General features: G+C 41.5%; 53 protein-coding genes and 1 pseudogene (1 of these 54 running past the window's edge). 28 read left to right on the top strand and 26 right to left on the bottom strand.

The features are described 5' to 3' along the window. From SNE26_RS00275 to SNE26_RS00245, 7 genes are all read right to left on the bottom strand, one after another. A protein-coding gene (locus SNE26_RS00275; protein ID WP_321557416.1) for a hypothetical protein crosses the window boundary here: on the bottom strand, positions 1-632 show its 5' portion. 208 nt of this gene lie to the left of the window's left edge; only the first 632 of its 840 coding nucleotides appear in the window; it begins with the start codon at positions 630-632; its stop codon lies beyond the left edge, outside the window. 172 nt (positions 633-804) lie between these two features. After that, complete coding sequence (locus SNE26_RS00270; RefSeq protein WP_321557415.1) at positions 805-2292, bottom strand: SusD/RagB family nutrient-binding outer membrane lipoprotein; 1488 nt, start codon at positions 2290-2292, stop codon at positions 805-807. A gap of 18 nt (positions 2293-2310) precedes the next feature. Beyond that, positions 2311-5499, bottom strand: a complete 3189-nt coding sequence (locus tag SNE26_RS00265) for a SusC/RagA family TonB-linked outer membrane protein (protein ID WP_321557414.1) — start codon at positions 5497-5499, stop codon at positions 2311-2313. A 580-nt stretch (positions 5500-6079) separates the two neighbouring features. Further along, complete coding sequence (locus SNE26_RS00260; protein ID WP_321557413.1) at positions 6080-6349, bottom strand: cytochrome b5 domain-containing protein; 270 nt, start codon at positions 6347-6349, stop codon at positions 6080-6082. Beyond that, complete coding sequence (locus tag SNE26_RS00255; protein WP_321557412.1) at positions 6346-7026, bottom strand: lycopene cyclase domain-containing protein; 681 nt, start codon at positions 7024-7026, stop codon at positions 6346-6348. The genes SNE26_RS00260 and SNE26_RS00255 overlap by 4 nt, the downstream gene beginning before the upstream one ends. After that, entirely contained in the window at positions 7023-7568 is a 546-nt protein-coding gene (locus SNE26_RS00250; RefSeq protein WP_321557411.1) for a hypothetical protein, read from the bottom strand. Before SNE26_RS00250 ends, SNE26_RS00255 begins: the two co-directional genes overlap by 4 nt. Continuing rightward, entirely contained in the window at positions 7568-8419 is an 852-nt protein-coding gene (locus SNE26_RS00245; protein ID WP_321557410.1) for a phytoene/squalene synthase family protein, read from the bottom strand. Before SNE26_RS00245 ends, SNE26_RS00250 begins: the two co-directional genes overlap by 1 nt. Positions 8420-8501: 82 nt before the next feature. On the opposite strand from SNE26_RS00245, the gene SNE26_RS00240 reads away from it, so the two are divergent. Continuing rightward, positions 8502-9983 carry a phytoene desaturase family protein gene (locus SNE26_RS00240; RefSeq protein WP_321557409.1) on the top strand — a complete coding sequence of 494 codons (1482 nt, stop codon included), beginning with the start codon at positions 8502-8504 and terminating at the stop codon, positions 9981-9983. Positions 9984-10438: 455 nt separating this feature from the next. Here the strand turns inward: SNE26_RS00240 and SNE26_RS00235 are convergent, their stop codons facing one another. Further along, positions 10439-10975: an RNA polymerase sigma factor gene (locus tag SNE26_RS00235; protein WP_090528721.1), complete on the bottom strand. Its 537-nt coding sequence runs from the start codon at positions 10973-10975 to the stop codon at positions 10439-10441. A gap of 263 nt (positions 10976-11238) precedes the next feature. Beyond that, positions 11239-12258: a UDP-N-acetylmuramate dehydrogenase gene (murB, locus tag SNE26_RS00230; RefSeq protein WP_321557408.1), complete on the bottom strand. Its 1020-nt coding sequence runs from the start codon at positions 12256-12258 to the stop codon at positions 11239-11241. A gap of 536 nt (positions 12259-12794) precedes the next feature. Between murB and SNE26_RS00225 the strand changes: the two genes are divergently transcribed. The 3 genes from SNE26_RS00225 to recN all read left to right on the top strand — a co-directional run bounded on the left by SNE26_RS00225 (position 12795) and on the right by recN (position 17050). Next, the gene (locus tag SNE26_RS00225) at positions 12795-13172 is read left to right on the top strand and encodes a BlaI/MecI/CopY family transcriptional regulator (protein WP_321557407.1); all 378 of its coding nucleotides are present in this window, start codon (positions 12795-12797) and stop codon (positions 13170-13172) included. Positions 13173-13177: 5 nt separating this feature from the next. Then, a complete protein-coding gene (locus SNE26_RS00220) occupies positions 13178-15172 on the top strand; it encodes a M56 family metallopeptidase (protein WP_321557406.1) in 1995 nt (664 codons plus the stop codon). 180 nt (positions 15173-15352) lie between these two features. Continuing rightward, entirely contained in the window at positions 15353-17050 is a 1698-nt protein-coding gene (recN, locus tag SNE26_RS00215; protein WP_321557405.1) for a DNA repair protein RecN, read from the top strand. A 54-nt stretch (positions 17051-17104) separates the two neighbouring features. On the opposite strand, the gene SNE26_RS00210 is transcribed toward recN, so the two are convergent. Further along, positions 17105-18040 (bottom strand): IS3 family transposase, encoded by a 936-nt coding sequence (locus SNE26_RS00210; RefSeq protein WP_321554647.1) that lies wholly within the window; start codon positions 18038-18040, stop codon positions 17105-17107. 8 nt (positions 18041-18048) lie between these two features. Beyond that, positions 18049-18450, bottom strand: a complete 402-nt coding sequence (locus SNE26_RS00205; RefSeq protein WP_321554648.1) for a hypothetical protein — start codon at positions 18448-18450, stop codon at positions 18049-18051. A 138-nt stretch (positions 18451-18588) separates the two neighbouring features. Between SNE26_RS00205 and SNE26_RS29485 the strand changes: the two are divergent. Then, positions 18589-19682, top strand: a pseudogene (locus tag SNE26_RS29485) (ISAs1 family transposase). Between the two features lie 276 nt (positions 19683-19958). After that, entirely contained in the window at positions 19959-20771 is an 813-nt protein-coding gene (locus SNE26_RS00190) for an SDR family oxidoreductase (RefSeq protein ID WP_321557403.1), read from the top strand. A 72-nt stretch (positions 20772-20843) separates the two neighbouring features. Here SNE26_RS00190 and SNE26_RS00185 read toward each other — a convergent pair whose 3' ends face one another. Further along, a complete protein-coding gene (locus tag SNE26_RS00185; protein WP_321557402.1) occupies positions 20844-21230 on the bottom strand; it encodes a hypothetical protein in 387 nt (128 codons plus the stop codon). 373 nt (positions 21231-21603) lie between these two features. On the opposite strand from SNE26_RS00185, the gene SNE26_RS00180 reads away from it, so the two are divergent. Continuing rightward, complete coding sequence (locus SNE26_RS00180; protein WP_321557401.1) at positions 21604-22713, top strand: carboxypeptidase-like regulatory domain-containing protein; 1110 nt, start codon at positions 21604-21606, stop codon at positions 22711-22713. A 231-nt stretch (positions 22714-22944) separates the two neighbouring features. Here the strand turns inward: SNE26_RS00180 and SNE26_RS00175 are convergent, their stop codons facing one another. Beyond that, a complete protein-coding gene (locus tag SNE26_RS00175; RefSeq protein WP_321557400.1) occupies positions 22945-25479 on the bottom strand; it encodes an ATP-dependent Clp protease ATP-binding subunit in 2535 nt (844 codons plus the stop codon). Between the two features lie 526 nt (positions 25480-26005). Between SNE26_RS00175 and ettA the strand changes: the two genes are divergently transcribed. The 3 genes from ettA to SNE26_RS00160 all read left to right on the top strand — a co-directional run bounded on the left by ettA (position 26006) and on the right by SNE26_RS00160 (position 28778). Next, complete coding sequence (gene ettA / locus SNE26_RS00170) at positions 26006-27688, top strand: energy-dependent translational throttle protein EttA (RefSeq protein WP_321557399.1); 1683 nt, start codon at positions 26006-26008, stop codon at positions 27686-27688. Positions 27689-27795: 107 nt separating this feature from the next. Next, positions 27796-28356: a hypothetical protein gene (locus SNE26_RS00165; protein WP_321557398.1), complete on the top strand. Its 561-nt coding sequence runs from the start codon at positions 27796-27798 to the stop codon at positions 28354-28356. Positions 28357-28361: 5 nt separating this feature from the next. Continuing rightward, complete coding sequence (locus SNE26_RS00160; RefSeq protein ID WP_321557397.1) at positions 28362-28778, top strand: SMI1/KNR4 family protein; 417 nt, start codon at positions 28362-28364, stop codon at positions 28776-28778. Between the two features lie 63 nt (positions 28779-28841). On the opposite strand, the gene SNE26_RS00155 is transcribed toward SNE26_RS00160, so the two are convergent. Continuing rightward, a complete protein-coding gene (locus SNE26_RS00155) occupies positions 28842-29651 on the bottom strand; it encodes an SDR family oxidoreductase (RefSeq protein ID WP_321557396.1) in 810 nt (269 codons plus the stop codon). A 140-nt stretch (positions 29652-29791) separates the two neighbouring features. Between SNE26_RS00155 and SNE26_RS00150 the strand changes: the two genes are divergently transcribed. Beyond that, positions 29792-29926, top strand: coding sequence for a hypothetical protein (locus SNE26_RS00150; RefSeq protein ID WP_321557395.1), 135 nt, complete (start codon positions 29792-29794; stop codon positions 29924-29926). Between the two features lie 4 nt (positions 29927-29930). On the opposite strand, the gene SNE26_RS00145 is transcribed toward SNE26_RS00150, so the two are convergent. The 6 genes from SNE26_RS00145 to SNE26_RS00120 form a co-directional block, all read right to left on the bottom strand. After that, positions 29931-31253 (bottom strand): MFS transporter, encoded by a 1323-nt coding sequence (locus SNE26_RS00145; RefSeq protein ID WP_321557394.1) that lies wholly within the window; start codon positions 31251-31253, stop codon positions 29931-29933. Between the two features lie 168 nt (positions 31254-31421). Then, on the bottom strand, positions 31422-32801 hold the full coding sequence (locus SNE26_RS00140) for a M20/M25/M40 family metallo-hydrolase (RefSeq protein WP_321557393.1): 1380 nt from the start codon (positions 32799-32801) through the stop codon (positions 31422-31424). Positions 32802-32981: 180 nt separating this feature from the next. Further along, positions 32982-35081, bottom strand: coding sequence for an ATP-dependent DNA helicase RecG (gene recG, locus SNE26_RS00135; RefSeq protein ID WP_321557392.1), 2100 nt, complete (start codon positions 35079-35081; stop codon positions 32982-32984). A 416-nt stretch (positions 35082-35497) separates the two neighbouring features. Beyond that, on the bottom strand, positions 35498-35875 hold the full coding sequence (locus tag SNE26_RS00130) for a RidA family protein (protein ID WP_321557391.1): 378 nt from the start codon (positions 35873-35875) through the stop codon (positions 35498-35500). Further along, entirely contained in the window at positions 35872-36015 is a 144-nt protein-coding gene (locus SNE26_RS00125; protein ID WP_162997005.1) for a DUF6728 family protein, read from the bottom strand. Before SNE26_RS00125 ends, SNE26_RS00130 begins: the two co-directional genes overlap by 4 nt. A gap of 137 nt (positions 36016-36152) precedes the next feature. Next, positions 36153-37490, bottom strand: coding sequence for an OmpA family protein (locus SNE26_RS00120; RefSeq protein ID WP_321557390.1), 1338 nt, complete (start codon positions 37488-37490; stop codon positions 36153-36155). Between the two features lie 149 nt (positions 37491-37639). Between SNE26_RS00120 and SNE26_RS00115 the strand changes: the two genes are divergently transcribed. Continuing rightward, entirely contained in the window at positions 37640-38929 is a 1290-nt protein-coding gene (locus tag SNE26_RS00115; RefSeq protein ID WP_321557389.1) for an aminopeptidase P N-terminal domain-containing protein, read from the top strand. A gap of 69 nt (positions 38930-38998) precedes the next feature. Here SNE26_RS00115 and meaB read toward each other — a convergent pair whose 3' ends face one another. Further along, positions 38999-39883 carry a methylmalonyl Co-A mutase-associated GTPase MeaB gene (gene meaB / locus SNE26_RS00110; RefSeq protein ID WP_321557388.1) on the bottom strand — a complete coding sequence of 295 codons (885 nt, stop codon included), beginning with the start codon at positions 39881-39883 and terminating at the stop codon, positions 38999-39001. 100 nt (positions 39884-39983) lie between these two features. On the opposite strand from meaB, the gene SNE26_RS00105 reads away from it, so the two are divergent. From SNE26_RS00105 to SNE26_RS00080, 6 genes are all read left to right on the top strand, one after another. Further along, entirely contained in the window at positions 39984-40697 is a 714-nt protein-coding gene (locus SNE26_RS00105; RefSeq protein ID WP_321557387.1) for a hypothetical protein, read from the top strand. 217 nt (positions 40698-40914) lie between these two features. Next, positions 40915-41928 carry a glycosyltransferase family 9 protein gene (locus SNE26_RS00100; protein ID WP_321557386.1) on the top strand — a complete coding sequence of 338 codons (1014 nt, stop codon included), beginning with the start codon at positions 40915-40917 and terminating at the stop codon, positions 41926-41928. After that, on the top strand, positions 41921-42916 hold the full coding sequence (locus SNE26_RS00095; RefSeq protein ID WP_321557385.1) for a glycosyltransferase family 2 protein: 996 nt from the start codon (positions 41921-41923) through the stop codon (positions 42914-42916). The genes SNE26_RS00100 and SNE26_RS00095 overlap by 8 nt, the downstream gene beginning before the upstream one ends. 2 nt (positions 42917-42918) lie before the next feature. Next, the gene (locus SNE26_RS00090; RefSeq protein ID WP_321557384.1) at positions 42919-43737 is read left to right on the top strand and encodes a hypothetical protein; all 819 of its coding nucleotides are present in this window, start codon (positions 42919-42921) and stop codon (positions 43735-43737) included. Between the two features lie 16 nt (positions 43738-43753). Continuing rightward, the gene (locus SNE26_RS00085) at positions 43754-44668 is read left to right on the top strand and encodes a glycosyltransferase (protein WP_321557383.1); all 915 of its coding nucleotides are present in this window, start codon (positions 43754-43756) and stop codon (positions 44666-44668) included. A gap of 190 nt (positions 44669-44858) precedes the next feature. Continuing rightward, entirely contained in the window at positions 44859-46739 is a 1881-nt protein-coding gene (locus SNE26_RS00080) for an ABC transporter ATP-binding protein (protein WP_321557382.1), read from the top strand. Between the two features lie 130 nt (positions 46740-46869). Here SNE26_RS00080 and SNE26_RS00075 read toward each other — a convergent pair whose 3' ends face one another. The 3 genes from SNE26_RS00075 to SNE26_RS00065 are packed head-to-tail and all read right to left on the bottom strand — an operon-like array spanning position 46870 to position 49260. Continuing rightward, positions 46870-47235: a CoA-binding protein gene (locus SNE26_RS00075; RefSeq protein ID WP_321557381.1), complete on the bottom strand. Its 366-nt coding sequence runs from the start codon at positions 47233-47235 to the stop codon at positions 46870-46872. Then, a complete protein-coding gene (locus tag SNE26_RS00070) occupies positions 47228-47713 on the bottom strand; it encodes a DinB family protein (protein WP_321557380.1) in 486 nt (161 codons plus the stop codon). Before SNE26_RS00070 ends, SNE26_RS00075 begins: the two co-directional genes overlap by 8 nt. Further along, positions 47710-49260, bottom strand: a complete 1551-nt coding sequence (locus SNE26_RS00065) for an FAD-dependent protein (RefSeq protein ID WP_321557379.1) — start codon at positions 49258-49260, stop codon at positions 47710-47712. The genes SNE26_RS00070 and SNE26_RS00065 overlap by 4 nt, the downstream gene beginning before the upstream one ends. A 331-nt stretch (positions 49261-49591) precedes the next feature. On the opposite strand from SNE26_RS00065, the gene SNE26_RS00060 reads away from it, so the two are divergent. From SNE26_RS00060 to SNE26_RS00020, 9 genes are all read left to right on the top strand, one after another. Then, the gene (locus SNE26_RS00060) at positions 49592-50167 is read left to right on the top strand and encodes an RNA polymerase sigma factor (protein ID WP_321557378.1); all 576 of its coding nucleotides are present in this window, start codon (positions 49592-49594) and stop codon (positions 50165-50167) included. A gap of 296 nt (positions 50168-50463) precedes the next feature. Next, entirely contained in the window at positions 50464-51045 is a 582-nt protein-coding gene (locus SNE26_RS00055) for a LemA family protein (protein WP_274986700.1), read from the top strand. A 126-nt stretch (positions 51046-51171) separates the two neighbouring features. Further along, the gene (locus SNE26_RS00050) at positions 51172-51606 is read left to right on the top strand and encodes a TPM domain-containing protein (RefSeq protein WP_321557377.1); all 435 of its coding nucleotides are present in this window, start codon (positions 51172-51174) and stop codon (positions 51604-51606) included. A gap of 11 nt (positions 51607-51617) precedes the next feature. Further along, positions 51618-52403 carry a TPM domain-containing protein gene (locus SNE26_RS00045; RefSeq protein WP_321557376.1) on the top strand — a complete coding sequence of 262 codons (786 nt, stop codon included), beginning with the start codon at positions 51618-51620 and terminating at the stop codon, positions 52401-52403. A gap of 24 nt (positions 52404-52427) precedes the next feature. Further along, on the top strand, positions 52428-52832 hold the full coding sequence (locus tag SNE26_RS00040; protein WP_321557375.1) for a hypothetical protein: 405 nt from the start codon (positions 52428-52430) through the stop codon (positions 52830-52832). Beyond that, positions 52825-53376, top strand: coding sequence for an NUDIX hydrolase (locus SNE26_RS00035; RefSeq protein ID WP_321557374.1), 552 nt, complete (start codon positions 52825-52827; stop codon positions 53374-53376). The genes SNE26_RS00040 and SNE26_RS00035 overlap by 8 nt, the downstream gene beginning before the upstream one ends. A 51-nt stretch (positions 53377-53427) precedes the next feature. Beyond that, positions 53428-53655 (top strand): DUF433 domain-containing protein, encoded by a 228-nt coding sequence (locus SNE26_RS00030; protein ID WP_321557373.1) that lies wholly within the window; start codon positions 53428-53430, stop codon positions 53653-53655. Beyond that, positions 53655-54011: a DUF5615 family PIN-like protein gene (locus SNE26_RS00025; RefSeq protein WP_321557372.1), complete on the top strand. Its 357-nt coding sequence runs from the start codon at positions 53655-53657 to the stop codon at positions 54009-54011. The genes SNE26_RS00030 and SNE26_RS00025 overlap by 1 nt, the downstream gene beginning before the upstream one ends. A gap of 101 nt (positions 54012-54112) precedes the next feature. Further along, complete coding sequence (locus SNE26_RS00020) at positions 54113-54643, top strand: Uma2 family endonuclease (RefSeq protein ID WP_321557371.1); 531 nt, start codon at positions 54113-54115, stop codon at positions 54641-54643. Here SNE26_RS00020 and SNE26_RS00015 read toward each other — a convergent pair whose 3' ends face one another. Continuing rightward, positions 54644-55099, bottom strand: coding sequence for a nuclear transport factor 2 family protein (locus SNE26_RS00015; protein ID WP_321557370.1), 456 nt, complete (start codon positions 55097-55099; stop codon positions 54644-54646). It abuts the gene before it with no gap. 164 nt (positions 55100-55263) lie between these two features. Between SNE26_RS00015 and SNE26_RS00010 the strand changes: the two genes are divergently transcribed. Next, a complete protein-coding gene (locus SNE26_RS00010) occupies positions 55264-56148 on the top strand; it encodes a PhzF family phenazine biosynthesis protein (RefSeq protein WP_321557369.1) in 885 nt (294 codons plus the stop codon). A 98-nt stretch (positions 56149-56246) separates the two neighbouring features. On the opposite strand, the gene dnaA is transcribed toward SNE26_RS00010, so the two are convergent. After that, the gene (dnaA, locus tag SNE26_RS00005; protein WP_090528828.1) at positions 56247-57671 is read right to left on the bottom strand and encodes a chromosomal replication initiator protein DnaA; all 1425 of its coding nucleotides are present in this window, start codon (positions 57669-57671) and stop codon (positions 56247-56249) included.

Raw genomic sequence — 57671 nt, 5'->3', positions numbered from 1 at the left:
GCAATCATATAAATAGCAGGACTATTCTTCCAGCACTCTTCCATTACAGCCGATGGTAACAATTTTATACTTTCTACATCGGTTGTAAAAGCATCAAGCCATGAACATGACATATTGATATACTTTAAGGTATCATCCGATTGGTTGCTTAGTATTACGGGCACTATCGCATAAAGACACCTGTGTATCTTACCTGCGGCATAGCATATGGTATCCTTCATTTGCTTGACAGAATCCTGGTTGATACTTATTTTAAAATTCTTTCTATCGGCAGGCGAAAGCGCAATAACCCCTGCGGGAACCGCACTTGCAAGATCATGGCGGTAAAAACCGGGCCTTGTGGCAAAAATTCCGTCACCCCACCCTGTACGGATCAGTTTCGCGTTGACAAAGCCCGAGTCTCTGCGGCTATCACGTATTTGTTCATATTTAACAAAAAATTGTTTCCGCCGTAAGTCGGCGCTTGTTTTGACAATATTGATCCTTTTAATTGAGAGACATCCTGAATTATGATATCCTCCAGTTACCAAAAAACATTTCCCCGTATCAGTTTTTGAAACTAAACAGCTACTGTAGCTTTTGTTTAAAGTTGCAAGGGTTAGTAAAATTATGATGAGGTAAGGTTTTTTCATGGATAAATATACCGTGTATCCAAAAGAATAATGAGTTAAAAAAGTTAAACTTTGTTAAGCCCCTACCACATAGCTTGTACAAATCTTTACCGTCAGGGACCAGGCAACTATAACAACAAAGGCCGCCAAATGGCAGCCTTTGTTAAATATATTAAGGATCATCAAATATAAATTATTGTTTATCCCAGTATACCCTTGTATTAAGCGCATCAGCGCCCTGGCGTGCAATTACAGCATTGTAATTGGTCAGGTTAAGATCGTGTTCGGTTTGAGGGTATTGCTGTCTGCGTGGGATTCTTTGGCCAGGGCTTAATGAACCCGGAACCGGATCAAGCAGTTTAGGTAAACCTGTACGACGATATTCGGCCCATGACTCCCATCCGTCGCCAAGGAAGTTAGCTATCCATTTTTGAGTTAAGATCTGATCTAAAGCAGTACTGGCATTAAATTTAACCGACGCCTGGCCAAGGTAAGTTGCCACATCAGCCGAACTGATACCATTTTGCTCTAATGATGCAGTTACACCTTTGTTATAGAAATCAGCAGCAGCGCCATCACCACCGGCTATCCAGTTAAGATGAGCGGCTTCGGCTTGCATAAACAGTACCTGGGCGTATGAAGTCCACACAGATGATGAACTGGCATCAGATAATGCTGTACCTATCAATGAAATATTACCCGGAGCATCTCTTGTGCCTGCGCTATAATTACCTAATGCGTCGCCATAAGTGCCGTAAGGTAATCCAACAATGGTGTTAGATGCAGTTGGAGCAGCATAAACAGCAAGCCTTGGATCATTAAGCCCTTTCAGGGTAGTTACCAGCAATGAGCTAACAGCATAATCATACCGGTTACGGTAATTAGTAAAGTATGGATTCTCATTAGTTTGTGCGCTGCTATATTTATAGGTAGCATTATCATCATTTGACGTCATCAGGCCACCTGCAACAGCTTTGGCAAACTCGGTTTTGCCGGTAGCAGGGTCAACTTTTGAAAGCCTCAGCGCCATTATAGCGTGTAACGAATTGGCCCAGTGTTTCCAGCGGACATTATTACCGTTAAATAAAATATCACCCGTTAACGAATTAGTAGTACCCAGTTGGGCTTGTGCCTCGTCCAGTTCTTTCATTAATGCGGTATATATATCTTTTTGCGCATCAAAAGCCGGTGAAAAGTTACTTGCTCCACTCAAAGCCTGTGTATAAGGAATATCTCCCCACCTATCGGTCATGGTTAAATAAATAAACGCCGAAAGGATCCTTGCGGAGGCTATCTGATCATTGTTGGTTCCAAACTTGGTGGTTGATGCCAGGTTTTTCTTAGCAGGGTCAGTATTGTTACTGATTATTGTTTTCAGATCAAGCAACGGACCTGTATAGTACGTTTGGTAATCATACTGCTTTAAAGCAAACTGCGACTCGTTGGTGTAATAGGTTTCCGAAATGTATTGTGAATACAATTCGCCGGCAAACGAGTTAATATTGGTTGTTGCGCCGGCACCGTTTATTCCCCCTAAAAACTGTATTGCACTGGTTAACATATAACCTGTTTGTACATTGGGCGATTGATTGGGGTTAACATTTATGTCGCCACCAGTTTTACATGATGCTGCAACAAAGATAAATGCCCCTGCTATATATTTAATATATGACTTTTTCATAATTTGTGAGAGCTTTTTTTAGAACGTTACCTTTAGGTTAAATCCGATGTTACGGGTGTTTGGCAACTGGCCACCTTCATAAAAAGATGTTTGCAACTGCGAAGGATCAACACCTTTTAGTTTAGAGTAAATCATCCAGGGATTTTGCGTAGTGATACCAAAATATGCTGTTTGGAACGGCAACCTGCCCAGCACCTTTTTAGAGAAGGAATAACCTATGCTAACCTCACGTAGTTTAACGTATGATGCATCAAAAGTGTAGTTCTCCCAGATCTGGCTTAAAACTGATTCATATAACTGACGGGTGTTTACATAAGTAGTGTTGGGAGTACCATCTTCGTGAACACCGGCAAACAGTGTACCGCCACCTGCAGATACAGCATCACGTTTTGGATTACCTTTAGCATTAGGGCCAACAGTTTGAATGCCTAAGCCTGATCCGTTAAGATTTTGTTGGGTAACTGAAACAAACGTACCGCCTTTTTGAAAGTCAAGAGAAAATGCAAGTATAAAGTTTTTGTAGTTAAACGTATTAGTAAAACCACCTGTATAACTTGGTAGCATACTGCCCAGATTAACAGTATTATTTACGATAGGGTAGCCGTTTTCATCAACAACAATATTCCCTTTTGTATCGCGGGTAAAACCCGAACCGATGATCTGACCATATGAACTGCCAACCACCCCATTGATACCAAAGCTTGGCGATCCTACGAAACCGAAACCTCTTGAACCGGCTGCCTGGTTACCACCAGATAAGCCATATCCGCCCAAACCATCAGGAGATACTTGTAAGCTATTGATACCGGGATATATTGAAACAACTTTATTACGGTTAAATGAGATATTAAAGTCAGCATTCCAGGTAAAATCTTTTGATTTTATCGGTGTGCCGCCAAGGCTTATTTCAATACCGTGGTTTTTAATCTCACCGGCATTAACTACTGCTGTTGAATAACCTGAAGTACCATTTACCGGTAAAGGCAATATCTGGTCTTTAGCGTTACGGGTATAGTAGTTAAAGTCAAATTTAATCCTGTCTTTAATAAAGTGTAACTCGGTACCTATTTCATACGCTGTTGATAATGTTGGTTTCAGCGTTTGGTTTGGCAAGGTATTGGGCACGGTTTGTACCGGATTACCGCCATAAGGTGTAGTACTCAGGTTGTAGGTTTGATAAACCTGGTAAGGTTGTGTATCTGAACCTAATTTGGCTGCTGATAACCTTAACTTACCAAAAGTTAACCAATCATTTTTAGCCATCAGCTCGGTAAATACAAATGAACCTGATAAACCACCGTACCAGTATGAGTTGTTGTTAACCGGCAAAGTTGATGAAATATCATTACGTGCGTTAAAATCAAGGTATAGGAAATCCTTGTAACCAAATGATGTATAACCGTAGTAGCTGTTTACGCGTGATAATGCATTGTAACTGAATGATGAAGGAGCATCAATAGAGTTGCTCAAAGTGTACAGATCAGGCACGGCCAAACCGCCATTGGTACCACCGCTGGTGTAACGGTACCTGTCTTGCCTTGTTTCGGCATACAAACCGGCTTTTACAGACAGATCTTTGAAATTATGGCTATATGACAAGTTAGCTACATAATTATTTTCCTTGTAGGTATACTGGCTTTGTGAATATGAATCAACATTGATAGTACCTGAACCTACTTGTGCATTGTCATCACGGTTTAAAAGATCTTCCCGTGCAATTAATGACAACGAAAGGTCTTTAGTAAACTGGTACGATGCAGTGATGTTACCATAAATACGGTTGCTGTTTGACTTTGAAGTATTAACATAAGCCTCGGTATATGGGTTGTCCCAATAGTGTGGCGCCAGGTTATCAGGGCTTATGATATTCCATGAAGTGTAAGTACCATCGGCTCTCCGGTAGTTCTTAAGTTTATCGATCTCGATATCCCTGTGAAACCACTGGCTGAATGAACCAGCAGTTTGCGTACCGTAACCTTCGGCAGGTATATTGTTTGAATTAATTTGCGAAAAGTTAGCGTTAGCGCTTACAGTAAATTTCTTGGTTAATTTAAGCTCGCCGTTTAAACCAACGTTGTTACGTTTCTGATCGCTGTTAGGCGTAATACCAGTACGGTCAATGTTCGTGTACGATACCCTGAAGTTGTAATCATCTGCAGCTTTTGAAAATGCAGCATTTGTGTTGTAAGTAACACCTGTACGGTAAAAGTCGCGTACGTTGTTTGGCTGTGCAACAAATGGTTTTAACTTGCCAAAGTCTGGATTTGTGGGATCCCAGAAATACCATGGAGCGTACATTGTACCATCCAACTTAGGCCCCCAACTTTCGTCAACTCCGTAATCGTAAATTTTCACACCATTAAACTTGGCAAATGATGCGGGTGAACCATTAGCAGGGTCATAAGTATAGGTTTTCCAGGTTGTGCTGGTACCGCCACCGTATTCATTTTGATATTCAGGCAGCTGGTAAACTTTCTCAAAAGATGTTGACTGGTTAAAAGAAACACCAACCCCTTTGTTTGAGCCTTTCTTAAGCGTAATAACAACTGCACCTTCAGATGCACGCTGACCATACAGGGCAGTTGCAGCAGGGCCTTTTAACACCGACATAGTTTCGATATCATCATTATTTACCGCGTTAGGATCAGTAACCACACCATTTACCACGTAAATAGGGTTACCACCCGACAATGAATTGATACCACGGATGCGGATAGTTGATGTACCGAATTTTGCACCCGAACCACCTAATACCTGTACACCTGCAATTTTACCTGCAAGGGCGGTGTTAAGGTCGGATTGTTTGGTAACTGTAAGGTCATCGCCTTTTATCTGCTGAGCAGCGTAACCCAGTGATTTTTGTTGCCTGGTGATACCTAAGGCGGTTACAATTACCTCATTAAGACCGCGGCTTGATGCCTCTAAAATCACTTTAAGGTTTGTAGAACCGCCAACAGGGACATCCTGCGTAGCATAGCCAATAAAGCTGAATGATAAAACTGCGTTGTTAGGAACGTTAAGTGAGAATTTACCGTCGACGGTAGTTTGGGTACCGGTAGTTGTCCCTTTTATCTTCACCGATACACCCGGCAGAGGAAGACCGTCCTCCCTGGCTGTTACCGTACCGGTAACAGTGTGATTTTGCGCAAAAAGCTGTGTTACAGCAAATACGAAACTGCACAAAATTAGTAGTAGTCGTTTTTTCATAGAAAAAATTTAGCTAATAGTTAAGGAAGCAAACTTAATAGCCAACGATAAAATAAAACAAATAATAAATGTAATATTTCTTTTACATGAATTTTTTTAACCACAGTGAAGGTTTTAGGAAATAATCAACAAGAAATTACCTTTGCTATCGTTAATACCATATGGCCGTTAGATCCGGCCGGTAATAAGTCAGTTAATATTGTTAATTATAAATTAGGAAAATGCGCGAGGCATTTTCCTAATTTGCTTTATAAGCTCTTGTAAATCAAAACACAATAAAATTAACTGCCACGAGAAATTTAAAAGAAGAACTACAGCTTACCGGTCCTTAAAATCCCCTTTTACAACGGTAAATAATACCATACATGGCCCGTTGAAATAAGCTTACAAGGAAGGAGAATACCTTGTTTTTATCATGTTTTTTGGTAAAAAACACCCACGTAACAATATATTTACATGATTTAATACAGAATATACTATCCCAATCAACGCATTAAATGACACAGGAGTGACAGAAAGGGCGTCACCTTTCAGAAACTGTTCAAAAATGATTTACCGGCATTTTGTTGAAGAAAACATATCAACCCTTCCCTCCCTCCCCAAAGGAGAGGGCCGGGGTTAGGCGACCTACCTTTACAAATCTCTCAAATACGGTTTCGGTATGTGGTGCGCCGGCAAGTTCATCTGTCAAATCCTGCCCGGCCCAGTGTTCATAATGTTTCCCGTTTCGCCATAACCGGCTTTCGGTTACATCATAAATATCACCTTTATAAGCCACCCAGATCTGGGGCTTATCCTGACCATTGCGTAAGGCCAGTTGCGATTTAGTGTATGTCGGCAGCTCGCTCATCGGCTTAATTTCCGTTGTTTAAAATATTCAAAGAAACCAATGTTCATGAGCAGTAAAGCCATCAGGTAAAAATGATCCTCAAACGGAATAGTGCCAACCCGCTTTCCCAGGTTTTCGGCATTGTTGTACAACACAATTGGTATGGAGGTTAATATGCCGTTTACTATATAAAACGGCAAAAGTGCCACAATATAGGCCAGGTAATAACGATTAAGCCAATCGGCCTTAAAAACATATTGAATCAGCACTACCAGCAGTAATAATAAACCAAAAGTAACCGCGGTGTAAAGCCGGTCATGATAAAATATCAGCATTAGGATGCTCAGCAATATTACCATACTGCTTATAATACTGGTAAGCCTGAAAGGCATCAGCCATTTAACATAGTGATTAAGGCAGGCGTAAATAAATATACAGGCAAACGGCACCGTTAAAAAGAAGAGTATTTCCTCTAAGGGCAAACCAAAAAACTTAACACCTATGATATATGACGGATTGAACAACCAAACACCCCTGATTGTAAAAAGTATGTCCCAAAACAAAAAAAACAAACCGGTAACGGCTATGCCGGGCCATATAAATTTCCAGCTTTTATAAAACTGCACCCTTTTATCAAACGAAAGCACAACGGGAAAAAATACCGTTAGCAGATTGATCAGTAAATAGGTGTATCTCACGTAAGTTCGGTTAAGTGTTTATTGAGCGCCTGGCTTTGGGCAGATGTGCATCTTTTAGAATGAAGGAGGAATTTAATAATCTGGATGGTCAATTCCTTATCAGCCGAGCCATAATTCTTTTTATCCAGTTGGACTATAATATCATCAGTATCCGCGGCGAGGTCTTTATTAAAACCTAAAATGGAAGGCACATTGTGTTCGACAGAAAAGCGCATAAACCTGATCTCGATATTATGCGGATCATCAATTAATGCCTGCTTAAATATCTTTTCCGATCTGTTAAGATATTTCAATTTTAAATATGGGTTCCAGGCATGTTTGGCTTTTAAGGCAAGCAGGCCACCTATGAAACCATTCACTATACCGCTCTTTTCTTTGATACCATTAAGACTATTATATAACGAATCGGTGGTTTTGCCTTTATCAATAGCAATAAGCATTTGCTTACGCAGTACTTTAAGATTAGGTTCTTCGGCATTAGCCGTTTGCGACTTGAATACAACTGTCAATATACTGGCTATAAAAAATATCTTCCTGAACATTAAATAACATTTAGTTTTTGCTGCAGAACAGCTTTGACATACAAACTCATTTTACGGGCATCAGAAACCCGGATGCGCTTTTGCAATATTACATTAGCCGGGGTATAGCTTATTTTCTTAAACAGCTGCAGGTAGTAAATATACGCAATATAAACCCCAAGCCTGGTGCCAACGGGCAGACGCTTTATTCCCTCAAAGGCTTCATCAAAATCGTGTTTAATTTCCGCCTCAATGGCAAGCTTATCCCGCTCGGTAAAATTATTGAAATCGATCCCCGGAAAATATGTGCGCCCACGTTCGGTATAATCAGCCTTAACATCCCGCAAAAAATTGATCTTTTGAAAAGCCGCCCCCAGGCTTCTGGCCTTAGGTATAAGGGCCTGGTACAGGGCATCATCATTGGTAAAAACACGCAGGCACATCATGCCGATAACCTCTGCCGAACCATAAATATAAGTTTGATAGCTATCCTTATCATAAGCTTTATTATCCAGGTCCATTTCCATTGATCTTAGAAAAGCCCTGATAAGCTCATGATCAATACCATACCGGTTAACTACCTGTTGAAAAGAATGGATCACAGGATTAGTACTGATCCTTTCTTTAATAGCCTTGAAAGTCTCCTCCTCAAACCTGCTCATCAGTTGCTGTTGGTTGTACCCATGAAAGGTATCTACAATTTCATCGGCGTAACGTACAAAGCCGTAGATAGCATAAATGGGATACCGAAAGCTTTTATCAAAAGTTTTAATGCCGAGACTAAAAGAAGTGCTGTATTTTTTTGTTATCAGTTTACTGCATTCAAAACAAGTTTCATCGTACAGGTTCATCATCGGCACTCGCGTGGTCATTTTTTCAAAAGTACAAATTCAAAGCGGTATTGTTTTTTAATAGGCCTAAAACAATTTGCTTACCTTGGGCTTCACATTAAACATGAGCAGCAGCAAGCATATTATTGTTATTGGTTCGGGCTTTGCTGGCTTATCGGCAGCCTGTGTTTTGGCTAAAGAAGGCTATAAAGTTACTATACTGGAAAAAAATGACCAGCCCGGTGGCCGTGCCAGGGTCTGGGAGCAGGATAGTTTCAGGTTTGATATGGGGCCAAGCTGGTACTGGATGCCTGATGTATTTGAAAACTTTTTTGCACTGTTCGGCAAAAAACCGTCCAATTATTACCGGCTTAAAAGACTGGATCCCGGCTACCGTGTTTATTACAGCAAAAACGAAATGTTTGATGTCCCCGCAGATATGGCTGAGCTTGAAGCCCTGTTTGAGCACACGGAACCCGGCAGCAGTAAAGCATTACGCAATTTTTTAGCCCAGGCGGCGTATAAATACAAAGTAGGCATGGGCGAATATGTTTTCCGTCCCTCCCACTCCATTACTGAGTTTATTGATTTCAATCTCATCAAAAAAAGCTTCAGTATTCAACTGTTGACCAGCATAAGCAGTCATGTACGCAAATATTTTAAAAACCCCAAACTAATTAAAATGTTGGAGTTCCCGGTATTGTTTTTAGGTGCTACCCCTCAAAATACCCCGGCCATGTACAGCATGATGAATTATGCAGATCTGTCCCTTGGCACCTGGTACCCTATGGGTGGTATGAATGAGATTGTAAAGGCTATGGTAAGCCTGGCTACCGAACTCGGGGTTGAAATTAAATTGGATACCGAGGTTAAAAAAATCAACGTAAAAGATAAACAGGTTGATAAAATCCAAACCAATAACGGTGCATTCACTGCCGATATGGTAATTGCCGGGGCCGACTATCAACATGTCGACCAGCGCCTGCTTGATGAGCCTCATCGTAATTACACCGCGAAATATTGGGGTAGCCGCACCATGTCGCCATCGGGTTTGTTGTTCTATATCGGCACCAACAAAAAAGTGCCGGGCATACAGCACCATAATTTATTTTTTGACGAGGATTTTGAGCTGCATGCCAAAGAGATCTATACCTCACCGCAATGGCCTACCAATCCGCTTTTTTATGTTTGCTGCAGTTCAAAAACGGACAGCACCGTTGCTCCGGAGGGCGGTGAAAATTTATTCTTTTTAATGCCCATAGCACCTGGTTTGAACGATGATGAATCCATCCGTGAAAAATATTTTAACCTGATGATGGACAGATTTGCTCACATTACTGGGCAGGATATCAGGGATTCGATTGTAGTGAAGCGAAGTTATGCGCTTAATGATTTCAAAGCCGACTATCACTCTTTTAAAGGCAATGCTTACGGATTGGCTAACACACTTGCCCAAACCGCATTTTTTAAACCCGCCATGCGGGCAAAACATATCAGCAACTTGTTGTATACCGGCCAGCTTACAGTGCCCGGGCCTGGCGTTCCGCCCGCTATTATATCCGGGCAGGTGGTGGCAGCGGAGGCCATGAAAGTTTTAACAGATTAATGACTTACCTACATTCTTCAAAAATCCATGTCATTGCAAGGAACCACCAGAGAAACCCTGGAAAAAACCGTAATGACGTGCAAAATATGTTTTAGAGATGTTGGGCGGGTTGGGCGCGTTAGGGATTGCAGTGTAAAGCCCACAGCGCGGGTTGGGATTGTGGGAAGACAAAGCGAGGACTTGTAACGGAAAGCCCGGCCCGTTAGCTAACGGGAACGCCCATGTTATAAAATCAATTCCGAAAATACCACTAATAATCAACAACTTACAATCACGTCATTATAAGGCGGAACGACGAAGCAATCCCGTAGCTACACAGGGCGGCCACGCTTCCGTGCGATTGCCACGCTGCGCTCGCAATGAAATAGTTTTTGGGATCATTTCTTCCCTCAAACAAAAAACCCGCCTCTTGGGGCGGGTTTCCTGTTATATATATGATGGAGTTTAATTGAACATTAATTCTCTGCGTAAACGGGTTTGGCGATGCCGTTATCATATGCCTTAAGGTTTTTCTTGAGCAGCTTGCGTGCTACGTGTATGCGGGTTTTTACGGTACCGATCGGGATATCCAGGTGATCGGCAATTTCATGGTATTTATGGCCTTCAAAATACATGGTGAAGGGTACATAATAATCTTCGGGCAGCCTGTCTAAGGCTTTTTTAATATCATCCATAACAAATTTGGCTTCGCCCTGGTTTTTGGTGGAACTAAATACCAGGTTTGGTGATGAAATTTCATCACTCTTGGTAACGAAAGTGCTCATTTTAACAAAACGGCGATAGTTGTTGATGAATGTGTTTTTCATGATGGTATATAACCATCCTTTTAAATTGGTGCCTTCCTTAAACTTGTTGTAGTAAGTTATGGCCTTCAACATTGTATCCTGGACAAGGTCGTTAGCATCGTCTGCGTCGTGCGTGAAATGTAAAGCGTATGATCTTAAAGAAGTCGCCTGACGTAGTACAAGGGTGTTAAACTCAATCTTTGTCATTTTGTTAAAGTTTTGTGTTAACAATTAGACAAGCATGATGCCATTAAGCTAAAGTGTGTAGTAAAAAGTCCACTTTTAAACATCAGTATTGAAACTTATCCATTGTGTACTTTTAACACATTAAAAACAATTACAATACTGAAAAACAGAATGTTATGAATTTTCACATCAGAAAATCAAACTTATTTAGGGAACATTTGTAACAGGAATGTTATTCAGAAGATTTTTTTTTAAAAACGAAAATTCACTTTAAATAAACTTATTTAACTAATAATATTAACCTCCCGTTGTAGGGTAACGCCAAATTTAGTGTACACACTGTCTATGATTTGCGACGAAAAATCATACACTTCCTGCCCGGTAGCGCCTCCGTGGTTTACTAATACCAGGGCTTGATTCTTCCAGGTTCCTGTGTGGCCAACCGTTTTTCCCTTCCATCCACACTGTTCAATAAGCCAGCCGGCCGCCAATTTTACTCCTCCATCGGCCGCGGGATAGTTCACTACATCAGGAAATTTAGATTGTATTACTGCAAACTCTTCGGCGCTGATCACCGGATTTTTGAAAAAGCTGCCGGCGTTGCCTATAGTTGATGGATCGGGCAGTTTGGATACCCGGATGTGCGCCACTACCTGCGATACTTCTTTTATAGTAGGATTTACAATCCCCCTGTTTTGCAGCTCCTGCCCTATTGCACCATACTGAATATTTATATTGGGGATGAGTGATAAATGGAATTTTACCGATACTATAATATACTGTTCCTTCAGTTCGGCTTTGAAAACACTCTCGCGATAGCCAAACTTGCAATCTTCCTTACTAAACCCTTTAAATGTACCAGTGGCTATTTCAAAAGCCCGGCAGGTATGAAACACATCCTTAAGCTCTACACCGTAAGCACCTATGTTTTGTATAGGCGATGCCCCTACCGAACCGGGAATCAGGCTCAGATTTTCGATACCGGCATAACCGTGATCAACGCAGTAATTTACCAGGTCGTTCCATACCTCGCCGCCGCCTGCTTCAACATACACATCATTATGGCTGATGCGGTGTTCTATTCCGCGGATATTCATACGGATTACCAGCCCATCAAAATCATTAACCATGAGCATATTGCTGCCGCCGCCGAGCACCAGTCGTTCGGTTTGCAGCCATTGCGGGTCGGCAAACAGTTCGGCAAGTTCATCTTCATGGGCTATTTCCACAAAGTAGCGGGCACGGGTATCAATCCCGAAGGTGTTAAAATTTTTGAGGGATACGTTTTCCTGTATTTGGAGCATGGCTTTTTGATGTCGGATTTGGGATGTTGGATTTCGGAGTTTTTATTTTCCGAAATCTCTTAAGCGCAAAAGTAACCAAAAGATGGTTCATTGTAATATCGGTTGTTTCAGCGTTAGGTTAGGAGCGGATACCGACCCGCGCACAAGGCCTGCAGGCGTATGCGGGGAAAGCCCGGCCGAAGGCAACGCCCTAATTCTGAACCGGGATTTGAGCAGATTTCTCGGATTAATCGGATTTTTCTTGTATAATATTGTCAGAACCCGAATTTTAACGAATTATTAGAATTTATTGAATTTACCTTTTCTGTTCATTCTTAAATTCCTTAAAATTCGAGTTCTGAAAATTAACAAAACCCTGTCCCAAAAATCCCCCCCCAAATCGTGGTTCAGACCTCTTCCCCAGGCAAGAAATCACCGTAATCAACTCAATAAAAAAAATCAACGATGTTAAAATTTGTTAAATATTTTCAAAATCATTTGCAAATACGAAATTCATCGTAGATATTTGTACGAAGGAATTCGTAATAGAGAGACAGATGGAAATTAAACCAACAGAAAGCGAACTTGAAATTTTACAGGTAATTTGGAAAAAGGGCCAGTGCACCGTACGTGAAGTTCATGAAGAGCTTGCTAAAAACAAGGATGCTGGCTACACCACCACCTTAAAACTCATGCAGATAATGCATGATAAGGGAATGGTTGAGCGCGACACCACTTCAAAAACACATTTATACAAAGCTTTATTCAGCATGGAGCAAGCACAAAGCAACGCTTTGGATAAAATCTTGTCTACTGTATTTAAAGGCTCTACTTCCGATTTGGTGATCCAGGCGCTTGGCCAGCACCGCGCATCAAAAGACGAGATTGACGCTATTAAAAACTTTTTGAATCAATTTGATCAGGATAAAAAATAAACGTTATGGAAAACTTATTCTATAATATAAGCCAGGTGTTAGGCGTAACCATTCTGCAATCGTTATGGCAGGGATTGCTGATATGGTTTGCCTTAAGATTAGTGTTCATTTGCGCGCCGCAACTATCGGCCATTAAAAAGCATAATTGGGCTATGGGCGCTATGCTTACTTTAAGCGCCTGGTTTACATACACGTTTATCCATCACTTCAGGCTGCATGAGTGGATCAATTACACATCCGCCAATGCACCATCTTTATTACCACGTTTCTACCTGCCGTTGCATGAAGTAGCAGCCAGACCACAAAACAGTTATTACGAATACGTTATAAAAGGCTATCTGCCCTATATATCAGCCCTTTACTTTGTTGGTTTAGTGTTTAACCTGCTTAAGGTAAGTTTAAGCTGGCAAAAGATCAGCCTGATAAAACGTACCATGGTACCTGCCGACAGGCTGCAGGACTTTGCCGATGAGCTTTGCCAAAAGCTGGGCATTACTAAAAATGTGTGGGTAAACTTTAGCCGTATGGTTGATGCGCCCTGCATGATTGGCTTTTTAAGCCCCGTTATTTTGTTGCCGATAACCCTTACTACATACTTATCGGCTACCGAGGTTGAAGCCATTTTACTGCACGAGCTATCGCACATTAAGCGTAACGACTACCTGCTTAACCTGGTGCAGCAATTTATTTCCATACTGTTATTCTTTAATCCCTTTGCCCAATTAATTAACCGCATTATTAACCGGGAGCGCGAAAACAGCTGCGATGACCTTGTTGTGCAAACCACACAACAACCGTTGATCTATGCGCATGCCCTCCTTAAGCTTGAGCAAACCAGGCAGCAGCATTTACAGCTGGCCCTGGCTGCTAACGGCAAAAAATATCATTTATTAAACAGAATTGAACGCATCATGAAAACCAAGAAACCTATAGGCAATATCCGCCACCTGCTTGTGGCCATTGCTATAACGACTGCCGGCGTTAGCAGCATTGCCTGGCTAAACCCCACCATTAAAGATGGCAAGTTAACTGTTAAAAAGGTTAGTGCTCCTGCTGCCTTACACGCCATATTTGTAGAAGACACAACGCACAAGGTCAAAGCCAAAAAAGCTGTAACTTATAAAAAGAAAACCCAGGCCGAAATAGTTAAAGCCAAACAACGTCATGATGATTTTAATTACGACGGCTTTAACGATTCCCAGCTTGAAAAATTAAGTGCCGAGGTAAGCAAACAAGGTGAACTGATTGGCAAATATTACGCCAGCGACGCCTTCAAAAAGCAACAGGAAATGCTTGACGCAAAAAGCAAAGCATTACAGGCCTATTATAACACAGATGACATGGAGAAAATGAAGCTCGAAATGCAAAAAATGGGCGAAGATTTTCAAAAGGAATATGGCGAAACATCTGAATCAAAAAGAACCAGCGAACAGATGGGTGAAATTGGCCGCAAAATCGGCGCTTACTACAATAGTCCCGACTTTAAAAAAATGAACAGTGAGTTGGAGAAAAAGTACGGCATTCCGCATGATCGTGGATATAATAGCTATAACGACGACAGAGACCCTAACTACAAAAAATACCAGGACGAACTGCAAAGCAAGATCCCGGCTGAAGTAAAAGCCCAAACCGAGCAGTTAAAAAACCTGGGCCAAAAAATCCGCGGCCGTTATGATTCGCCGGAATTTATTGCCAAAAGAAACCGCATGCAAGCCATGGGTGATAGCCTGAGATTAGCTTACGATAATCCTGATATAAAAAAGCTACAGGAAGACATGAAAAATATCGGCAAACAAATGCGCGTTTACCAGGGCAGTCCCGAAATAAGGGCAGCACAACAACGCCTTAAAGAAGCCAGCAAACAACTGCAGGAGTACATGAAAAGTCCGGCTTTTAAACAGAAAATGAAATTGTATCGCGATAAAATGGATAAAGACTTTGATTATAAGTTTGACACCGACAATTTGGAAGATGTAAAAACTGATACAGCTACTAACTGATATTAAGTCGGCAGTCTTAAATTGAAAGTCTCAAGTCCTGCTTTGACTTTGAACTTTGGACTTAAGACTTTCACTCCCCCAACCAAGACTAAATAAATTAGCAAACAGTATTAAAAAATATTTTTTAAAGAGCCTTAATTTGTAATTTAGTGTCCTCAATAAAATGAGGACACTTTTTTTATGCTTCAAAAGCTAACCATTAATAATTACGCGCTTATCGATAACCTGGAGATAGGTTTTGATAGCGGCCTGAACATATTAACCGGCGAAACCGGTGCAGGTAAATCGATCATATTGGGTGCCCTTTCACTTATTTTAGGACAGCGGGCCGAAAGTAAATACTTTTTTAACCAGCAAAAAAAATGCGTTATCGAGGGCACTTTTAAAATAAGCGGCTTTCACCTGGCCGATTTCTTTGAAGAGAACGATCTCGATTACGAAACGGAGACCGTGCTGCGCCGGGAGATCTCGGCCGATGGCAAATCCCGTGCTTTTGTGAACGATACCCCGGTTAACCTTACAGCGCTGAAACAATTAGGCGAAAAGCTGATCGACATCCACTCGCAGCACGCTACGCTGGAGATCAATGACCCGGATTTTCAGTTACTGGTAGTTGATTCGGTGGCCCGACATTCGGACTTGCTGTTTGATTATCAAACCAAATTCCGTACCTACAAAAAATCGCTAAGCAAACTTAACCAGTTGATTGCCGAAAGCGATAAAGCCAAGGCTGACCTGGATTATTTTCAGTTTCAGTTTGATGAGCTGGAAAAAGGCGCTTTGGTTGCCGATGAGCAGGAACATTTGGAACAGGAGCTTAACACCCTTAATAATGCAGAAGAAATTAAGCGCAACCTTTTAAGCGCCAATTATCTTTTGCAGGATGGTGAAATGGCCGCATTAATCCAATTAAAAGAAGCCGGCCAGGCTTTAGGTTCGATAGAAAGATACAACCTGGCCGTAGCTGAACTGCGCCAACGCATAAACAGCGTTATTATTGAGTTGAAAGATGTTGCCGCCGAAATTGAAGCCATTGAACAGCATACTTTTATTGATGAGGCCCGTGCCGAAGAAGTGAACACACGGTTGAGCATGATGTACAATCTGCAAAAAAAGCACCGGGTAAGTACCAATGCCGAATTATTGCAGATCCAGGATGAACTATCTGAAAAGATCCAGCAAGCCCTGTTCAGCGATGAAGCCATAGAAAAGCTGCAAAAACAAATAGCTGCAGATAAAGCTGAGCTGGAAAAACTGGCAGTAGAATTATCTGCTAATCGCAAAAAAGCTATTCCGGATATTGAAAAACAGGTATTGGCAACACTGGCCGAAATGGGCATGGCAAGTTCAAGCTTAAAAATTGAGCAGCACTCGACGCCCCCCCGTCCGCCGGCTGGCGGAGGTGCTGATAGTCCTGCGGCTGTGCTTACGGCTACGGGGATTGATAATATCCGCTTCTTGTTTTCGGCTAATAAGGGGCATGCTTTGGCCGAGATGAGCAAGGTGGCTTCGGGCGGTGAGCTTTCCCGGCTGATGCTAAGCATTAAATCTATCGTGGCACAGTATACAGCTTTACCTACCATTATTTTTGATGAGATTGATACCGGTGTATCCGGCGAAGTGGCCAATAAGGTGGGGCAGATCATGGAACGTTTATCGCAAAACCTGCAGGTAATTACCATTACCCACCTGCCGCAAATTGCCAGCAAAGGCCAAAGCCATTATTTTGTTTATAAAGATAATAGTGAGGCCGCCACCTTTACCCGCATTAAACAGCTAAGCAATGATGAGCGTGTGTTTGAAATTGCTAAAATGTTGAGTGGTGATAAGCCGGGGGAGAGTGCGTTGCAGAATGCGAGGGAATTATTAGCCCCCTAAAGGGGGAAGTATGTCTCGTCCTAAAAAAAGTTTACATTTTATGAGATAGTCCTGTTATGTATTTACAAGTGTAGTGATGTCCTGTGATACGTTTACAATGTTAGTGTTTTTGCGATAATAGTTCTTCCACAATTTTTGAGGTAGCAAGCTTTTATCATGCACATGTTGGGGCGTTAGCAGACCGATACTGAAGTGTGGCCGGTGTTTGTTATACAACTCGATAGCTCTATCCAGTAATTGTTTTGCTTGTTGCTTATTCTCAGGCCGGTGATGCTTAAGATATTCTTCTTTAAGAATGCCGTTCATTCGTTCAGCAACGGCATTCTCTAATGGGTCACCGTTCTCGGTCATACTGATCTTGATGTATCTGTCCTGTAATAGCTTTACATAGCTTTCTGTGCAATATTGCACTCCCCGGTCCGAGTGATGTATAAGTGCCTCCGGCAATTGTTCAGGCAGGTCTTTTAAAGCCATTTTCAAGGCCTGTATCGTTTCGATCGTTTCTAAGGTATCAGCCAAATGATAGCCAACTACTTTGTGCGAATAAGCGTCCGTTATCAAACTGATGTACAAATGTTCTTCTTTTACTTTCCAGTAGGTGATATCGCTTACCCACAGTTGGTTAGGCCTGACGACCTCCAGGCTGCGTATGATATTCGGCCATCTGTTGAACCGGTGACCCGACCAGGTCGTCACATGCCGCCTGCGGCGTTTCTTTACTAACAGTCCATTAGCTGACAACAGGTCGAACAGTGCATCCCGTCCCATTTTAATGCCATGATCAAGCAAAAAAGGGTGCAGCTTTTCATAAAGCTTCCTGCCACCCATTGCCCGGTGGTCTTGGCGAATGCTGACAACCTCCTGCAATATAAGTGTATCCTCTATTCCAGATGCTTCTTGTTGCCAAAAGTGCTGATAATAGGCCTGGCGGGTAATACCAAGTAACCGACATAATCGTACAAGGCTGATCCTTGTATACATGTCTTTCATCTCATGGATCACTTGGTATCCGACTTTTTTCGGATAGGAATATTAAGATCACGTTCAGCAATCTCGATCATACGCTTGTACATTTCACTGCGAAGCTGCTCATCTTCAAGCTGACGTTCGAGTTCTTTGATGCGTTGTTGTTCTTGCGACAAGGCACCTGTAGGCGGATCTTTATGGGGCTTCTTTGCGGGCAAGGATAGTGGTTTTACTGATGACAAATATCTGTCTTTTTCCGGAACTTCTGCATAACCTAACTTCTGCATCCAACGCGTTATGCCACTATGTATCTTGATATCATATTTCCTCAACAACGCCTTTTGACTAACACTGCCAGCCAAATACTCTTTGATAACTGAATGCTTAAATTCAAGTGAATAATGTCCTTTTCCATCAATAATGATCTTTTCCATGTAGTTTATTTTTGTGTAAACTCATTTCAGGACAAGACAGTATGATGGTTATATGTAAGATCTTTTCAACTCCCCTCTTGAGAGCAGGGCTGTTGCATTCTAAATATTATAAGTTAACTTGAGGTCAAAAAAGTTAGGATGGATAAGAGCATATTAGCGTATTTATCAGAGTTACCGGATATAAGGCGAAAGGCAGGCCAGCGCCATGACCAGACTTTCATTCTGTTGCTTGTGTTAATGAGTACAATGAGCGGTTATCATGGCTATCGTTCGATGGGTGATTTTATAAAGCGGAATGAAGTCGATCTTTTGGCCTTCTTTCAGCCTAATAAAGCCCGCCTTCCAAGCTTTTATACTATAAGACGTGTAATACAAGATTTAGACTTTAACAGCTTAAATGAGAGTTTCCATAAATGGGCCAGTCAGCATATTGATTTGTCTAAAAATGAATGGCTACATATAGATGGTAAGGCAATGAAAGGGACGATGAGCGATTATTCTCTTGACAAACAACGATTTGTAAGCCTGGTAAGCTTGTATAGTAGCAGGAGTAATCAAGTCGTTGGCCATGGTTTAGTTGACAACTCAAAACAAAGTGAAATCTCTGTAGTTCAGCAGCTTATTTCCAGTTTAGGATTACAGGGGGTAACGTTTACACTTGACGCATTACATTGTCAAAAAAAACGGTAGAGGCTATTATTGATACAGATAACAATTATATAATAGGTGTGAAGAAGAATCAAAAGAACCTTTACAAAAAGATCGAAACCATTACATCGGACGAGGCAATGGTTTGTAGTAAGTTTGTTGAGTTGTTGAAAAACAAAGGGCGAATAGAACGTAGAACAGTTTGGGTGTACCCGGGAACAGAGGAAATCAGTAACACATGGGCTGGGGTAAGCCAACTTATTAAAGTGCATCGCTGGGTAAAAGAAAAAGGAGGTATCCGGGAAGAATACGCCTTTTTCATCAGTAGCTTAATCGGTAATGCGCAAACATTCTGCCATGGTATTAAAAGCCATTGGAGTATAGAAAACAGTCTTCATTGGGTAAAGGACGTGACATTTAACGAAGACGCTTCACGAATTAGAACATCCAATGCGCCTGAAAATACTTCTGTGTTCAGAAACATAGTTATTAATGTATTTAGAATAAATGATTACCCAAACCTTGCACAAGCGCAAAGGCTTGTTTGCAACGATATCAACAGGTTAAAACAACTATTAAATTAGAATGCAACAGCCCTGCTCTTGAGAGGGGGCGCGGTAGGAAAGCGCGGTAGCTGGGGTGTGTTATGCGATATTTATTCATGCCAGGCGGCTAAACACACCCTCCACCCCTCTCAAGAGGACAACCGCACTGCCCTCTCCATTTTACTTTAAATTGATAGCCGCTCTATTAATTCTCCCTTTATTCATCTCGTTTTTCTTGACTTTTAACTACAGAAACTGCTAACTGATAAATCGTCAAATAATTATAACTTTACCGCAATTATAAAAACTTAACAAATGGCTTATAATTTATTAAAAGGCAAAAAAGGCATCATATTCGGTGCGTTAAATGAGCAATCAATAGCCTGGAAGGTGGCACAACGCGCCGTACAGGAAGGTGCTGAAATTGTATTATCAAATGCCCCTATTGCTTTACGCATGGGCGAACTCAATAAACTGGCCGAAGAATGCAATGCGCCGGTTATTGGTGCCGATGTTACCAATGGCGATGATATCAACAACCTGTTTACCAAAACTATGGAACATTTTGGTGGCAAGGTTGACTTCATCCTGCACTCGATAGGTATGAGCGTTAACGTGCGCAAAAACATCCCATACTTTGAAAACAACTACGAATTTACCCACAAAGGGTTTGATATATCGGCATTAAGCCTTCACCGCATCTTACAAGCGGCCATGAAACATGATGCCATTAATGAATGGGGATCGGTACTGGCTTTAAGCTATATCGCTGCTCAGCGCTATTTCCCTGGTTATAACGATATGGCCGATAACAAAGCGGTATTGGAGAGTATTGCCCGTAACTTTGGTTACGAGTACGGCATGGCTAAAAAAGTACGTGTTAACACCATCTCACAGTCGCCAACTCGTACTACTGCAGGTTCAGGTGTTAAAGGCTTCGACGGCTTTATTGAGTTTGCTGAAAAAATGAGCCCGCTGGGTAACGCTGATGCCGATCAGTGCGCTGATTATTGCGTAACTATGTTCAGCGATCTAACTAAAATGGTTACCATGCAAAACCTGTATCATGACGGTGGTTTCTCATTTACCGGCGTAACCCAAGCGGTTATTGACCAGATGGCTAAATAATTACAATATTACTGATAAATAAAAAGGAGCTTGGCATGATGCCAAGCTCCTTTTTATTTGAGTTGAATTAAATTACGGTACCAAAACTATTTTTACTTTTAATGGCCCGGGGATACCTGCTCCTGTAGGTACGCTTCCATCCGAGTTTTGAGCATCAATGTATAGCTTGCCTGTTTCATATACAAACCTGTAACTTATGCCCCCATATACATCCGGTAGTTGTTCATAGGTACCATTATCCTCCAAATACACCAAAACAGCGCCATGATTGTTATAGTAGTCAGTAATTTCGGGTACATTTAAAGTTGTGGTATAGCCGTTAATACTATTGTCGAGCACAAAATTTGGCGTAGTATCAAAAATAGTGGTAGCACTCGGGCTTGTGGTTACATACTCCTTTTTACACGATGTTGCAGCAAGTACTATAGTGCAGCAAATTAAAGTCAAGATTTTTTTCATAAAGTATTGCGTTAGTTATTATAACTGTATGAACAAAAATTTGTTCAAAGGTTTAAACGTTTTTTAAATTATTTTATTTCGGATCATACTTTCTGAAGATTTTTCACGCAGCCATATTAATGTACCCTCGGGGTCTCTCGGAGAGGACCCTGAGGCTCGCCGCTGTTCAAAACATCTACCAGGATATTTAGAACGACGAATCTGCATGGCGTATATATCAGGGTCCTCTCCGAGAGACCCTGATGGGACGTTAAACTACGAGAGACCATGATGGGACGTTAGTTTTTTTAATTATTTTTATTTCAAATCCCAATTTCCAGTAATTTTTTACTTCGCTATATTAATTAACTAATATTTTAGTTTAATTTTAACTATGCGTAAGTCCTTGTTGCTTTTATTATTACTGATACCAGTATGTAGTTTGGCCCAGGTAAAAATTACCGGGAAGGTAATTAACATGACCGATACCAAACCCGTACCCAATGCCAGCGTATTTTTAAATAACGCCCAGGTGGGCAACAAAACTGCCGATGACGGCACTTTTACCCTGAGCAATGTAAAGCCCGGCAAATATGATTTCATTATATCCATAGTAGGCTATGAAACCTACACCTATAATCTACAGGCAGGCAGTGTAAATATCGACCTGGGCACGATCAGCATTATCCCAAAAACTTTTCAGTTAAATGAAGTAAAGATCAGGCCCGATCCTAACCGTGAAAAGTACTATGCAATTTTCAGACAGCAGTTTTTAGGTAGTTCTGAAAACGCCGCCCATTGTAAAATATTAAATTCGGATGTGCTTGACTTTGATTACGATAATGCTACCCGGATCTTAAAAGCTACTTCGCATGATTTTATGGAGGTTGAAAATAAAGCATTAGGTTACCGCATCAGGTATAAGTTAACCAACTTTAATTTCGACCCCAGTATCCAGATACTTTACTACGAAGGCATTTCCACCTTTGAAGATCTCAAAGGTTCCGAAAAACAAAAACGTAAATGGAACAGGCAACAACAGCAGGCCTATCTTGGCTCATCAATGCATTTCTATAGGGCTGCTATCAAAGACAGCCTCACCAGCGAAAATTTTGTAGTTATGCAATTGATCAGAAAGCCTAACCCCAACTACAAAGGCGGGCCAAACAATAAATATCTGCAAAGCCTTGTCAACAAGCCATTGGACAGGGCAGAGTTTTTCAAGCTTACTGACCAGGAAGGCTTATTTGCCATAGGCTACACCGACTGCCTGTATGTGATGTATACTAAAAAAGCGCAGGACCCGTCAAATAATTCATTCCAGGCATTCAATATGCCTAACAATGCCACAACTATTGTTTCCTTCGCAGAACCTCATGCTTTTTTTGATAACAACGGAATTATTACAACTCCCCATGCTATCATATACGAAGGCGACTGGGGTATAAACCGCGTTGCCGAAATGTTGCCGGTAGATTATGAGCCTGTGGTGGAGAAGAAGTAAGTCTGAATCAGAATTTTCAAGATTTAAGAATTAACAGGATATCTTGTCTGAACCCGAATTTTTAGAATTAAAGAATTTATTGAACTTGCCTTGCTTCTGCCCATTCATCAATTCAAAAAATTCCTTTATCAAGGTAATCCTCAAATCCTATAAATCATGGTTCAGACAAACAAAAAATCCCTGTTCCGAAAATCGAAACGGGGATTTGATATTATCTACAGTACTGCAAAATTATTTCTGCTCTTCCTGCTCAGGTTTTTTACTTTCACCTTTCCTGTCGGTGATTTTGATCTCTTTGGTCTCGGTATCAAAATCAACTACCATCACATCACCTTCGGCTAATTCACCTTTAAGGATCTCTTCGGCAATCGGGTCTTCCAGGTATTTCTGGATGGCGCGTTTAAGCGGCCTCGCACCAAACTGCGAATCGTAACCTTTATCGGCAATGAAATCTTTAGCAGCATCCGTAAGCTCAATTTTGAAACCTAAGCCATTTACACGGCTAAACAGGTAGGCAAGCTCAATATCGATGATCTTGAAGATCTCTTCTTTACCTAAGGAGTTAAACACGATAACATCATCAATACGGTTCAGGAACTCAGGTGCAAAAGCACGTTTCAAAGCGTTTTCGATAACACCGCGTGAGTGGCTTTCGGCCTGTAAAGTTTTAGCATTGGTGCTGAAACCTACACCCTGTCCAAAGTCTTTCAACTGGCGGGCGCCGATGTTTGATGTCATGATGATGATGGTATTCCTGAAATCAACCTTGCGGCCTAATGAATCGGTAAGCTGTCCTTCGTCCAACACCTGTAACAGGATATTGAAAACATCAGGGTGAGCTTTTTCGATCTCATCCAGCAATACAACAGCATATGGTTTACGGCGTACTTTTTCAGTTAACTGTCCGCCTTCTTCATAACCTACGTAGCCCGGAGGCGCACCTACTAAACGGGATACAGCGAATTTCTCCATGTACTCGCTCATATCAATCTGGATCAGGGCATCCTCAGTGTCGAACATAAAGCGGGCAAGCTCTTTGGCAAGCTCGGTTTTACCAACGCCTGTAGGGCCTAAAAAGATGAATGAACCAATAGGCTTTTTAGGATCTTTCAAACCTGCACGGGTACGTTGTATAGCACGGGTTAACTTTTTGATAGCTTCCTCCTGGCCGATGATCTTGCTGGCAACGGTTTCGCTCATGTGCAACAGCTTTTGGCTGTCGGCCTGGCCTACACGCTGTACAGGGATGCCGGTCATCATGGATACTACTTCAGCAACATTATCTTCGGTTACGGTGTAACGTTTTGATTTTGTTTCGGCTTCCCAAACAGCTTTTGCCTGGTCAAGCTCCACTAACAAATTCTTTTCGGTATCACGCAACTGGGCAGCTTCTTCATATTTCTGGCTGCGAACAACTTTGTTTTTTTCGATCTTGATCTGTTCGATCTTTTGCTCAATATCCAGAATGTTTTGAGGCACGTGGATATTGGTTAAGTGAACACGTGAACCTGCCTCGTCAAGCGCATCAATAGCCTTGTCCGGTAAAAACCTGTCGGTAATGTAGCGGGTGGTTAAGTTAACGCAGGCGTTGATAGCTTCAGGAGTATAAGTAACACCATGGTGCTCCTCATATTTATCCTTAATGCGGTTCAGGATCTCAATAGTTTCAGTCGGCGTAGCCGGCTCAACCATTACCTTTTGGAAACGACGGTCCAAAGCACCATCCTTTTCAATGTACTGGCGGTATTCATCTAAAGTGGTTGCGCCAATGCATTGTATCTCTCCCCTCGCCAAAGCCGGTTTAAACATGTTCGATGCATCAAGCGAACCTGAAGCACCACCGGCGCCTACTATAGTATGGATCTCGTCAATAAATAAAATTACATCAGGTGATTTTTCCAGTTCGTTCATTACCGCTTTCATACGCTCTTCAAACTGGCCGCGGTATTTAGTACCTGCTACCAATGAGGCTAAATCAAGTGTAACTACACGCTTATTGAACAATACACGTGATACTTTGCGCTGAACAATGCGTAATGCAAGGCCTTCGGCAATGGCCGATTTACCTACACCCGGCTCACCTATTAATATAGGGTTGTTCTTTTTACGGCGCGATAGAATTTGTGATACCCTTTCGATCTCTTTTTCACGACCAACAATCGGGTCAAGCTTGCCATCTTCGGCGGCGCGGGTTAAATCGCGGCCAAAGTTATCAAGCACCGGTGTTTTTGATTTAATGTCGGATACTTTCTTCGGCTGGCTAAATGACTCTTCTTCTTTAAAGTCATCGTCACCACCTGTCGGTGAACCCGGCATTTCGTCAGTAACATCGTTTTTATGCGATTCAACTTCACCTTTAAACACTTCGTAGTTCACGTTGAACTGTACCAGTATCTGTGAGGCAATGTTGTCCTCATCGCGAAGGATAGACAGTAGCAGGTGCTCTGTTCCAATCACATCGCTTTTAAATATTTTGGCTTCCAGATAAGTTATCTTCAATACCTTCTCGGCCTGTTTTGTTAACGGGATGCTGCCGATATGTACGTTTGTTCCAATAGTTCCCTTTACTGCATCCTCAACGGCGCGGCGAAGTTTTGCGGTATCAACGTTCAATCCCTTCAGCAATTTAATTGCTACACCATCCCCATCGCGGATAAGCCCAAGCAAAAGATGTTCTGTACCAATATAGTCATGCCCAAGACGTAATGCCTCTTCCCTGCTATATTGAATAACATCCTTTACCCTCGGCGAAAATTTAGCTTCCATATATACCTTTCTTATTATTGAACGCCCTAATGTATAAATTATGTTTTTACAAACTACGACGCCTGTTTTACTTTTATCAACAATATTGCCAACATTTAAAGCTTTGCAGAAACAGACATTGTAATGATACGCAATGTATCAAAGTTTGGCATCAATCAACAGTTTTTATCCGAAAAGCCAGTTAACAAGCATTTTTTTTTACAATATACGAACGAAACTTACCTGTTTGATATAAATATCTTAAAAAAGTTTAAACAATTTTTTAATATTTTATAACATTTCCACCTTTTAAGGCATTTCGTCATAGACATGACAATTAGGCATTAGCCTACAGATATCGTCATATAACTTATATACGGGAAACCCGTGGTGATGGTTGTGCCCTTCGCTTAAGATTCAATTAAATTTAAATTAACATTATAACTCAAAAATCTACTTAAAATTACTATCCCCTAATCATTAATCTACAACCTCCGTTTCATCTATTTTAGCCATATTTGAATTTCTATTTATTGATCCAATTATAATGGCAGACGAAAAGATAATTTTTTCAATGGCCGGGGTTAGCAAAGTTTATCCCCCGCAAAAAACAGTATTAAAAAACATATACCTGTCGTTTTTTTACGGCGCTAAAATTGGCGTTATCGGCTTAAATGGTTCCGGTAAATCGTCATTACTTAAAATTATTGCAGGCATTGATAAAACCAATATAGGTGAAGTTGTGTTTTCGCCGGGCTATACCGTCGGCTACCTGAGCCAGGAACCTGAACTTGACCCCGAAAAAACCGTGCGTGAAATAGTTGAGGAGGGTGTTGCTGAAACAACCGCCTTATTAAAGGAGTACGAAGATATCAACGAAAAATTCGGCCTTCCTGAGTATTACGAGGATGCCGATGCCATGGAAAAACTCATGAACCGCCAGGGCGAATTACAGGATAAAATTGATGCTGTAAATGCCTGGGAGCTGGATAGCAAACTGGAACGGGCCATGGATGCCCTCCGCTGCCCTGAGCCCGACACCAAAATTTCAGTACTATCAGGAGGTGAGCGCCGTCGTGTAGCTTTATGCCGCCTTTTATTAAAAGAACCGGATGTTTTATTACTTGATGAGCCTACCAACCACTTAGATGCTGAATCTATTGATTGGCTGGAGCAACATTTACAACAATATAAAGGAACAGTTATCGCAGTAACGCACGACAGGTATTTCCTGGACAATGTTGCCGGCTGGATCCTGGAGCTCGACCGTGGAGAAGGTATCCCATGGAAAGGAAATTATTCCTCATGGCTGGATCAGAAAGCCAAACGTTTGGCCCAGGAAGAAAAGAGCGAGAGCAAACGCCAGAAAACATTGGAGCGTGAGCTGGAGTGGGTACGCATGGGCCCTAAAGGCCGCCACGCCAAATCGAAAGCCCGCTTAGGCAATTACGAAAAACTGGCATCTGAAGAAACCAAGGAACGCGAAGAAAAACTGGAACTATTTATCCCGCCGGGCCCGCGTTTAGGTAACGTGGTAATTGAAGCAAATGGTGTAAGCAAATCATACGGCGATAAATTATTGTTTGATAACCTGAGCTTCTCTTTACCTCCGGCCGGTATTGTCGGTATCATTGGCCCTAACGGCGCGGGTAAAACCACATTATTCCGTTTAATCACCGGGCAGGACCAACCAGATGCAGGAACTTTCCGTGTTGGCGAAACAGTAGCTTTAGGTTATGTTGACCAGATGCATGACGACCTTGACCCTAACAAATCTGTTTGGGAAAACGTAACCGGCGGCCTGGAAACTATCATGATAGGTAACCGTCCGCTCAATTCAAGGGCATATGTATCCAAGTTTAACTTTAACGGTGCCGATCAGCAGAAAAAAGTAGGCGTGCTATCCGGTGGTGAACGTAACCGTGTGCACTTATCTATTACTCTCAAAAAAGGGTCGAACGTATTGCTGCTGGATGAGCCTACCAACGACATCGACGTAAATACATTGCGTGCACTGGAAGAAGCACTGGAAAACTTTGGCGGCTGTGCAGTTGTGATCAGTCACGACCGCTGGTTCCTCGACCGAATCTGTACCCACATCCTGGCATTTGAAGGCAACTCACAGGTGTACTTCTTTGAAGGAAACTATTCTGATTACGAAGAGAACAGAAAAAAACGTTTGGGTGATGTTGCTCCGAAAAGGATTAAGTATAAGAAACTGACGGCGTAATCCCAAGCTACCGCGGGTTTAGCAATAGCGTAACCCGTGGTAACATATAATTAAAGCTTTCAGCTTTATCATTGCTGCTGGTTATATTAACAACTTGCAGCAATTTTTTGTTAAACCCAATTATCCAAGCTTTGGCGAAGACCAAATCAATTTTAAAAGCGCTCGGCATAACAGTCGAAAACATTTTTTTTACAACGGCCTTTTTCACCGGATTAATCCTTACCTGTTTCGAGATAGACTTATACAGGTTAACCTTTATCCCTTTCTTTATCCCATTTTCTATCTGGATATTTTCAGGACTTACAATAACACCCTTCCTTTTTAAAATATTACCCAAATACTTAAAAATTAATTCCCTGTTTCAACAGCTCGTATTCAATATACTAACATGGGGAGGTATCTTCCTCTATTTATTTATGGCGCTTAATTTCTATTACACTGCTCCCAATCGCTCTTCAATTTCATTAACAATAACCAATAAAGGCACATTAGCAAAAGGCCGTTCAGGGTGCGGCGAACCGTATGTTATTGTCAAACATGATAATTTTGAAAAACAAATCGTACTTCCCTGCGGTACATCAACAGATGGGTTCAAAGCCATTGATTTAACTCTACGCAAAGGGTTCTTTGGCTTTGATATTATTGAGTACAAAACTTTATCTAAATAATAAAAATGGAACAACTTGAGCGGCTATTAAACAAATACGGATTTGAACGAATGTCTCAGCCTTTAGAACAGGGTATTATAGACGCTATCCCCTTTCAATTGCCCGACGATTATAAATTTTACCTGGAAAACTACGAACCGTTTGAAGGTTCTATAGGCGGCGAGTATGTACAATTTTGGAAGGCCGATGAACTTTTAGAAGCAAACGAGGGATATGGCATTGCTGAATATCTCCCTAATGTTTTTGGCATAGGTAGCAATGGCGGCGGTGAATTAATAGGTATTGAGTTTTTAAGCAACGGGAATCATCGCATAATTCTTTCCGACTTAGTGAGTCTGGAAGAAGAATATTTTATAGAGATAGGCACATCTTTTTCAGATATGCTTATCAGATTGGATAATGGCAGAGAATGGTTTGAATAAATATTTAAACAATAAAGCCACTTAAAACAGGGTGACTTTATTGTTTACGCATGATACCAAAGCTTACTTTATCCCATAATGGTCATTCATCAATTTCTCGAACAAACCACCCGGCAAAATCGCTTTCAGCGTAGGTACAATGGTTTGGCCAACCTGCCCTACCAGGTAACGATGTTTAGGGCTTGATGTAGCCACTATCGAAACCAACTTCTTAGCTAACGATTCAGGACTTGGGGCGATGCTTTCATCCTTTTCCATAGCGGAAACTGCTGCATTATATTCAGTTTCCAGTTTATCGTTCTTGATTGGGAATTTGACTTTTGCGCGGTTTTGGCTAAAATCTGATTTAAAGTCGCCTGGGTTAAGCAGGGTTACCTTAACACCGGTGTTGCGCAGTTCCATCCTTAAGCTTTGTGAATAACCTTCGATAGCATATTTTGAAGCGCTGTACATACCTTGATATGGCAACCCGAATAAGCCAGCCAATGAGCTGATGTTTACGATAAGGCCCTGGCCTTTTTCGATCATACCAGGCAGTACTGCCGAGCTAACACGGATCACACCAAAAAAATTAACCTCAAACTGTTGCTTTGCGCTTTCAACTGGCATAGCATACGCCGGACCAGTTACCCCATTACCGGCATTATTCACCAATACATCAATTTTGCCTTCTGCCTTAATAATGGTATCGATAGCTGCCTTCACCGAAGCATCGTCGGTAACATCAAGTTGAACAGGTTTAAACGATACGGATTTCATGCGGTCGAGATTACGCGATGAGCCGTAAACCGTATGGCCTGCTGCCTGCAGCGCATTGGCACAAGCCAGGCCAATACCAGAAGATGCTCCTGTTACTAATATTACCTTTTTCATTGTTTGTAAGGGTGAATTTGTTTTAAGTGATTTATTTATTGGTTTGATTGTGCCGTTTTCCGGCAGTGTAAAGATGTGAATTTATAGTGCAGCAAAACAAGCAGATAAGTTAAAAATAATATTATCTACATAAAAACTTCATGGAAATAAAGAAGATTAAAACACTATATCGTCATGCTGAACTTGTTTCAGCACCCCACGTGTTAAACCGCCTTGCTAAGCAAATCGCCGACCTTGCTTATGGGATGCTGAAACAAGTTCAGCATGACGGTTAGGGATCTACGCTTCCTTTATCCCTTCTTCACCTGGAGCGTGAATCTGCTGCAGCGATAGTGGGATCAGCTTTTTAGTTTTCAAGTATGTAATACCTACAATAATCATAGTCATGCTACCGCCAAATAACACCGATGGAACAGTGCCCAGCAGTTGTGCTGCCGTGCCCGATTCAAAAGCACCAATCTCATTTGATGAACCGATAAACATTTGGTTAACCGCCGATACCCTGCCGCGCATATGATCGGGCGTTAAAAGCTGCATCAGTGTACCGCGGATGATCACACTGATACTGTCAAAAGCCCCTTCGGTAAATATAAATAGCAGCGAGAGATAAAAATTAGTCGACAGGCCGAAGCATATGATTGACAAACCAAAACCGGTTACCGCAATAAGCAGGTTACGCCAGGGTTTTCCCATTGGCGAAAAACGGGTCATCACCAACATAGTTAATACCGCCCCCAATGACGACATCGCCCGCATAACACCCAAGCCTTCGGCGCCTACTTTCAATATCTCATTGGCAAAAACCGGCAGCAAAGCGACTGCGCCTCCAAAAAACACCGAAAACAGATCAAGGCTCATGGCGCCAATCATCATCTTATTACTAAACACAAAGTGAATCCCTTCTGAAAGGCTTTTCCAGATACTTTCTTTAGGGACGTATTGGGCAGGATATTTTCTGAGCATGAAAACCAACATCAATGATACCACCAACAGAAACAGGATACAGCCAAAAACAGCGGTAATGCCCGTTAAACCCGGGATCACCTTATCGGCATAACCATAAAGCAAACCACCGGCCGCCGGACCCAAAATAGATGCCACCTGCCAGCTGCTGCTGCTCCAGGTGCTGCCATTGGGATATAACTCTTTAGGGATACTATTAGCATAAATAGTAAAAGTAGCGGGGCCGTAAAAAGCACGTGCTATACCATTACAAAATATCATAGTATACATAATGGGCACTATCCAACCCGTGTGTATAATGCCGCTCATACTTTTCAGCGTAACGGTGAACATCACTAATGAGGTAAGCAATACACCGCTAAAAATAAGCAAAAGCATTTTTCGCTTTTCCGACTTATCTGCAATATACCCACCATAAAGCGCTATTCCTATTGCCGGGATAGCCTCGCACAAGCCAATGTACCCAAGCGCTATTTTGCTGTGAGTGATGCTGTAAATGTAAAAGCCGAGAACTACGGCCTGCATGGAATATGCAAAGGTGAAACAAAAACGCATGCCTATGTAAGATCTGAAATCTTTATAACGCAATGCTGCAAAGGAGTCTACTTTTTGAGGTTTACTATCGCCTTCTTCGGTCACTTGTATAGTTTTTTATGATGTGCCGCAAAGGTAGTAAAAAAAGAACCTTGATTAATAGGATTAGAAGATTGCCGTGAGACGAAGACATACGAAGTTTTAAAAACTTCGTATGTCTGGATTCGACGGTAACTGAGTATCATAGTCATCCTTTAATCCTAAAAATCACGATTAAAGCCCATGCTGATCAATCAGATAAATAAATGCTGCCATGCCGGCTGCACCAAGCTCAAGCTCACGTTTGTTCACGTTTTCAAAAACATCTTTAGCGGTATGGTGCAGGTCAAAATATCTTTGCGAATCCGGGCGGAAGCCAATAAGCACTACTCCGGGTACCGTTTCTTTCATCGGTTCAATATCGGTACCTGCTCCTCCGATGGTTAACTTGTCAACATCATACGGCTCCAGGATTGATTTGAAATTATCATTCACTTTTTTGATAAAATCTTTTGATACATCCGCAAAGCTGAAACCGCGGGGGGTAAAGCCGCCTTCGTCGGTTTCAATAGCCGCAATGTGCTGTTCTTTGTTTTGGGCGGCTAACTCGGCATATTTGGTGCCACCTTTATGACCATTCTCCTCGTTCATGAAAAACACAGCACGTACCGAATTTTTAGGTTTATAGCCAACTGCCTTAAAAATACGCAGTACTTCAACCGACTGCATTACACCGGTACCATCATCATGAGCACCTTCGGCCAAATCCCACGAGTCAAGGTGTCCACCAACAGTAATAAATTTATTAGGGTTTTCAGAACCGGTGATCTCGCCTATAACGTTGTACGATTTCACATCGGGCAATAACTCACAGTTTTGTTTAAAGTAAAACTTAGCCGCCGGGAATTTCCTCATTTTAAGCATGGCGCTCAGCTTATTGGCCGCTTTGGTTGATATAGCCGCAGCCGGGATCATTTTACTGCCCGGGGCAGCAAGCGTAGCGCCTGTATGCGGGTAATCATCAATGATTTCAGTAAGCGAACGTACTATTACACCGGCTGCACCAAGTTTCGCGGCTACAGCCGGGCCCATAAAACGCTGATCGCCGGCGGTACCGTAAGCCATACCTGTTTCAATAAAACGCGGATCGAATGCGCGGTTAAAAAAAACGATCTTTCCTTTCACCACACTCTCGCCAAGGCCTTCAAGCTCCTTAATACTTTTAACTTCTATAACGTTGGCAGTAATACCAGCTTTAGGTGTTGCTATCGACATACCTAAGGCAACAATTGGTACGGGAATGTGGGTTTTGCCATCAATAATAGCAGCCTCCTCTTTTGCTCCGCGTACCCAATGCGGCACCATCACTTCCTGCAGGTAAACTTTGTCGAAACCATAGCCATCCATTAGCTTTTTGCTCCAGTCGACAGCCTTTTGAGCATTGGCGGAGCCACTAAGGCGCTGGCCTATATTTTTACACAGGTAGTGGAGGTTTTCATAACACTGGCCGTTTACCAATGCTTCGTCGTACATTTTGCGGATAGTTAATGAGTCCTGTGCTTTAACTTGTGTGCACAGCAACGCGGCAGAAAATAGGAGGGTAAATTTCTTCATATAAATAGCAAGATCAGTTTTAACAAATGTACTATTTGAGTGGTAAAAGAGAAAGGGGAGCGGGCGTATAATTGAAGAAATTAGCTGTGATCCTGTTCTAAAAACAACGTAACCAAACTGCATAGCTAAAAAACGTCATTATAAGACGAAACCATGACGCCTTTTTTGCGAGTGCTTCTCCTACGATATCTTATCCCAACTCAACCCCGCGCTTTTAGTTTCAAAAGCATGATGCAGTACCTGGTTTTCGGGATGGGCCAGTTGAGGGTCTTTTTCAAATATAGTTTCAACGCATTTGCGTACTTTAAAAAGCAGTTCCTGATCGGTGGCCAGGTTGGCCAGTTTCAGATCAACTATGCCGCTTTGCTGGGTACCTTCAATATTGCCCGGTCCCCGCAGCTGCAGGTCTATCTCCGAAATTTCAAAGCCGTTATTGGTTTTTACCATGGTATCCAACCTGATCTTGCCATCGTGGCTTAATTTGTGGCTGCTCATCAAAATACAATAGGACTGTTCAGCCCCGCGCCCAACCCTACCCCTTAGCTGGTGCAATTGCGACAGGCCAAAACGCTCGGCATTTTCAATGATCATAACAGAGGCGTTGGGTACATTCACCCCCACTTCTATTACGGTAGTAGCCACCATAATCTGCGTTTCACCTTTAATAAAACGCTGCATTTCAAAATCTTTTTCGGCCGGCTTCATTTTACCGTGAACGATACTAAGCCGGTAATCAGGCAGCGGAAACTCGCGCGACATGGCTTCGATACCGTCCTGCAGATTTTTAAGGTCGAGCTTTTCACTTTCCTGGATCAGCGGATATACTACGTAGATCTGCCTGCCTAATGCTATCTCCCGTTTCATAAAACCAAACATCCGTAAACGCTGGTTCTCAAAAAAATGAACAGTTTGAATAGGTTTACGGCCGGCCGGCAGCTGGTCAATCACTGACACATCCAGGTCGCCATATAATGTCATAGCAAGCGTACGGGGGATAGGTGTAGCCGTCATCACCAATATATGCGGCGGAACAGCATTTTTTCGCCAAAGTTTGGCCCGCTGCTCAACCCCAAAGCGGTGCTGCTCGTCAATTACCACAAAACCCAGGTTTTTAAACTGTACTTTATCTTCAATAAGGGCATGGGTACCAACTAATATTTTAAGCGTACCTTCTTCAAGCTTTTGATGCAATACCTTACGATCTTTTTGCCTGGTTGAACCGGTTAATAAGGCTACTTCAATAAAATCATCGCCTACCAGGCTTTTAATAGTTTGATAATGCTGGTTGGCCAGGATCTCAGTAGGCGCCATGATACAGGTTTGAAAACCGTTATCAATAGCTATCAGCATACTCATCAGCGCTACTACGGTTTTACCGCTGCCCACATCACCCTGTAGCAGACGGTTCATTTGTATGCCCCGCTGGGTATCTTGCCTAATCTCCTTCAGCACCCGCTTCTGCGGATCGGTTAAAGTAAAAGGTAGTTTGTTATGATAAAATTCATTAAAATAATGTCCTACTTTATCAAACACATTCCCTTTAAACTTTTGTGTATGAAGCAACTTATTTTTAAGTAATTTAAGTTGAAGAAGGAACAACTCCTCAAACTTTAAACGGAGCAATGCTTCATTAAGTAAAGTAGTATCCCCCGGGAAGTGAATATTACGGTAAGCCTCGGCCCGGTTAAGGAGTTTAAACTGGTTTATAATATATAAAGGCAGGTTTTCGCGAATGTCCTTCGCATGCAGATCGAGCAATACTGCGGTAAGCTTTTGGATCCCTTTGCTGTCCAGTGAAAACTGCTTAAGCTTTTCTGTCGAGTTGTAAACAGGCTGCAAGGATAGGTTACCCTGCTTTTGAGCGCCCGGCATGTATAATTCCATTTCGGGATGCGCCATCTGGGGCAACATATTAAAGAAGCCGGGCTTGCCAAACAGTATGTAAACCTTACCTGGTATTATGGTCTTCTCTATCCAGTTAACCCCCTTAAACCACACCAGTTCAATAATCCCTGTGTCGTCTTTAGCCTTTACCACCAGGCGGCGGGATTGTTTTTCACCGACAATTTCTTTGTTGATAACCCGGGCAAGCACCTGTACATAAGGCAGCTCTTCCCGTATTTCTCTTACCTTGTAAAAGCGGGTGCGGTCAATATACCTAAACGGGAAATGGCGCAGCAGATGCTCAAAAGTATGCAGCTCGAGCTCCTTTTTCAAAACTTCGGCCCTTGACTGGCCTACACCTTTTAAATATACAAGCGGCGTTTGAAAAGGATCCATTGATTAAGATATTGTCTGAATCTGAAATTACTGAATTTAGGAATTAACAGGATTTTGTCGGAACCGAATTAAACGAATTACTGAAATTTATGAATTTGCTTACCGTTTTTCTGATTCTTTAATCCAAAAAAATCAGGGTCAGATAAAAAATCTACATCAGGCAACTGCGAACTGCCCACCCGCAACTGCTAACCGAACCAGGGCGTTGCCTGCGGCAGGGCTATCCGCTCATACGCCTGCAAGCCTTGTCCGCCAGCCGGCGGACGATATCCGCTCCTATCCCTAACGCATTTGTCCGAATCAGAACTTACAGAATTTAAAAATTGACAGAATGCCGAAAAAATCCAATAAATCCTTAAATCCTATAAATCCCGGTTCAGAAAAAAATCCGAAATCGAATCCCGAAATCAAAAGTATTACTTAACTGCAATAACCGAGATCTCAACATTTACGCCTTTTGGTAAAGCGGATACCTGGATGGTTTCGCGGGCCGGAAAATCGGCAGTAAAATAAGTGCCGTAAACCTCGTTAACCTGCGCAAAGTTTTGCAGGTCGGTTAAAAAGATGCTTGTTTTAACAATGTTGTCAAACGCTAAACCTGCCTCCGTTAAAATGGCTTTAATATTTTCCATTACCTGTGTAGTTTCAGCTTTGATATCGCTGCTAATGATCTCGCCGCTTAGCGGGTCGATAGGAATCTGGCCCGAAACAAATAAAAAACCACCGGCTAAAGTAGCCTGGCTATATGGCCCTATAGGGGCAGGTGCATTGTTGGTATTGATGATTGTTTTCATTTTTTTAGTATAAACACTTGTACCAGTTTCCAGATAATCCCGGCCAGAAACATGATAATGGCCAATGCATTAATAAAATGCATTACCCTCAAATTAAAATTATCGGGCCTGTTTGGGTCTTTTTTCCTGAAGAAATACATTACACAAACTTACATAAAATTTTGCCTCTGTAAACCCATAGCTATTATATAAGGATGGCTATTAAACTCTATAAACCTATAAAACAAAGAAGGCTCCGGGTTATCCGGAGCCTTCGCAAATAATATTTAATCAGATATTATTTCTTTTTGAATTGAACACGACGGTTAAGTACGCGGCCTTCTTCAGTTGAGTTGTCGGCAATTGGGTTAGTTTCACCGTAACCTTTTACTTTAACTTTCTTAGCATCAACACCTGAGTTAACCAAGTAAGTTTTTACTGAGTTAGCACGGTCTTTAGATAATGATAAGTTGTGGGCAGCAGTACCTTCAGATGAAGCGAAACCATCAACTTCAACAGCTGAACCAGATGAACGTAAATCAGCTGAAGTAGCATCTAATACTGGGTAAGATGAAGTACGTAATACTGAGCTGTCAAATTCAAACTGGATGTTTGAGTAAGCAGTAGCAACCGGAGCAACAGTTGAATCAGGTTTAGGGAATACGATAACGCAACCAGAACCATCAACTACGCTGCCAGCAGCAGTACCTGGGCATTTGTCAAACTGATCAGCAACACCGTCACCGTCAGAATCTTTTTTCAGGTCGTTAACTGCAGTTTCAACGTTAGCAACACGGCCTTTTAAAGCTTCTACTTCCTGACGTAAAGCTGCGTCATACAGTTCGTCATACATCATAGCAACCGGGTTAACCCACTCTAATACTGGTTTTGATTTTGAACCTAAAGTGAAGGCTAAACCAGCGTAAGCGTATGAGTAGTGGTCTTTAGTTGGATATACATAGTTACGACCATCAAAATTATCCGCGTCAACATAAGTTTGGGTATAACCTAAATCCAGGGCTACCGCATCACTTAAACGGAATTTAACACCAGCACCAACAGGTACAACAAACTCTTTAACGTAGTGGCTGCCATCAGTACCAGGATTTTTGAAGTGATCTCCATTAGTACCAAGTTTTGGATCATACAAAGCTAAACCACCGCCTGCTTTAAGATAGAAGTTAACTGAATTTTTACGACGGATGAAGTCGATAGTAGCAACGTTAACAACTGCACTCAAACTTGCTTGCCAAAATCTGGTATCATATTTAGAATAGGCATCAGTTGCAGTTGGGTTTTCACCTTTAACATTACCGCCTGTAACATCTAATTGCAATGCAAAAGAATGCGCCAATTGCTCTTTTAAGTAGATCCCATAACCCAGAGCCAATTTCTTGTTAGGGAAATCATTGTTACGACCGGCTGTAGCAATTGCTTCAGATGTAACACCACCATTGATACCGATGCTAAATTTCCTGTACTGGCCTAAACCACCAAATACCTTAGCGGTTGAGGTTTCAGATGACGTTGTAGTTGCCGTTGTTTTGGTTGAATCGGTTTGCGCGTTAGCCAAACCTGCAACCATCAAAGAAGCAAATGACAATGCGACTGTTTTCTTTAATGTAGAATAATTCATAGTTTTTAAGATTAAACGATTTTAATTGTGATTTTTTTTCAAATTTAGTAATTATGTTTGAATCCATGACCAAACATTGTTCCAAAAATTGTAATAGTTACACAAATAACTAAAAAAAAATGATTTAATAAAATATTCAACCGATAAATATGAAATATCTGCCGATCAAAAATAGCTTATTTACAAATAATAGAAAAAATTTCGTTTCAAGAACAAAACCCAATTCAATCGCGATTTTTCATGCCAGTGACGAGTTCCCGCGCAGTGGTGATCAGGCATTTATGTTCAAACAAAATCCGGATTTTTTTTACTTAACAGGCATTGACCAGGAACAGAGCATCCTGGTTTTGTACCCGGATTGTCCTAATAAGGCATACAAAGAAGTACTTTTTTTAAGACAAACCAACGAACATATTGCCATTTGGGAAGGTCACAAATACACTAAGGAAGAAGCACGCGAAGCATCGGGCATTGAAAATATTTTTTGGCTGAATGAATATGATACCATACTTCATAGCATTATTAACTACAGCGAAAATATTTACATTAATACTAATGAAAATGACCGGTATGCACACACTGTTCCATATCGCGATTACCGCATGTATGAAGCCCTTAAATTAAAGTACCCGCTTCATAATTACACCCGTTCGGCCCCAATTTTACGCGATCTCAGGGTAATAAAGTCAAATATAGAAATAGAGCTCACGCAAAAAGCCTGTGATATTACGCATGATGCTTTTGTACGCGTTTTAAAATATACTAAACCCGGCGTAACCGAGTATGAAATTGAAGCAGAGATCATTCATGAATTCATCAGGCAGCGTGCTACGGGCCATGCTTATAATCCTATTATTGCTTCGGGCGCCAATGCCATTGTGTTACACTACAACGATAATAACCAGGTATGTAACAACGGCGATGTAATACTGCTTGATTTTGGCGCCGAATATGGCAATTACAATGCCGATATGACCCGTTCAATACCGGTTAGCGGCCGTTTCACGGAACGCCAGCGCCAGGTTTATAATGCCGTTTTAAATGTGATGCGTGAGGCTACAAAACTCATTGTTGCAGGCACCGTATGGAATGAATACCAGGACGAAGTTGGTAAAATCATGACCAGCGAACTTGTCGGCCTGGGCTTGCTTGACAAGCATGATGTTGAAAAACAGGATAAAAACGCGCCGCTGTACAAAAAATACTTCATGCATGGCACCTCGCATCACCTGGGCCTTGATGTTCATGACTACGCAAGCAGGTATAAACCTTTTGAGGCAGGAAATATATTAACCTGCGAACCAGGAATTTACATTGCAGCTGAAGGATTGGGTATCCGCCTTGAAAACAATATCCTTATCACAAGTGATGGCAACATCGATTTAATGGGCAGTATTCCGGTTGAAGCAGGACACATTGAAGAAATTATGAACAGCTAAAACTCACATTAAATTTATATAAACAAAATGGCTCAATCTATATTTCCTTTACATTAAGCTATTAAATAACTATACATAAGTATCCACAAAACTATACAGGTTAAAATTTCCAGCCTCCAAAGCTTCAGTTATATCAAGCTGAAGCTTTTTTTTATCTATTCCAGCCATCATTTTTTGCTGAATAAGTTTGTATACTTTTTCGGTCAGCAGCAATTTACGCCTCTTGTTTTGTTTCAAATTGGATTGTTGTATAAAGGCGGTTATATTATCTATCCCCTGGTTTTGAGATGCCGTAGTTTTAAATATGGGCGGTTGCTCCTCAATGCTATGTCCAATGATCTTTTTTAAGTTATTGGCAAACACATCTGCCCCTTCCCGATCGGCTTTATTGATAATAAAAGCATCGGCAATTTCCATCAAGCCCGATTTAATGTGCTGGATCTCGTCGCCTGCTTCAGGCACTAATACAACCAGGGTGATATCGGCAAGGCCGGTAATTTCAACCTCAGACTGGCCAACGCCCACCGTTTCAATCAGCACATAATCAAAACCTGCGGCCTTTAGTACATCGGCCATCTCAATAGTTTTTGCTGATAAGCCACCTAAAGAGCCCCGTGTGGCTAATGACCGGATAAAAACATCGGGATGATTAAAATGTGATGCCATCCTGATCCTATCGCCGAGCAGGGAGCCAAAATTAAAAGGCGATGTTGGGTCAATGGCCAGTACAGCTACTTTTTTCTTACCTCTTAAAAGTATATCAATAATACCGTTTACCAGGGTGCTTTTACCTGCGCCTGGCGGCCCCGTGATGCCAATAACCGGGCAGCTTTTATCAAACTTAAGGCTTTTAAGCAATGTGGTGCTACCGTTAAGATCATTTTCAACAATAGTTAATGCACGCGCAATTACACGAAAATCGTCACTTTGATTGGTATCTGGTATTCCGTTCAATTTAATATTTATATAACATATAAAGCATATTACAACATGTATATTATTTATATCTTTACAAGATTAATAACCTTAGTTCAAATAACCCAATCTTATCTGTATGAAAAAAATCATTCTAATTACAACCTGCCTATTTATTTTCTTAGGTTGTAGCAAAAATAACAACACCAATTTTACAGTTGTACCCAAACAAACAAAGTCTAAAGATCTTAATAAAACTACCATAACCGATAGCTTACGTATTAACGATAGTGTCAAAAATGCTAAAAAGATCGCGATAAACAGTGATGTTTCATGTGCTTATTCAAAATCATATTCGTCACCGTATCCATCAAGCTACTATACAGTGATTTCACGTTTTCCAGTGGCTGGAGCCTCGTCAGTAATAATTCCTAAAGGATCATGGCAAGCAGGAATCTACGCTTTTAATAACCAAAATGACGGAAACCTTGTTGTCTACGTAAAAAATACGGGCAAAGTATTATGGGCAAGTGGTACAAATAACAAAGTAACGAGATTAGATGCACAAAACGATCTGAATTTGGTACTTTATCAGGTAAATGGCCCTCCCGTATTTGAATCTCAAACATATTATTACAAATGCGGCAGCAAAAACCCGAGAAACACGATGTTAGTTTTAACTAATGATGGAGACTTATCAATTATTGCAGATGGAATGGCAACATTTGGTCCTGTAACAGTAACATTAGCGACAACCCGTACATTTGGGGGAGTAGTAAGCCCTAATAATGGTACGTTTTTCAAATTATACACAACATCTGGAGGCACCGGCGGTGTAAATTTTGTATATTAATTTTAAGAAAACTCAATCAAATTAGAAACAGAGCCAGGTTATTAATTTAGCAGCAAAGGTGTGTAATCGAATAATAACGATCACACCTTTGTTATTTATCTATCGTATTAAATTTTTTATATAGTTTAAATACAAGAATAAAACTATTGTATAATTTAATCTCTATTATTGCCGTTGATTAAACATTAATAGCTGATCAACATCTGCAATAAAAATCATGTTCCAATTCCAGGATCCAGAAGCACCGCACATCTTAATAAGCAGGGTTGATGCTATTGGCGATGTTGTACTTACATTACCTGTGGCAGCCTACCTTAAACAATTATTCCCCGGTGCTAAAGTTTCGTTTTTGGGCCGTACTTATACACAGCCGGTAATTAACGCTACGGCTTCTATAGATGCATTTGTTAATTACGACGAACTGAAAAAACTCCCTGATACCAGCCAAATTGAATATCTGCAAAAGCAAAACATTGATGCTGTAATACACGTATTGCCAAATAAACATATTGCCAGAATAGCAAAGCAGGCAGGTATTAAACTCCGGATCGGAACAACCAACAGGGTATTTCATTGGTACACCTGTAACAAACTGGTAAAATTAAGCCGCAAAAAATCAGATCTGCATGAGGCGCAACTCAACCTGATCCTCTTAAAGCCATTAGGCCTTGAGCATGTACCTTCTTTACCTGAAATTATGGCACATAATAATTTTCAAAATAAAGTTGAGCTTACACCAGCTTTGGATGCTGTGCTTATAAAGCATAAATTTAACCTTCTCATTCATCCAAAATCACATGGCAGCGGTATGGAGTGGGGGCTGGATAACTTTGTAGAACTGATAAATAAGCTATCGCCCGATAAATTCAACATCATCATTACCGGGTCTGAAAACGAAAAGGCTGTGCTTGAAAACTGGATAAAGACCCTGCCTGCCCATGTATTGGATATGACCGGCAAAATGTCGCTGAATGAGCTCATTAGTTTCATATTTAATGCAGATGGGTTACTGGCTTCGGGTACAGGACCGCTTCATTTGGCCGCAACGGCAGGCATAAATACGCTTGGGCTGTTCCCTTCTTTACCACCTATCCATCCGGGACGATGGGGACCGCTTGGAAAAAAAGCCGGTTATTTGGAAAGCCACACTGATAACCTGGATGTCATAACACCGGATATCGTTGCCGAAAAAATTGATACATGGTATAATAATAAATTTATTAATGTATAATACCCATATTAAGAAAGGTATATCCGTGGTAGTACCCAATTATAACGGAGCCGGATTATTAGCACAAAATCTACCTTCGGTATATGCAGCACTAAAAAGCAGCGGGCTTAATCATGAGGTTATTGTTAGCGACGATGCATCAACAGATAATAGCGTTGAATTTATCAGGGCAAACTATCCCGATATTGTCCTGATCTGCAATCATACAAACGCTGGTTTTTCTGTTAACATTAACAGAGGCATAGCCGCGGCAAAGCTCGAATTGGTATTGTTACTTAATAGTGATATAAATCTTGAGGAAAATTATTTTGAACAACAAATAAAATATTTTGACCATCCTGATACTTTTGGCGTAATGGGTAAGATCATTGATGAAGGCACAGGCAAGGTTGCCGAATCATGTAAATATCCCTTATTTTCCTTTTTTAAGGTCAACCATTTTAAAAATATATCAATTGATTTTGCCGCTCAGGTTTACTCATACTATCTAAGCGGGGCCAATGCGCTGGTAAGCCGAGATAAGCTCAACGAACTCAACGGTTTTAACGAGATTTTTTCGCCATTTTATCATGAAGATATCGACCTGTCATTAAGGGCCTGGGAAAATGGCTGGAAATGTTATTATGAGCCAAAAGCTATTTGTTTCCATGCCGTTTCGGCAACTATAAAATCACATAATTCAAAAAAAAGTATCAAAACAATCAGTACCCGCAATAAACTGCTGCTTCATTATTTTCATTTGGATGATATGCGCCTTTATATTTGGCAAATAATTACCATATTATCCTTGCCCTTGAAATGGATTGGTGGCAAGGCCTATTATTTACAGGCATACCGGCTTTATTTGCAAAGGCTTAATGCCTTGAAAGTTTATAAGCTCGCTTTTAAACAACATGCTATCCAAAGGCAACGTTATATCCCGTATACAATAATTAAAAAACAAATAAAAACTGCACTCAATCAGGCTTTAAACGCACAAACGAAATAATCATGCTCCCAGGGTTTATAAAACAAGTTGAAAAACCTTTCTACCAATACAGGTATTCCGTTTGCACGCTGATAACACGTAAACAGGAATATATGGAAATGCTTGATACTTTTATCAAAAGCGGTTTTTCTGAAGATATTTGTGAATACCTTATAATTGACAATACCGAGACCAATCAAATGGATGCTTACCAGGGCATCAACTCCTTTTTACAAAGAGCGAAAGGCGAATATATCATCATTTGTCACCAGGATATTTTGCTTATTGAAAATGAAAGCAATATCCAAAACCTTGATAAACGCATTGCCGAAATGGATGTACTGGCCCCAAACTGGGCGATATTGGGAAATGCGGGTGCCGCAGCACGGTTATATGACCGATTGGCTATAAAAATAGCTTACCCAAATGGGTTTATTGACCTAAAAGGTAATTTACCTCAACAGGTTTGCAGTATTGATGAAAACTTTATGTTAGTAAAGAGCAGCGCAAATCTCTCTTTATCCAGCAATATCGGCGGGTATCATTTGTACGGACTTGACATTTGCACGGTGGCCGCGGTTTTGGGTTACAAAGCATATGTAATTGATTTTTTGCTTATTCATAAAAGCATGGGCAATATTGTCGACGGCACATTTGATAAAGCTTTAATAACTACAAAAAAAAAATACGTTGCCTTTATGAAAGGCCGTTATGTAAATACAACAATCGCGAAGTTTTACGTTTCAGGTTCAAAAATCAGGAACATTCTGTTTAATACGCGTGTGTTCAGGAGGATAATTAAAACAGCCGAAGAAATAAAAACGCGCCTGCAAGGTGGCTGAAAATTCCTTAACTTAAATGGAACAAAAATTAATATCTATTGCACTCTGTACTTACAATGGTGAAAAGCATCTTGGTCAACAATTGGATAGTATCGTTAACCAGACTTATAAAAACCTTGAAATTGTTATTGTTGATGACTGCTCAACGGATAACTCTTATAACATTGCTTTAGATTATGCTGAAAACGATAAGAGGATTAAGTGTTTCCGGAATAAAACCAACTTAGGTTTTAATAAAAATTTTGAGAATGCACTTAATTTAACCACTGGCGATTATATAGCTATCAGCGATCAGGACGATATCTGGATGGCTACTAAAATCCATGACCTGTTGAATAATATTGGTGACAACTGGCTTGTTTTTTCAAATTCTGTTTATATAGAAGATGATGGTACAGTAACGGATAAGCCATTACTATTAAATTTTAAGTATCTGCAAAGAAACTACATGGCATTTCTTTTAGGTAATTTTGTGACCGGGCACACAACCTTAATGACAAGGGAGTTTTTGGAGCATATTTTTCCTTTCCCCGAAAAAGGCTATTATGATTGGTGGATGGGTTTTGTAGCAAGTTATAATCATAAATTGCGGTATGTTGATAAAATACTAACACAATACCGCATTCATGAGCAATCGGTGATTCAACAGAGCTTAGCAGCAGATGCGGAAAAACAAAAAAAGTTATACTTTGCCCTTAACAGCACCATGCAGTCAAATTATTTGGCATATAAGGAATTAAACAATAGTGATAAAAAATTCATTCTTAATCTTAAAAAAGCATATCACCAGGTAAACTATCCTTATTATAACCTTAAACTTATACGTTTACTTTATAGCCAATATTTAAACCTGTTTCCTTACCTCAAAAAGAGGAAAGGGATATCCAGGCTATTATTTGTACTGAAGTATGCCCGAAGGGTAAAAGAATAATTACAACTAAAACATATATCCTTTAATGAAACAACTAACTATCGTTACAGGAAAATCGCTTAAAGCTATAAATACAGGTTGTATCTGGGTTCCACAAGCGCCTTCCTTTAAAAGCGATTCCCCTGCTATCGGTTAGCAATCCGGTTTTTTATTAAAGTATATATTAGCTTTGCATTTTTAAAATTATTTAATGAAGATTTATTTCAGGCTTCTGTCATTCGCTCGTCCAATAGGGAAATTCGCGTTTCCTTACTTTATATGTACTTTGCTTTCGGTAATATTTAACACGCTTAATATAGCGCTGCTTGCACCGTTGCTTACCACAATTTTTGACAAGCACGCCGCAACTGCCACAATAATTAAACCCCAAAACTGGTGGGACCCGATTAAGGATTTTGAATTTCTTGCCCATACAGCCAATCAGCATTATGGGCCGCTTGGTGCTTTAAAGTTTGTTTGTACAGCAATTATATCGTCAGTTTTATTAAGTAATGTATTCAGGTATTTATCGCAGCGGATAATGGAAAACCTGCGTATTTACACACTGCTTAACCTGCGCCGCACCGTATTTAACAATGTCATGAACCTTCATTTAGGTTACTTTAGTAACGAGCGCAAAGGTGATATCCTATCAAAAATTTCGGCGGATGTTCAGGTAGTGCAATTTTCGGTTACAGGTACTTTACAGGTTGCTTTCAAAGAACCTTTCCAGTTGATAGCCTATCTGGTAATGCTGTTTGTAATATCCGTTAAATTAACTTTATTCTCCATGCTGATAATCCCTATTTCAGCATTTATCATATCGAGGATAGTGAAACGCCTTAAAGAACAGGCTGCCGAATCACAACAAACTTACAGCAACATGATCAGTAACCTTGATGAAGCTTTATCGGGCATTAAGATCATCAAAGCATTTAATGCTGTTCCGTTTATAAAAAACCGTTTCGATCACGAAAACAGGGAATATTCCAGAATTACCCGTTCAATGGCCAAGAGGCAGCAAATGGCCTCGCCTGTGTCCGAATTTTTAGGAGTTTTAATGGTTGCAGGCATCGTATTATATGGCGGCTCATTAATTATAAGCGGAAGCGGTACGCTGGCCGCCTCCGACTTTATCGTTTACATTGCCCTGTTTTCGCAGGTTATGCGCCCGGCCAAGGCCATATCAGATTCATTCAGCAATATTCACTCGGGCATAGCAGCGGGCGAACGCGTACTGGCGTTGATAGATGAGAAACCGCTGATTGTTAATGCCCCCGATGCCACAGAACTTACAGGCTTTGAAGATAAGGTTACGTTTGAAAACGTATCATTTGCCTATACAGTTAAACCTGATGTTAAACAAGCTGCAGATAACGGAAAACCGCTGGCGGAAACTGAAAAATACGTACTTAAAAACATCAACTTCGAAATACCGAAAGGGAAAACAGTAGCCCTGGTTGGGCCATCAGGCGGTGGAAAATCAACTTTAATGGATCTGCTGCCCCGGTTTAGTGAACCACAGTCAGGTACCATCTCTATCGACGGTAAAAATATCCAAACGGTCACCATGGAATCATTAAGGGCTTTAATGGGTATTGTTAACCAGGAGTCTATTTTGTTCAACGATACTATCTTTAATAACATCGCTTTCGGCAAACCAAATGTGACCCAGCAAGAGGTAGAAGCTGCTGCCCGCATAGCCAATGCCCATAATTTTATTATGGAAACAGCTAAAGGCTATCAAACCAACACCGGCGACCGCGGCACCAAACTATCAGGCGGTCAGCGCCAGCGCATCTGTATAGCCCGCGCGGTGCTGAACAACCCGCCTATCATGCTGTTAGATGAGGCTACATCGGCCCTGGATACAGAATCGGAAAAACTGGTGCAGGAAGCTTTGAATAACCTGATGCAGAACCGCACCTCGCTTATTATCGCGCATCGTTTAAGCACCATACAAAATGCAGATATTATTCTTGTTCTTGAAAATGGCTGCATTGTTGAACGCGGTTCGCACTTTGAGTTATTACAAAACAATGGTTTGTACAGGAAATTGATAGATATGCAGGCGTTTAATAGCGGAGAGTAAGTATTTATTAATCTTAGTTATATAAAACCGTCATTGCGAGATACGAAGCAATCCCCTATAAGCAGGTCCGCTCTGTAGGTTTGGGATTGCTTCGTATCTCGCAATGACGCCTATTGTATAACTCCCTCCCTTAATATTCCCCTACCGATAACATTACCAGCGTACAGGCATACTCCGTTTCAATACCTTTTTCATTGGCTTTACGCCTCAGCTCAGTGTTCTCGGTCCCGGGATTAAATATGATCCGTTTGGGGTTGGTCTTCAGGATATAATCATACAGTGGCGGTTGGTTTTGCGGGCCAACGTACAGCGTAATGGTATCGATATCATGGTGTATAGTTTCAGGCTTTTCGATAGGCACACCGGCAACCTCGCCTGTTTTTATGCCAACGTTAACAATGGTATGCCCACGTTCAACCAGGCGGGTAGCCGCAAAGTTGGCGTACCTGCTGGTATCGGGTGTTGCCCCTAATATTAATGTTTTTTTATCAGCCATTAATCATCCTGTTTAATAGAGCAATTTGGGCGGAATGATAAATATGATGTTGGATCAAACCGTTCACCTGGTGCTCATAAGTTTCACCTGTCCCTAACTCCCTGTCCTGCTTACCGGTAACAGGCTCACTCCATCTTTCTTCCGGAAAATTTTGGATAAAGCCGGCCAGGTTTACGTTAACCAGTTTTAAATCTTCAACAATCCATTTCCACTTTTGTTCGTCGGGCAGGCCGGGTTCGGGCCAGTCGCCCCTTACGGGCAGTTGCGCTTCCATGCCGTTCATGCGGTCCATTACTTCTTCCGTCCAGCCTACCATATGCAAAATGATACCCGCAATATTATGGATTGACCCGGCAGGCTTTTCATAAGCCGCTTCAAAGCTTATACCGTCGACAATGGCATAAACCGATGGGCCATACCATGGCTCGCCGGATAAAACGCTTTCGAGTTGGTTAAATAATTTTTGAGATGTTGTCATGATAATATTTTTAAAGCAGCAGTTGCACAGTTAATCCCATCAATAGCAGCAGAAATTATACCACCCGCATAGCCCGCCCCCTCTCCGCAGGGAAATAAACCGGTAACCTGCGGATGCTGCAAGGTTTCCCTGTCGCGCGGAATTTTAACAGGCGACGATGTGCGCGATTCAACGCCTACCAAAATGGCTTCATTGGTATAATAACCTTTCATTTTTTTTCCGAATACAGGCAATGCTTTGCGCAAACGTTCATTGATCCAACCAGGTAAAACTTCAGTTAACTCAACGCTTTTAGTACCCGGCAGGTAAGAGTTAACCGGCAAATCGGGTGATAAACGGCCTTGCACAAAATCAACCATGCGCTGGCCGGGTGCCACAAGGTTGCCGCCGCCTGCTGTAAAAGCGGCCTGTTCAACCTGTTTCTGAAAGTTGAGCATCTTAAAAGGATCGTTATCATCGCCAGCAACGTCCTCTAAATTAACTTGCACCACAGTGCCCGAATTAGCGAAAGGGTTATTCCGTTTTGAAGGGCTCCAGCCGTTAACTACGATCTCGCCGGCTTCAGTTGAACAAGGAGCTATGATGCCACCGGGACACATACAAAAAGAAAATACTCCACGATCATCAACCTGCTCAACCAAACTGTAGTATGATGGCGGCAGATCGGAGCCTCGGTATTCGCAATGATATTGGGCACGGTCAATTATTTCCTGCGGATGTTCAATCCTTACCCCTAAAGCAAATGGCTTGGCCTCGATCAAAATATTTTGGCTGTGCAGCATTTCAAACACATCTCTTGCCGAATGGCCTGTCGCCAGGATCACCGCATCAGACATGATCTTTTCACCTGCTAATGTTTTTACTCCTTTAATTTTCCCAAAATCAACCAGCAGCTGGCTTACTTTAGTATCAAACATGATTTCCCCGCCTGCATTCAGCACGGTTTCGCGCATAGCCGTAATAATCTGCGGCAGTTTATTGGTGCCGATGTGCGGGCGGGCATCAATCAAGATATCTTCGGCTGCTCCATGGGCCACAAACATTTTAAGCACCTGGTTCACGTCCCCCCGTTTGGTTGACCGCGTATACAACTTACCATCCGAATAAGTACCTGCCCCGCCCTCGCCAAAACAATAATTTGATTCGGGGTTAACAAGACCTTGCTTATTGATATTGGCCAAATCGCGGCGGCGCTGCTTTACATCCTTGCCCCGCTCAATAACAATTGGTTTTAATCCAAGTTCGATGCATTGCAGGGCGGCAAACAATCCGGCAGGGCCTGCGCCAACGATGATTACCGGTCGGCCAAATTGTATGTTTGGGTAATTAACAGTAAAAATTTCAGGCTGGTAGGCCTCCTCTATAAAAACCCTCACCTGCATACGGTAAACCACCCGGCGGCCCCGCGCATCAATAGAACGCTTTAAAATTTTTAATGCCGTAATGTTTTTCAGTGGAATCTTCAGGGCCGACGATGCCAGTTGTTTTAAAACCGCCTCATCTTCATGCTGCCCGGGAGGGCAAACTATCTCTGTTTCTTTTGTCATGACTGATGCCGGGTTTTTATCCCGGATGGTGCAAAGTTAAGAAACCCCCTCTAAATCTCCCCCAAAGGGGAGACTTTTAAAAGCGAACCATCAACTTTGTGCTCGCGTTTTTTAACGAACGCTTAACATGGCTTTGCGTTTGTAACGAAAACGATGATCATTACCTCCTTTCAGAGAGATTACAAAACTCATAAAACCGTTCGCCTTTGCACAATGACCGTACGCTATCGAACAGTTTTAAAATCCAATAAAAAATAATTTATTGAAAATCAATTAATTACAAAATGGCACTCAGATTGGCATGCACCTCATGTATTTAAATAATAAAAAAATGACTACCGCCGACGAACGCTTACAAACAATATGGAATGGCTGCCTGAGTAACGACAGAAAGAGCCAGGAACAACTATACAGGTTATTAGCCCCCCGCATGCTGGCAGTTTGCATGCGTTATGCAACCGATAAAGACGAAGCACAGGATATATTGCAGGAGGGATTTATAAAAATGTTCCGCAATATGAAAAACTACCGCGGTGAAGGCAGCCTGGAAGGATGGATCCGTCGCATTATGGTACATTGCGCCATATCACGCTACCGCAAATTAAAGCCAATGGTTTTGGTTGATGATTTTGCAGCGGAAGAAGCTGCCGCTATACCTATCAGCAGCTCATATAATGATAATGGCCTTGAAGCTAAAGACCTGATGAAACTGGTACAAAAGCTACCAAAAACATATCGCTCTGTTTTTAACATGTACGCTATTGAAGGCTACTCACACCAGGAAATTGGCACATCACTGGGCATGAGCGAACTTTTATCGCGCACTACCCTGCACCGCGCCCGTACACTTTTAAAAGACATGGTGGCCAAACTAATCATGCGCGAAGAACACTGCCTGGCAGGATAAACTGAATCTCTGCCATTAAAGGAATTTTACCTGATCAATTATAAAGCTGCAGCCCCGCATGGGGCTTTCTGCTTTTATAGGGTTAAAAGGCTGGGACATTATTATTTCTCAAATCTCAGGTCTCATATCTCAAATCCATCTATTATTTCTCATATCCACGTATCAAACCTCACATCCTTCCATAAGTTATCGAAAAGCCGTACCTTGACACCTTGTCAGCAGTCGGCCCCGTTTGTAACAACGGTACGTGATTTGTACTCTAACCAAAAACATCACATAAAATACACGAAAAACAAATGAAAAAGTTATTTTCAGTTATATTAATTATAGCGGCGGCTATGTCCTTAAGTTCATGCAGTTATAACAGCATGGTTAAATTGGATGAAACCGTTAAAGCCAAATGGGGTGCCGTACAAAGCGACTATCAGCGCCGCAGCGATCTGATCCCCAATTTAGTTAACACAGTAAAAGGCGCAGCTAATTTTGAAAAAAGCACGCTAACAGCTGTGGTTGAGGCCCGTTCAAAGGCAACGTCGGTACAGGTTGACCCCAACAAGCTTACGCCCGAATCAATAAAAGCTTTCCAGGCCTCACAGGGCGAGCTAAGCGCTGCCCTTGGTAAATTACTTTCAATTACCGAAAACTACCCCGACCTGAAATCGAATTCTAACTTCCACGACCTCCAGATTCAGCTGGAAGGTACCGAAAACAGGATCAACGTATCGCGCAAAGATTTTAATGATGCTGTTCAGGAATACAACAGCAAGATCCGTTCGTTCCCGGCCAATATAACTGCCAAAATGTTCGGTTTTTCTGCAAAAGGCTATTTCACTGCCGAACCAGGTGCTGATAAAGCCCCGAAAGTAGAGTTTAATTAATTATTGAATTACTGAATTATTGAGTTATTGAATTACGACTTGTACTTCATAGTTAAACAAGCCAACAGATCCAATAACTCCACAATTCAATAATTCACAAAATCAATAATTCAATAATTAAAATATATGGCTGTATTTAACGAAGAGGAACAGCAGCGCATCCGTAATGCTATTGAGGAGGCTGAGAGCCGCTCATCGGGTGAGATCAGGGTTTGCATTGAAAAAAGATGCAATGAAGAAGTTCTTGACCGCGCCGCGAAATATTTCCTGCAGCTTAACATGCATAAAACCAAGCTCAGGCATGGTGTGCTGGTATATGTTGCCACTGTCGACCGTAAATTTGCTATCATAGGTGACGCCGGCATTAACCAGGTGGTGCCTCCCAATTTTTGGGATACCACCCGCGATGATATGCTGCAACATTTTAAATATGGCGATATTGTTGAAGGTATCGTTACAGGTCTTAGAATTGCCGGCGAACAGCTGCAAAAATATTTCCCGCATCATGACGGTGACCAAAACGAACTTCCCGATGATATTGCCTTTATGGATGGTGATTAAAAACTAAAAAAATGTTCAAAAAGCTTATACTGTTCTTCGGATTTATATTTTACGTTGCTGTCGCGACTGCGCAGGATTTCCCGGAACGCTCTAATACCCTTGTTACCGACTATACCAACACCTTAAAGCCAACTGATAAACAGCAGCTGGAAACTAAGTTGGTGGCCTTTAATGATTCTACCTCAACACAAATTGCGGTGGTGATCCTGAAATCGACAGGGAGTTATGATATTAATGACTATGGCGTTCAGCTGTTGCGTAAATGGGGTATAGGGCAAAAAGACAAAAACAACGGCGTACTGGTACTGGTAGCTATTGGCGACCGTAAAATGAGTATCCAAACCGGCTACGGTGCCGAAGGCTCCCTGCCTGATATTGTTACGCAGGATATTATCCAAAACGACCTTAAACCACACTTTAAACAAGGCGACTATTATGGCGGCCTTGATGCAGGTACCAACAGCATCATCAAAGCCATGAAAGGTGAGTATAAAGCAGCCAAAAAACAAAAGCAAAGCAATAACGGCCCAGCCGGTTTTATAGTCATTGTTATAGTCGTAATTATCCTGATCCTGGTGTTCCGCAATCGCGGAGGCGGGGGAGGCAGGCAGATCATTGGCCGCCGTGGCGGTGCAAGCCCGTTCTGGTGGTTCCTGGCCGGTAATATGCTTGGCGGCGGGGGGCGGAGCAGCGGCAGCGATTGGGGAGGTTTTTCCGGTGGCGGTGGTTCAGGTGGTGGCTTCGGCGGTTTTGGCGGCGGAAGCGGCGGCGGCGGCGGTTCAAGCGGCAGCTGGTAAAACGTTCCCAATAACATCCTAACCATGCAAAAAGATTACATCCTACGCGAGATTGAAAAGATCGTGTATTCAATAACAAAGCTCGCGGGTTTCAAAAACGCCGTAAACCCCGAAGCATTTATTCAACATGCTGATCAAATGCTTCAGGATGAGTATGATCTAAAATTGAACGATTTACTTAAATTAAGTATCGAAGATTTTGACATTTTACTCAATGGAAAAAATTATTCGCCGGATAAGCTGGATGCTTTAGCTCAGCTGTTATATATGTATTATGAACCTTTTGCAGCTAATGACGAAACGTTAGCTGCCTTACAAAAGATCATTTCTATATTTAACCGGCTGGAGAAAAATCACAATCGTACCTCATTCGAAAACATAAACAAGCGTAATACTATCTATCAATTTCTGCAAAACAACTATGAGTAAAGATCTCACCTGGAAACTACTTTCGTCATCATATATTCACAAAGGCCCCTGGGCCACCCTCCGCATTGATAAATGCGAAATGCCAAACGGCAAAATAGTTGAAGATTATTATGTACTTGAATATTCAAACTGGGTTAACGCAGTAGCCATAACCGAAGACAATAAAGTATTGATGGTAAAACAATACCGTCATGCGGCAGGTGTTATCTCGCTCGAAATTCCAGGCGGTGTGATTGATGCAGGTGAAGAGCCGGTACATGCCATACGCCGCGAACTACTGGAGGAAACCGGTTACCAGTTTGATGAATTTGAACTGATCTGCACCGTATACGGCAACCCATCTACGGCAAACAATAAAACATTTACCTACTTTACCAAAGGCGGTAAAAAAGTACAGGGTCAGCATCTTGATGAACTGGAAGACTTGATTGTTGAAGAATACACTATTGAAGAGGTGAAACAATTATTGCTTAACAACGAAATAAAACAAGCTATGCATTGCGCCGGTTTATTTTATGGGATGATGAAGTTGGGAGTGCTGTAAGATGAGTATGTAAATATTTCAGATTTGAATGCATTTTAGTTAAATTTGAATATGCGGCAGATTGATTACAAACAATTTATAGAAGTAAACCCGGAAATTAGATTTGGGAAACCTGTAATTATGGGTACTCGCATTACTGTGTATGATGTTTTACAGTGGCTTGCTTCCGGCTCCACACATGAAGATATTCTTGAAAATTTTCCGCAACTAAACGAAGATCACATCTTTGCTTGTCTTGCATATGCGGCCAATAAAGAGCGGACAATACGAGTTGCATAATGACTACTATTGCTTCTTACAAAATCAGTATCATTATTGATGAAAATATCTCATGGCGTTTAAAAAAACTGCTTCCGTCATGGGATATTTTACCTGTAAATGAAATCGCTCCGCACGGGCGTTTAAGTGATATCCATATATGGCAGTTCGCAAAAACTAATAATTATTCGATTCTAACTTTCGACGAAGACTTTCGGGAGTTGCAAAATCTTTATTCCTTCCCTCCTAAAATAATATGGCTTAGGACTGGCAATGTGAACACCAAAGCTATCTCCGACTTATTATCGGAATCTAAAAACTCAATAGTGCAATTTATCGAAGACGATTCGTTAGGGGTATACGAATTATATCTGTAAATAAAACAAGCCATGCATCGTGCCGGTTTATTTATGGCATGATGAAGCTGGCCGTGATGTAGAATTGCACCTTTACCACTTTTTGTTTATCTTAGCATAAGATGAAAAACATTTTAGATATACCGAGAACGGCGATGGAGGTATTTAACCTGCTGCCAGAAGGTACTTTGTGTGAAGTAATCGATAACACGCTCTATATGTCGCCCTCGCCTACAACCGATCACCAACGGATCTTGTTTGATCTCGCCTACCAGATTAGATCGCTAACAAAAGATGCAAATTTAGGTGAAGTGTTTATTGCGCCCTGCGATGTTTACCTGGACGCCGAACAAAACGTTGTGCAGCCGGATATCATTTACATAAAAAAAGAGCGGGCGGATATAATTCAGAAAAAAGGTATTTACGGCGCACCAGATTTAGTAATCGAGATACTTTCCTCAAACAAGAATTATGATAAAGAAAAAAAATTTGAATTATACAGGCGTAACAGCATACCTGAATATATCATTGTAGATGCTGATAGCAAAGAAGTATTACACTATCTCTTGATTGAAGGCACTTATCAACAACAAGCATATCCGGAAGCCGGACATATGGTTGTTAACCAGCTATCAATAACACTTACCTTTTAATCACTCGGGGCAATTATCCTTCCGCCGGGTGTCAACTATGTAAATGATCTTCCAGCCGTTGGCAGTTTTCATCAGTTGGAAAACATCGACCCCACAATGGCTGTATTTATAGTCTAAATAAAACTTGTACGGCGTCCAAACACTGGCCAGCGGGCCATCAATCTTGATATCGCTAAAAGTTACGCGCTCATCGTATACGCCTTTGTGTGGCGTGCCGATGAGTTTGATAAAATCATCCGGATTTTCAATTTCTAAATTTACGGTTCCATCCTTCTTATTGGCTACACTATGAAAAGCGATTCCTTTAGCAAAGGTGGATCTAAGCATTGTGCTATCGCCCTTACGCATGGCATTAAACATAGTATTGATGGTTTGCTTAATAGCATCCTGCTCCGTTTGCTGGGCGATGGATTGGAACGATAATAAAATAAATACTGCGAGGATAAGTTTTTTCATAACTAAATATACCTCATTTGTAATCAAGTTGATATGCTGATTTAATCATTTGTCGATAACAGAAAAAACCAACACAACTCAAATCAGTCTTTCATCATTTTTAAACTGTGCTGACATTTAATCTAAAGGCCTTCACTACTTTGCGACAAGCAAAAATCTATCAAATGAAAAAATTACCTTACTTTATACTTGATGTATTCACCAACCAACCATATAAAGGCAACCCACTATCGGTAGTGTGGTGTGATGACGAGCTGGAATTATCACAATACTACAATATAGCCCGCGAGTTCGGTTATTCTGAAACATCCTTTGTATGGTATTCTGACGCTGAGAAGGCACTTAAGGTACGCTCATTTACCCCGGGTAATTATGAGGTTGGAGGTGGCGGTCATAATTTCCTTGGGGCTGTATCATTGGCTCTATTACAAGGATGGGATATTTTTAACGGTCAGGGCGATGAGCATTGGGTAACTATGAAGGATGAAAAATTACCCGTTGTGATCAATGAAGAAAACGGCTTGATACTGGTGGCAGTAAAGCAGCAGACCGCGCAGAATCTTGGCACTATTACCCCGGAAATCATAGCACCGGCTCTCGGTTTAGAAACAACCGAGCTGGAGCTAAATAATTGGAAGCCTACCGTCATGAAAACAGAAGTAGCTCATATCATGGTACCTATAAAAAACAGGGCGATCCTTAACCGGGCCGTACCCAACTCTGATCTGCTCAAGGAAATTTCAAAAAACTACAGCTTTGAAGGTTTCTATTTATTTACAACCGATGTTTCAGAAAACGACTATTTAACCGAGACCCGCTTTTTTAACCCGGCTTATGGTATTGAGGAAGATCCAGCTACAGGAACGGCTGCCGGTCCGCTTGCTGGATTTCTTCAACAGGCCAATTACATAAATATTAACCAGGGTTACAAAATTTTACAGGGAGTATTGGTAAATCATCCATCTACCATCCACATAAAGGTAACACCCGACAATGTGTTGGTAAGTGGCTCATCAGTAATTGTAATGGAGGGGACGTTATTTTTATAAAAACCAATACCCTTGCTCAAGTTTTGAACTATTGTATCGTTTTTAGCAAAAAAAAAGCCCTGCATTAATGCAAGGCTCTAATATCTTCAAATCGTTTATTACGACATTTTCAGTTTCTTCTGAATGTCAGCCACGTACCCTTTAAACTTTTTATCGGTGTCAATCAAATCCTCCACAGTTTGGCAGGCATAAATCACGGTAGAGTGATCGCGGCCGCCAAAGAAATGACCGATTGATTTGAGTGAGCTTTTGGTATGGGCTTTGGCCAGGTACATAGAAATTTGACGGGCTTGTACAATTTCGCGTTTGCGGGTTTGTGATTTCACCATCTCGATAGGTACCTCAAAATACTCGCATACCAAACTCTGGATATACTCCATCGAAATCTCTTTAGATGAGTTCTTCACAAAGTTTTTCAACATTTGTTTAGCCAGGTTCAGGTCAATTTCCTTGCGGTTAAGGGTTGATTGAGCCAGTAGTGACACCATGGCGCCTTCCAGCTCACGTACGTTATTATCAATATTATGAGCAACGTACTCGATCACATCGTTTGACAGATCGATACCATCCTGGTAAATTTTATTTTTCAGGATAGCCATACGGGTTTCCAGGTCAGGGATCTGCAAATCGGCAGACAGGCCCCATTTGAACCTCGAAAGCAGGCGCTCTTCCAAACCGGCCAGGTCCTTAGGCGCTTTATCTGATGTAATGATCAGTTGCTTGCCCGATTGGTGCAGGTGATTAAATATATGGAAGAAGAAATCCTGTGTTTTCTCTTTACCGGCAAAGTTGTGAACATCGTCCATGATCAGCACATCAATAGCCTGGTAAAAATTCACAAAGTCGTTGATGTTGTTATGCTTTAAAGCATCAACAAACTGCTGCGTAAATTTTTCGCATGATACATACAGTACCAGTTTATCGGGCAGGGTGCGTTTAATTTCGTTACCGATGGCCTGTGCCAGGTGAGTTTTACCTAAACCAACACCCCCATAAATCATTAAAGGGTTAAATGAAGTACCTCCTGGTTTAGCGGCAACGGCATAACCTGCAGAGCGGGCCAAACGATTGCAGTCACCTTCAACAAAGTTTTCGAAGGTGTAGTTACGGTTAAGCTGAGGATCTACATTCAACTTTTTGAGGCCGGGTATAACAAAGGGGTTTTTAATATCCTTGTTAATTGAAATAGGTATCGGCATACTCTGATGTTTTGAATCAGCGCCATTTCCGTTTGAAGGCATGTTAGTTGTGTATGGTTTACTTGATGATTGCTCAACAACTATATTATACTCTAAACGTCCTTCGTCGCCCAATTGTTTTTTGATTGTCTTGCGCAGTAACCCTACATAGTGCTCTTCAAGCCACTCGTAAAAGAATAAACTTGGTACTTGTATGGTTAATACGCTTCCTTCCATCCTCAAAGCTTTTATCGGCTCAAACCAGGTTTTAAAGCTCTGGGCCGGTATGTTGTCTTTGATGATCTGAAGGCAGCTATTCCAAACGTTCGTACAAGTTTTTTCCAT

The organism is Mucilaginibacter sp. cycad4 (genome assembly GCF_034263275.1).
Lineage (GTDB): Bacteria > Bacteroidota > Bacteroidia > Sphingobacteriales > Sphingobacteriaceae > Mucilaginibacter.
The sequence above is the reverse complement of the archived record's forward strand: the minus strand, read 5'-3'. Positions and strand labels throughout refer to the sequence as shown.

Coding starts and splice junctions, on each gene's coding strand:
- SNE26_RS00095 (WP_321557385.1), top strand. CDS start 41,921: ATGTATAATACCCATATTAAGAAAGGTATATCCGTGGTAGTACCCAAT.
- SNE26_RS00105 (WP_321557387.1), top strand. CDS start 39,984: ATGAAAAAAATCATTCTAATTACAACCTGCCTATTTATTTTCTTAGGT.
- SNE26_RS00210 (WP_321554647.1), bottom strand. CDS start 18,040: ATGAAAGACATGTATACAAGGATCAGCCTTGTACGATTATGTCGGTTA.
- SNE26_RS00060 (WP_321557378.1), top strand. CDS start 49,592: ATGACTACCGCCGACGAACGCTTACAAACAATATGGAATGGCTGCCTG.
- SNE26_RS00090 (WP_321557384.1), top strand. CDS start 42,919: ATGCTCCCAGGGTTTATAAAACAAGTTGAAAAACCTTTCTACCAATAC.
- SNE26_RS00250 (WP_321557411.1), bottom strand. CDS start 7,568: ATGTTCAGGAAGATATTTTTTATAGCCAGTATATTGACAGTTGTATTC.
- SNE26_RS00190 (WP_321557403.1), top strand. CDS start 19,959: ATGGCTTATAATTTATTAAAAGGCAAAAAAGGCATCATATTCGGTGCG.
- SNE26_RS00025 (WP_321557372.1), top strand. CDS start 53,655: ATGACTACTATTGCTTCTTACAAAATCAGTATCATTATTGATGAAAAT.
- SNE26_RS00175 (WP_321557400.1), bottom strand. CDS start 25,479: ATGGAAGCTAAATTTTCGCCGAGGGTAAAGGATGTTATTCAATATAGC.
- SNE26_RS00100 (WP_321557386.1), top strand. CDS start 40,915: ATGTTCCAATTCCAGGATCCAGAAGCACCGCACATCTTAATAAGCAGG.
- dnaA (WP_090528828.1), bottom strand. CDS start 57,671: ATGGAAAAAACTTGTACGAACGTTTGGAATAGCTGCCTTCAGATCATC.
- SNE26_RS00220 (WP_321557406.1), top strand. CDS start 13,178: ATGGAAAACTTATTCTATAATATAAGCCAGGTGTTAGGCGTAACCATT.
- SNE26_RS00140 (WP_321557393.1), bottom strand. CDS start 32,801: ATGAAGAAATTTACCCTCCTATTTTCTGCCGCGTTGCTGTGCACACAA.
- SNE26_RS00245 (WP_321557410.1), bottom strand. CDS start 8,419: ATGACCACGCGAGTGCCGATGATGAACCTGTACGATGAAACTTGTTTT.
- SNE26_RS00035 (WP_321557374.1), top strand. CDS start 52,825: ATGAGTAAAGATCTCACCTGGAAACTACTTTCGTCATCATATATTCAC.
- SNE26_RS00045 (WP_321557376.1), top strand. CDS start 51,618: ATGTTCAAAAAGCTTATACTGTTCTTCGGATTTATATTTTACGTTGCT.
- SNE26_RS00150 (WP_321557395.1), top strand. CDS start 29,792: ATGGAAATAAAGAAGATTAAAACACTATATCGTCATGCTGAACTTGTT.
- SNE26_RS00130 (WP_321557391.1), bottom strand. CDS start 35,875: ATGAAAACAATCATCAATACCAACAATGCACCTGCCCCTATAGGGCCA.
- SNE26_RS00205 (WP_321554648.1), bottom strand. CDS start 18,450: ATGGAAAAGATCATTATTGATGGAAAAGGACATTATTCACTTGAATTT.
- ettA (WP_321557399.1), top strand. CDS start 26,006: ATGGCAGACGAAAAGATAATTTTTTCAATGGCCGGGGTTAGCAAAGTT.
- SNE26_RS00080 (WP_321557382.1), top strand. CDS start 44,859: ATGAAGATTTATTTCAGGCTTCTGTCATTCGCTCGTCCAATAGGGAAA.
- SNE26_RS00160 (WP_321557397.1), top strand. CDS start 28,362: ATGGAACAACTTGAGCGGCTATTAAACAAATACGGATTTGAACGAATG.
- SNE26_RS00235 (WP_090528721.1), bottom strand. CDS start 10,975: ATGACAAAGATTGAGTTTAACACCCTTGTACTACGTCAGGCGACTTCT.
- recN (WP_321557405.1), top strand. CDS start 15,353: ATGCTTCAAAAGCTAACCATTAATAATTACGCGCTTATCGATAACCTG.
- SNE26_RS00015 (WP_321557370.1), bottom strand. CDS start 55,099: ATGAAAAAACTTATCCTCGCAGTATTTATTTTATTATCGTTCCAATCC.
- SNE26_RS00020 (WP_321557371.1), top strand. CDS start 54,113: ATGAAAAACATTTTAGATATACCGAGAACGGCGATGGAGGTATTTAAC.
- SNE26_RS00085 (WP_321557383.1), top strand. CDS start 43,754: ATGGAACAAAAATTAATATCTATTGCACTCTGTACTTACAATGGTGAA.
- SNE26_RS00010 (WP_321557369.1), top strand. CDS start 55,264: ATGAAAAAATTACCTTACTTTATACTTGATGTATTCACCAACCAACCA.
- SNE26_RS00120 (WP_321557390.1), bottom strand. CDS start 37,490: ATGAATTATTCTACATTAAAGAAAACAGTCGCATTGTCATTTGCTTCT.
- SNE26_RS00270 (WP_321557415.1), bottom strand. CDS start 2,292: ATGAAAAAGTCATATATTAAATATATAGCAGGGGCATTTATCTTTGTT.
- SNE26_RS00075 (WP_321557381.1), bottom strand. CDS start 47,235: ATGGCTGATAAAAAAACATTAATATTAGGGGCAACACCCGATACCAGC.
- SNE26_RS00180 (WP_321557401.1), top strand. CDS start 21,604: ATGCGTAAGTCCTTGTTGCTTTTATTATTACTGATACCAGTATGTAGT.
- SNE26_RS00115 (WP_321557389.1), top strand. CDS start 37,640: ATGAAATATCTGCCGATCAAAAATAGCTTATTTACAAATAATAGAAAA.
- recG (WP_321557392.1), bottom strand. CDS start 35,081: ATGGATCCTTTTCAAACGCCGCTTGTATATTTAAAAGGTGTAGGCCAG.
- SNE26_RS00040 (WP_321557375.1), top strand. CDS start 52,428: ATGCAAAAAGATTACATCCTACGCGAGATTGAAAAGATCGTGTATTCA.
- SNE26_RS00240 (WP_321557409.1), top strand. CDS start 8,502: ATGAGCAGCAGCAAGCATATTATTGTTATTGGTTCGGGCTTTGCTGGC.
- SNE26_RS00070 (WP_321557380.1), bottom strand. CDS start 47,713: ATGACAACATCTCAAAAATTATTTAACCAACTCGAAAGCGTTTTATCC.
- SNE26_RS00050 (WP_321557377.1), top strand. CDS start 51,172: ATGGCTGTATTTAACGAAGAGGAACAGCAGCGCATCCGTAATGCTATT.
- SNE26_RS00265 (WP_321557414.1), bottom strand. CDS start 5,499: ATGAAAAAACGACTACTACTAATTTTGTGCAGTTTCGTATTTGCTGTA.
- SNE26_RS00065 (WP_321557379.1), bottom strand. CDS start 49,260: ATGACAAAAGAAACAGAGATAGTTTGCCCTCCCGGGCAGCATGAAGAT.
- SNE26_RS00260 (WP_321557413.1), bottom strand. CDS start 6,349: ATGAGCGAGCTGCCGACATACACTAAATCGCAACTGGCCTTACGCAAT.
- murB (WP_321557408.1), bottom strand. CDS start 12,258: ATGCTCCAAATACAGGAAAACGTATCCCTCAAAAATTTTAACACCTTC.
- SNE26_RS00155 (WP_321557396.1), bottom strand. CDS start 29,651: ATGAAAAAGGTAATATTAGTAACAGGAGCATCTTCTGGTATTGGCCTG.
- SNE26_RS00185 (WP_321557402.1), bottom strand. CDS start 21,230: ATGAAAAAAATCTTGACTTTAATTTGCTGCACTATAGTACTTGCTGCA.
- SNE26_RS00030 (WP_321557373.1), top strand. CDS start 53,428: ATGCGGCAGATTGATTACAAACAATTTATAGAAGTAAACCCGGAAATT.
- SNE26_RS00055 (WP_274986700.1), top strand. CDS start 50,464: ATGAAAAAGTTATTTTCAGTTATATTAATTATAGCGGCGGCTATGTCC.
- SNE26_RS00225 (WP_321557407.1), top strand. CDS start 12,795: ATGGAAATTAAACCAACAGAAAGCGAACTTGAAATTTTACAGGTAATT.
- SNE26_RS00125 (WP_162997005.1), bottom strand. CDS start 36,015: ATGTATTTCTTCAGGAAAAAAGACCCAAACAGGCCCGATAATTTTAAT.